The following is a 53,777-nucleotide window of genomic DNA, read 5'->3' as shown; positions in this document are numbered from 1 at the left end:
TTATTTTATTTATCATCCCATCAATTTTTACAATTATCTATGTCATTTTTAAATCTTCCTTAGTTTTTATTAGTAAATAAGATGCGTTTGCCCTGCCCGAATCCCAACTTGGGATTCGGGGTTAGGGGATGAGGGCAAAACGTCTTCTTCAAAAGATTTTTTCTGAAGTTGACACCAATGAGCTTTTTCTGTGCCCCTACCGCGTGGTCTATTTACCTGAAAATAGCTGTAAGATTGCTGTAAATATGTATTGCATACCAACGCCAAGGGTAAAGCATTAAACAATCCGGTTGACAATTGTCCATACTTCCCCATCAGAGCGGACATAGGGAACGGAGATTGTCTTAAAGCCAGTAATAAAGGGCTTGTAATAAATCTGCCAATACATTGGACTCAGTTGATTGGCACAAGCCTTAAGAAAACGGACTTCTGCGGCCAGTTCACTTGCTAGTTGATTAATGCGTTGAGCATGTACCTGAGCCACTTCTTTCGCTTCCTCTAGCTGCTGCTGTTGGATAAGTTGTTTGGATTCACCTTGCCAACGCACTAACTTACCTTGTTTTTGTTTTATCTGGGCTTCCAGGGCGGCGATCGCTGCATCTATGCCTTGGAGTTCAACTGATAATTGGGCATTTTCTCTGGCTTGACGGCGGTAAGCTTCCACCATCGCCTGGGGTGAATCATTCTCGCCAGAGATGACATTATTTTTTATAGTGAGTGCAGCGCGTTCTTCTAAAAGAATCTGAATTTGAGAGTTAAGCGCCGCTATTTCAGCCTGAGTTTGCTGCATAAATCGAGTTTTAAGTGCTGAGTAAAATATTAAAAGCTTTTTGCGCCTTGGGTATCTAGAGAAAGCGATCGCACTTCGGCTGTAATTCCTTCTTCTTGCCAAGCAGCTAACATCGCCGCCTCCACAGCCTTTGAGTGTAACTTATCCGCCAAAGCTAACAGTGTCGGCCCCGCACCACTAATCACCATACCATAAGCACCAGCACTAACAGCTGCAATGTTGAGAGCATCATAACCAGGAATCAAAGCTTTCCGATAGGGCTGATGCAATCTATCTTGCAAAGCTGTCTTTAACCATTGTCCGTTACCAGTTTCCAAGCCGCGCAACAATAAGCCCAAATGGGCTGTATTGAAAATCGCATCCGCACGACTCACTTCAGTTGGAAGAACGCCCCGCGCCTTTGAAGTGGAAAGTTCAAAATTAGGAATAGCCACAACTGGTACAACATCTTTATGCCAAGGAACATCACAAATTTCCCAAGCTGCGCCACTGGTAGCAGCGAGACGACATCCTCCCAACAAAGCTGGAACTACATTATCAGGATGTCCTTCCATTGCGATCGCTAACTCCATCACCTGCGACTGAGACAGAGTTGCACCCTCAAGTTGATTAGCAGCAACCAACCCACCAACAATTGCTGTCGCCGAACTACCCAAACCCCTCGCCAACGGGACACCTAACTTTATCTCTATTTTCACAGTCGGCGGCGTCTGCTCTATATGTTGATAGAACTTGACAAACGCTTGGTAGAGGAGATTACTCTCATCAGTTTGGACTCGTTCAGCTTCGATACCAGTGACATGAATAATTAGCTCACCCTCTTCTAGGCGAGTGAACTTGAACTCGTTATACAGCTTTAATGCTGCACCGATGCAATCAAAACCAGGCCCCAAATTCGCAGTTGTGGCGGGAACGGTAACAGTGATGGTAGAAACAACAGACATTGGCAAAACTCACTAATCATCAACCAGCATCCTATGTATTGGTAGCACTCTGGGGCTAGTTTTTGATGTTCCTTAATCCAGCACTATCGCTCCCACAAAAATTATGTTTTCAACCACGGTTTTTGTCACCTTTTTAAGTAACATTACTTATTGACAAAAGCGGGATAACCTTAACCTGTTACCGATGCTTCGAGACTGTGAATGCGTAAAACTTATTATTAGACTTAAACCCGCCTGCGATGCGGCTGTAGCCAGAACCCCAGTACACTGTACCATCAACCACTGCTGCACCTGCAACTACCGATCCCCCACTGTTAAAATTCCACAGAATCTTACCAGTCTTGGCATCTAATGCATACATGTTATTCTTATCGGCTTCTGATGCCATCGAGCCAGCATATACCACTCCATTCGCTACTGTCATTGGAGCCATATCCCTTTCACCTGCTGGATCTGCTGTCTGCCAAATAATTTTGCCAGTCGCTGCATCAAGCGCACTCCATGACCCACCGTTAATAGTCTTACCTGAAGGCTCTAATGTGTACTTCTCAAATCCGTAGTTTGAAATCGCTACATAGATTTGTTGACCATCCGTAGCCGAACCCCACATTATTCCACCACCAGCACCACCAGGGCCAACAATTCGGCTCCAGACGACTTTTCCAGTATCCCGGTCAAGCGCCCAAAAGACACCACTCTTCTGACCAGCACCAAGGAGATCACGAGATTTTCCCGCATCTTTAACAGTGAAAAGCATGGGTGCCTGAGCGAAATCATAATCTAGCCCTTTGGGGTCAGGGCAATTGGAGATACCGCCAAATAAGCAGGCAACATTCCAGGCATCGTATCCCTGTAGTTTATTTGCCCACTTAATCGTGCCAGTGTCGAGATCAAGTGCCACGATCGCGTCAATATAATTATTGGGATCGTGGCATTGCGACTCATCACGAGCTGTCTGTGAAGATAGTTTTGTAATACAATTTCTTACTGTTTTAGGCACACTGTAGTTATTGCCTGTTCCTATATATACCGAATTTCGCTTTGGATCGATTGCTGGTGTGCTACCCCATACTGCTCCACCTGAATAGCCATCCGGTTGACCATAATTTTCCGGTACAGTGTAAGTTTTCCACAGAAGCTTTCCGGTATTCAAATCTACCGCCGTCATGCTTCCACGGAATGTGCAGCATGGGTACTTCGGATCGTTAGCCGCTCCTGATTCAGAAGAGGAAACTCCAACATACACACGATTGCCATAAATGCTCGGCGATTGGGTAATAATAGCATACGGGTGCTTGTCAAGTTTTGTTTTCCAGATTAGCTTCCCAGTATCTTTGTTAACTGCTATCAGGAAAGCACCTTCCTCGCTACCAATAATCACTTTATTGCCCTTAACTGCTGGACTTGTTCGTGAGACAGCTTTTGGGATACTTGGATCATTAATATAGCTGGCAATGCTATTTGCCCAAATCTGTGTACCCGTCTGTGCATCAATCTTAAAAAAATTACCGCCCCAGTCAGGCATATATACAGTTTTATCTACAACTGCTGGTGTAGCAGAGAGTTCACCACTTGCACTAAAAACCCATTTGGGAGACAAGTGTGTTACGTTCTTTGGATTGAGGTATCTCTCACCTGCTTGATAGCGAGTATTGTTTAGGTTCTGGCCACCCAAACTCCACTGATTATCCGATCTACACGGACTTTCTTTAGCACTACTGCTAATTGTTGGCATGATAAAGACTAATGCCACTGTAACAATTCCAAGCGCTTGTTTCCAGGATGAATAAGTTTTAATCACAGTCACTTAAAATTCCTCCGCTACTACTAAAAAGAATTTGCTATTACTTGACCGCACTTTTAGTTAAAAATCTCAGCTTAGTGAATAAGGACAAATATTGATCAGCCCTTAATCTGTACTTCATAGAGCATGACAGATGGGTGCTTGAGATTAAGTATTGCTACAAGCTTGAAATGTATAAAATAAGTTCATAATGTTTGAGTTATTACAAAAGTTAATATATGTAACAGGATCTCACTATAGCTAGAGGTATTTTTTCTTAATTGTGTATATCCTTGAACCTTGGAGAGAGTGATGACCACAGAAAAAACTCTAGGATGAAAGATGTTAATAAAAGTTTGAGTTCTTGATTTTAGAAGTTTTTTTCCTATGGTCAAGAGATCGCTCGAAGCATCACTCACTGGGATTCAAGAGGCTAAAAGAGCGTTTGCCCGTAAGGGGTGGACACAAGACAATCTAGCAGCAGAAGTCAACCTCAAGACTAGACAACCAATTTGGCGGTTTTTGAGTGGTCGTCCAGTTGAGCGTCATACCTTTATTGAAATTTGTTTAGTGTTGTCACTGAATTGGCGGGAGATTGCAACTAATCCTCCAGCAGAATTTTTGTCACGAGAAGAATACGCCCAGCCGACTGTACTGGATATTGATAAACTAGTGCAGAAAGTGCGATGTCTACGACGGGCTACGCCTACGCAACGCTTTGACAAAATTCAAGACCAGTGTGGTATTTTGCAGTTATTGGATATTGGCCGTCCAGTTGCGATCGATGACATATATATAGATGTGAATATTTTGGAGTCAATTGCCAGCCTTCAGTGGTTAGAGATCACTGATTTGCAAAACCTTGATCCCAAAGAATTTGACCGTATTGGCTTAGGTGAAGTTGACGAGAAACAAATACCTGGTACACAGGCAGTTGAAACATACTCCAAGCTCAGGGTGCTAGGCAAACCAGGAGTAGGTAAAACCACCTTTTTGCAACATCTTGCCATTCAATGTAACCAAAGCGCATTTGCGGCAAATCAAGTACCAGTCTTGATCACACTGAGAAACTTTGCCCAAGAGTCTAAGATTACCAACGAGTTCAGCCTATTAAACTACATCCGCCAGGAATTTATCACATCTGGAATTTCCGATCCCTCAGTCATCGAAACCTTGCTGAATGAAGGTAGGGTATTACTGTTGCTTGATGGCATGGATGAAGTTCTTAACCAACAAAGCAATCCTGTCTTAAACGAAATTCGCAGATTTTCAGAGAAGTATCACAAAAATCGGTTCGTGGCGACTTGTCGAACAGCAGCTCAAAAACTCAGACTCCGAGGCTTTACTGATGTTGAAATTGCTCCCTTTACCTTAGAACAAATCCGAGCCTTCGCTCAAAAATGGTTTGTGGCCTTTACCAAGACCAACCAAAAAGATGGTCTTGCCCACTCCGTTAAGTTCATTCAGAAGTTGGAATTAGATGAAAATTGGCAATTTCGCCAACTCGTCGTCACACCCATATTTTTGCATCTTGCCTGTTGGGTGTTTCACGGTAAAGAAAAATTTCCGACTAAGCGCACTGACTTTTATAAAGAAGGTTTAGACCTTCTATTAGGCAAATGGGATGAAGCCAGAGGCGTTGAACGGGATGACGTTTACCGAGGGTTTTTATTATCACAAAAGCTCAAGTTATTCAGTCAGATTGCCGCCGCGACATTTGAGCAGGGTCAGTACTTTTTTGAGCAACGCATCGTTGAGCAATACATTGGTGACTATATTGACAATTTAAGCAACGTGCCAATGGATGCAGAAGAACTGCAAATAGAAAGCGAAGCAGCGCTGAAGTCAATCGAGGCTCAACATGGGCTACTGGCAGAACGGGCGCGGGGAATTTTTTCCTTTTCCTATCTAGCATTTCAAGAATACTTCACAGCGAGAAAAATCGTTGCCAGCCATAACTTAGAGGCATTTGGGCAAGCGCTATCCGGTCTAGTCAGTCATATCACCGACCCCCACTGGCGCGAAATCTTCTTGTTAACCGCTACCATGCTCAGGAGTGCAGACTCTCTAGTACTGTTGATGAAGCAACAGATTGATACACTGGTTGCCCAAGACGCTTATTTACAAGAGTTTTTGACCTGGGCTAGCCAAAAATCTCGCAGTATCCCTACCCAATCAAAAGATGCGACAGTGAGAGCATTTTACCTTGCTTTGAGTCGGACTCCTCACATAGCTTCTCACTTTGCCCTAGCCAGCAGCCTCGACCAAGGGATGTTTCTGGATGCGGCATTAGATGACCTGCTGATAGAGTGTGCAATTGATGGGAGCCAAAGCGTTGCTCACATCCACGCCTGCGGAGATGCTATGAGCAACATTCTGGGTATTGTTCTGGATGTTGGACTCCATAAATCCCTGCAACAACTCTCTGACCAATTGCCAAATTCTGGTCAAAGTCAACAACGGTTTGAGCTATGGTCGCAAACGAACTATTCAGCTTGGGCTGAACAGGTAAACAAGACAGTGATTAATTATCGCAATATTAACCACGAGTGGCAGTTTAGCTCTGAGCAAGAGCAAGTGTTGCAACGCTACTATGATGCTAATCAGTTACTACTCGATTGTCTGCATAGCAATTGTGAAGTGACATCTGCTATTAGGCAAGAAATTGAAGCCACCTTATTGTTACCGATAAAGGAACTTGAGGATAGGGAATGGCAATAATTCTTTTGCTTAATTATTAAAAGAGGTTTATATTGCAAAAATCATTTTGAATAAGTTTTGTGTCGTAATTAATCAACTAATTCAGAAAATCAAACAATACTAAGTTTATAGTACATGAACAGAACCTTTTATTTAAACAATTCAAGTGATTTTCTCCTAATTTTTTGTACTTTAGTTAAAAGATGGCAATAATCTGATTATCCGTTTAGATGCAGATTCTTAGCCAAAGTAGTATCAATTGGGGGAGTTAGTTGAGTTTCGGTTTCATGCGGTATTTTGAAGAAAGCGACGACGCTGATAAAGCTTATTAAGCATAGATTTCTCCTACCCTAGTAGACACACTAGCTGTTCTTTGTTATGGGAAATAACTCTACAACACTACCTGCCCTCTATTTGGAGACTGTGAGTGCGTAGAACTGATTATTAGGTGATGCGTTTGGATCGTAGCGCCTGTAGCCGGAGCCCCAATACACCGTACCATTAACCACCGCAGCACCTGCCGCCACTGATCCCCCACTGTTAAATCTCCAGAGAATCTTACCAGTCTTTGCGTCCAATGCATACATATTATTCGCGCCTTGCCCTGATGCCATTGAGCCAGCATACACAACTCCATTGGCTACTGTCATTGGAGCCTCATCCCTAGCACCTGCTGGATCTGCCGTCTGCCAGATAATCTTGCCAGTCGCTGCGTCGAGCGCACTCCATAACCCACCTGTGGTAGTTTCACCCGATGGCTGTAGCTTGTACTCTTGAGATTCGGTGTTCAAGTTCCCGACATAAATTTGTTGACCATCCGTGGCTGAACCCCACTGTGCAAAGAGCGTGGCACCAGGACCAGCGATTTGGCTCCAGACAACATTGCCGGTATCTGGGTCAAGCGCCCAAAAGATACCACTTTTCTGCACAGCGCCAACTAAATCGCGCCGTCTTCCAGCCTTCTTAACAGTAAAGAGCATTGGTGCTTGGCTGAAATCATAATCCTCTCCCGCTGGGTCAGGGCAATTCGTCGGATCGAAGCCTGGGACGCAAGCAAGATTGAACGCATCGTACCCTTGGAACCTACTCGCCCACTTAACCGCGCCGGTATCGAGATCGAATGCCATGATCGAGTCCAGATGATTTTCAGGGTTGAGGCACTGCGACTGATCACTGGGCGTTGAGAAATTCGCGATGCAATCTTTTTCCGTCTGGGGTATATCGTAGTTATTACCTGTTGCGATGTATACCAACTTGCGCTTAGGATCGATTGCTGGTGTGCTACCCCATATTGCTACGCCTGAGTAGCCACCTGGCTGACCACCGTTGTCCGGTATGGTGTAAGTCTTCCACAAAATCTCTCCGGTGGTCAAATCGACCGCCGTCATGCTGCCACGGAAGGTGCAGCATTTGTAATTTGGATCTGCGCTAGGATTTCCCTCCTCCAATGAGGCAACCCCAACGTATATACGGTTGCCATAAATAGCCGGCGACTGAGTGATGATGGCGTCTGGATGATCGTCAAGTTTTGTCTTCCAGATTAGCTCTCCCGTATTTTTGTTAATTGTCATCAGGAAAGCACCTTCTTGACTACCGATAATCACTTTGTTCCCCTTGACCGCTGGACTTGTACGCGAAACTGCTTTTGGGATACTTGGGTCGCTGATGTAGTTGGCAATACGATTTGACCAAATCTGTGTACCCGTCTGTGCATCGATCTTGAACAAGTTACCGCCCCAGTCAGGCAAGTATACAGCTCCATCTACTACCGCTGGTGTCGCCGAGATGTCGCCGCCGGTTGTAAAAACCCATTTGGGGGACAAGTTCGCCACGTTCGCTGGACTGAGGTATTTTTCAGTTGCTTGATAGCGGGTATTGTTTAGATTTTGACCACCCAAGCTCCACTCACTTTTTATATTGGCACCACTGCCAATCGTCGGCACGATCAGGATCGATGCCACTGTAACGATTATGACCGCCAGTTTCCAAAATGAATAACTTCTAGTCAGCATTACCAAGTTCCACTGCTACTACTAAAGACAATCTGTTATGGCTCTCCTGTACTTTTGGTGAAAAAGCCATATTATGAATTCTAAATTGATGCCGATCGGCAATGTTGTCGTCCCGATCGGCTAATGACCGTTTTTTTGCTGTTCACTTTTCAAGTTAGTAGAGCCGTGATTGAATTAGTGTATAAACTGAATAAGTAAGATACAAAACTTATCTCCGACTGACATAGGATTGCTCGTCGATAGTGGCAGACGCTACAACAACCATTGGGTCAGAGGATGAACCAGGTAGCGGATCGAGAACGCCTCCCACGCCGACAATGAATAGTGGGAGCGCGGTCAGACTCAGCCAACCGAGCTGTTGTAGCCCACGGACGTAACCCTGACGACGGTTCCGAGTACTGATGATTGCGGGGCTAACCCAGGACCGACCGAGAATGTATGCGCCGAACATCAGGAGGGCGTAAGCCTGGAATTCGATGAGTGCCGTCAGCGAGTGCGGGATCAGTCCCACCGCTGCGATCGCGGTGGCCGGGGCTAGGGCGTGTTTTCAAACTAGGGACTTCCAGAAAATAAACTATTCCATTATCAATAATGATAATCATTTTAAAGGGGAATGAAGTGGCTGCCGTAGGCAGCCACTTCATTCCCCTTTTGTAGTAATTTAAATAATGACGCTTATTTTTGAGTGTGGTAACTGATGGCCATAGTATTAACTGATTCTCTCAAAAAGTTGTTGATTGAAACTGCATTTCAATTAAAAGGTACAATAAAACGCAAATTTATGGCACAGACAGTTCAGGGCTTAGGTCTAGGAGGGCAAAGGCTTGCACAATCAGAATTAGGATGGAATCGAGATACTATTAGGAATGTTTAAGAGAATTAGAAAGTGGTATTACTTGTGTTGATAACATGAGTGGCAAAGGGCGTTATAAAGCAGAAGAACACTTGCCAAATCTTTTAGAAGATATAAAAAATATAGTAGATTCGCAAAGTCAAACTGATCCTAGTTTTAAAAGTCAAAGACTATATAGCAGACTTAGTGCAGCCGAAGTCAGAAAGCAATTAATTGAAAAATATGGTTATAGTGATGAAAATTTACATACATCAGAAACAATTCGAGTCAAATTAAATAATTTAGGTTACAAGCTCAGAAGGGTAAAGAAAATTCAACCTCAAAAAAATCCCACAAACTGATGCAATCTTTGAGCAATTAGACATAATAAATCAAGATGCAGATGAAGATAAGAATGTTTTACGTCTAAGCATGGACGGAAAAGCCCGCGTTAAGATTGGCTCATTTGACCGAGGAGGTAAAAGCCGCGATGGGGCGAAAGCTGATGACCATGATTATAATCCAAAAACAACTGTAACTCCCTATGGTATATTTCTTCCAGAGCTTGATGAGCTATTTTTATACTTTACAGAATCGAAAGTTACAAGCGATTTTATTGTTGATATTTTAGAGGATTTTTGGCTAGAACAAAAGCATCGTTTTTCTGATATTCAAACCCTACTTCTCAATCAAGATAATGGGCCGCAGAATAGTTCACGTCGTACCCAATTTATGAAACGTATAGTAGAGTTTGCCCACAAACATCAAGTAAACATACGTTTAGCTTACTACCCTCCATATCATAGTAAATATAATCCGATAGAAAGGACATGGGCAATACTAGAGAATCATTGGAATGGCAGCATTTTAGATGAAGTGGAGACGGCTTTAAAGTTTGCTAGTACTATGAAATGGAAAGGTTCTCATCCAGTAGTTAAGCTAGTACACGAAACTTATGAGAATGGGGTAAAGCTTACAAAAAAAGCTATGGCTCAAATTGAAAAACAGATTGACAGGCTAACCGATTCTACTCATGAAGTTTTCCCAAATTTAGGTAATTGGTTTATTGATATTTATTGTAGTAAAACAAAAGTTATTTGATTTTAATAACAGCATTTATTTAGCTACAAAACATACTAATTTTACACTGTTTAACTTCAAAGCAGACTACAAGTGTATAGATTCTTCATGCATACATGAGGGGGAGAAAAGGGGTTGCCCTCGGCAACCCCTTTTCTCCCCCCTAAAATGATTATCATTCTTGAGAAAACCTGTCTCTTGTTTTTCTTGGAATAATTTATTCTTTGGAAGTCCCTAAGTTGTTGTAAAAATTGGAAATGATAAAAACCTCTATCAAGTAAAATCAGAGTTTTAGCAGGCAGTAAATTTAATAATGCTGCTTCAAAATTAGTGTCCGAAGCTGCGGGATTAGTGTGAAACCAAACTTCGATAGGTAAGCGAGTTAACAAATCAATAACTGTACAAATCTTACCAGCTAGTTGACCTGCTTTCAAGTCTTCCAGGCTTTTTAGCTTGCGGAACAAAGCCTAAGACAGTAGAACCATCAGCTATCCAAATTCGTTCAAAATTACAGAGTGCAAATTTAACACTATCTGGCAATGGGAGCTTTTGTCTTTGTTGCCAATTCTGTTGTAATTGAGGTAGTAAATCTTTAAAGACACGTTCAAATAATTCAGATGGGAAAACTAAAAATCTTTCTGACAGCGATTGTTGGGTAACTTTGGTAATTTGACACCATAAGAAACCTTCTCATGCTAACAAACGATTTAACTCTTGAACGCCAGGAACTTGTCGCCACAATAAGGTTAAAACTGCTGCCACCATTAACGATAAATTAAGAATCCTGTCTCGACATCCTAATTGCTTATAAGCTTCACAAGCAAATTTATCTTGTGATAACTTTTTCAACTCCTGAGCAGCTTTTGACTCTGCCTTGATAATTTTCTGTGAGAGTTTACCCAGGTCTGATTCTCTTCTATCTTGGCTTTGTACTACCAACCATCTTTGTTCTATTTCTGCGTAAGTGACTGTTTTTGTAGCAAATCTGTATCCTGGCAAATTACTATCAATAAATTCCGATTCTGGTAATGTTGATATTAATGATTGTGCTGATTTAATAGTTAATGGCACTCGAGATAGCCAGCGTAAAGCTGACATCAATTTCAGATTTGATTCTGTATATAAAGCGCAGTCTACAACTATGAGACTATTAACTTCTATTTGTTTTTGATACTCAACTGCTATTTGACCAAAGCATGATGAGTCGGACTGGTTTCCTGATACCAATTTCAAAAATATTGGTATGTCTCCATCCCCTGAACATATTAGTTCTATGATAAATTGTTTTAAATCTGGTCTGTGGTCACGGGAATAACCGTAGGTGATGGTAATTTCTTTTGGTGATTTTACTTCTAATTCTTTTAAATCTTGGTTATTTCCTACTTTTTGATTCTCAAATATTACTTCTGGTAATCTGGTATTATATTGCCCATGTACGTGCATTGATGACGAATCTAGGTGTGATGTTAACAGGGATATGTTAAATTTTTTAACCGTATTTAAGGCGATTTTTAAAAATATTGTATCTAGCCCTTTTATAAATAGTTTATCCATGACTCTCCCCAGTTTATCATCATTTAGATACTCTGGTTTTACTCCTGGTCCTATTAAATGCTCACAGGCTATTGTTTTAAAATATTGGGGAAACATATATAGTGGCTTCGATACAAATCCTAAGCCGTTCAATATCATAGCTTTTACTACATGACCAGGACTGACTTTTTCTCCTTTTTCCTCTCCTATTAATTCATTTATTGTTTCTACTAATCCTATCGCATCTATGATTCCTGCTATTATCCCTAAATGGTCTATGTTCTGAATTTCAATGTCTTTGGTATTCAAAATCACAACAGTATTCTCCACGTCTTCTGTTGCAATTCTCTCATTTATCTTTTTATGATCAATTAATTTTTTTCACTATAGATTCTGTCTTCATCACAAAACTTTATTTTCTGACCAGTCAAGAGGTTTAATGCCATTTCTTATCATTAAGCCTCTTGACTTTTGAATTCAACTTAGTTCTTGTGTACTACTTTGCCCGCTTTTTGTTGATGTGTGACAGTTAGGGTGCGGAAGGTGGGTTTTAAACCAAACTGTTAGCGAAAATCGTATGTCTCCAGCGACGGAAAAATTATCGGATCGGTAAAGTCACAGTTCGATTTCAGGCATCTTGCCTCCTAAGTTCTAGATTTAGCTAATTGAGTCTGACCCCAGCCTAGAGCCACCAAGCCGATCGCCGCTATCCACCCCACGGTCAATCCTTGCAGAAACCCAACGGTGGCACTGACAACCAGCACCACTTGCACCACCAGATAGTCTCTCAGCGATAACTTAAACCCAGCTATAACGACCCACTCGATCAGCAGCGACAAACCCAAAAACAGCAGCAAACCGCCCAGAACAAGCTTAGGACAGTAGGAGAGCAGCGAAACCCCTAGTGTGGAGACTACTAGGAATACTCCCGCATCAATTAATGTGGCTAACCGATTGCTTCCCATCTTATGTGCCAACATCGATTTGCTGAGGGAATGGAAGCTGAGAATGCCGCCAAATAGCCCAATCGCCAGATTACCTATCCCGGCGATCGTCAGTTCTCGGTTGATGTCAATCTTCTGCTGTGTCACCAGCTTGAGAGAACTCACATTCATCAACAGCGAGATTGCCGCCGTCACACCTACGGTTGCCAGACACATCCACTGAGCCGCGATCGCGCTCCAGTGTACCTGCCATAGATTAAGAAAGTGAGAGTGCGAGCTATGAGCCTTTGGAGTGGCAGCAATGTTTAATATCCACCCCTGATTACTAGCTTGCGCCGCAGATGTGCCACTGAGCGAGAGCAGAATGTAGAACAGGGCGATCGAGCCAACCAAACTTGCAGAGAGAATTAGGGGATGCGACCGAAGATGAGAAATCAGCAGCAGATAAAGTGCCAGTAGCAGTCCGGGTAGCCACTCCATCAAGACGTGAGCTTGCAGCAAGACGGGCAGTTGAGCTAGTTCGAGCGGGTGATCGGTCATCAGCTTGAACGCACCTTTGACCAGCAGCCAACCCGTGCTGGCAATAAAGCCACCGATGACAGCATTGGGCATCGATCGCACCAGTTTTCCTAGCCGCAGCCAACCTAACAGCAGCAAAAATGCACCCGTGAGTAAAGACGTTAACGCGATCGTGGCTAATGCGGTCATCCACACTTCAATGGCGGATGTGGTAGGCGGCAGGCTCTTAACGATCGCTCCGACGCTCCAAGCAAGAATTGCAGTGGGAACAGTGCTTAAGTCAGCCACCATACCCGGCAAGGAACTGGTTAGGGCAACTAGGATGCGGGTTGAGGCGGCACTAAACAGGACTAGCCCAATTCCCGGAGACAGATGTGAAGACAAACTGCCAGAAAAGATCAGCACCGCGTAGGAAAGATCGAAGAGTACGCCGATCGCCCCAGTTGTTAAACCAACCGTTAGGTTAGGCAGTAAGCGAGTGGGATGCAGTTCGTGGTACAGTTGGGGCAGCAGATGTTGTTTTACCCAATCAGTCTTGCTATTTAGCAGGTTCATGGGGAAAGCTCCTGATTTGAGTCGAAGTAGAATGGGATGAAGCAAGACGGGGCGATCACCCCCTGCATTTATGCATGGGGTAGTTCAGGTCTTGGAGACATGGCTCGTAAGGGTATCTTACCCCCGCTCATTCCTGCTATTTATTAACTATTTAGTCCTGGGTAACCCATCGTGCAACCAACCACTCACGAACGTTATCTGATTCTTTGACCCAAATTATTGAAAGTTTGGGTCGAGTTGTTTCTAGATTCTTCATCAAGGAAGTCTTACAGAAAGTCTCAAATGATACGGCTCGCTGCTGAAGAGATTCCAACTCACTAACACTGTAGAGTAGCATATTATATTTTCCTTAAACGAGGTTTAATCTAGCAGTGATAAAATACCTCACACACTCTTGTTACAGTTTTACGGGTTTTTTAGCTAGCCAAAGTTTTTATTGGTTGAACAGAGCGGCTTCGGGGCATACAAAGTACACCTATTACAAATGACATGTATATAATGCAGTGATGAGAAGGTAACACAGGCCGCTGTGTCTTCATTTCTGATTAGAACTTTCGCTACTTGCGGAGTCCTTGAATGCCAAGCGCCTATAATGCTATGGCAATCTTTACTCTTATGTAAACAATGATACTAAAGATTACCCTAATTGCTCCTGTACCTTATGGTACATATTTGGGAATTGTAGAAGGAGCAACATCACACCACCAACTAGCAATTTGCGGAAACCCTTGATTTACCTTTGTTTCATTGACGAAATGTAAGAGATGCAATCAATGAAAACATTCCCAAAAATAGCATTTACAGCACTTCCGGCAGCTATGAGGTACATCCTAAAAGCTGAAAGCGATGATAGGAGAGGGGGAAGGAGAAAACTATATTGCATAATAGCTGGAAGCGCTGTATGGACAGTTTCGTCGCTCCTTCAGATAACTCAGTTAAAATACGTTTTAATTACAGTTTATAATTGCGATAAAAAACTGCAATATAATTGCATCAATTTAGTAGTGAAAGTATTACTACGAGGACTAAGGAGAAATTATTTTCCAAAGCAATGATCTTTTAAAAAAGGTTTAAATAGTGTGTGAATTGTATAACTTCTACTAAAACGTTCCAATGGTAGAGGTTATATTGCGAGAAATTTGTAACTATTAAATGTGCAGTAAAAGAAACTCAAGCTGAGACATTCATTGGCTTAGAGATGCTCCTCAGTAAACTTCATAGATATCAACAAGCGTAAAAATTATTTCTTGACGGCTCCTGATTACGCAAACAATTAATTAACATGAGTAATTTAATGACACATCTCTCTGGTTTTTTGGCTCTCGCCTCAGCATCATTGCAGATCACACAACTACCGCAGGTCAGTACGATCTGATCGAAGGCTACTTCCTTCCTAGTAGACAAATACCCCTCCATCGCCACACACGCTATTCTGAACAAATCTATGTACTGTCCGGGGAGTTTACGGTTTGGGCAGGTGAGAACAAAGCTCTGTTGAGCCCTGGTGAAAGCTTCCTGATTCCTACTGCCACACCCCCCACCGTCGCCGTGCTTAACGATCAGCCAGCTCGCGTGTTGGTCGTTGCTGCGCCAAGTGGCTTTGCTCGGCTGATCGCAGCAGTCGGTACACTTGATGAGAAAGAAACACCGGATATGGAACTGTTTGAACGTATTTGCCTTGAGATCGGCGACGAAATTCAAAATCCGCACAAGTAAAGCGCCCCATGCCAAACCTGTACTCCCTGCCGTGCTGGGAACCGATCTGGCTGGGGTCATTGAAGCAGTTGGACAAAATGTCACCGCGTTTAAAGTCGGTGATCAGGTCTACGGACTGACGGGTGGAGTCGGTGGACTGCAAGGTTCACTCGCTGAATTTGCCGCAGTTGATCCCGATCTACTGGCAAAAAAACCAACCAACCTCAGTATGCGTGAATTCCGATCAAAAGTTCTAGCCGAGCGGGTGTGATCGCTCGTCTGACCACTCACTCAACAAACCATACATGGGTAAGTGACATGATCAAAAATGTAAAATCACGACAAGAAGTACTAGAATTCGACCTCTTTGGATTTCGACTTTCATATCGAAAAACACCGATGCGCCGCGCAGCCCTTCTCGCTCTCCCGCTGTTCTTTGCCACCTATTTCGTTTCCGCCTGCTCGGATTCCGCAGCAACCATACCTGCGATCGCCTATCCTGAAACCAAGCGGGGCGATGTCGTCGATAAGCATTTCGGAAAGACCATCGCCGACCCCTATCGCTGGCTGGAAAACGACGTTCGCAGCGATAAGGGAGTCGCTTCTTGGGTCGAATCACAGAACAAAGTCACCAATGCTTATCTCGACCCGGCAGCATATCGAGATATCTTCAAAGCTCGGCTCAAACAGTTGTACAACTCTGAGCAGTTCAGCATTCCGGTCAAAAAGGCCGGACGATATTTCTACTCCCGTACCTCCGGCGTTGAGAACCAGCCTGTTCTCTATGTCCGCGACAGCGTGGATGGCGCAGGGCGCGTGCTGATCGATCCCAACAGTTGGGCAAAGGACGGGGCGATCGCGCTGGCCGAATGGTCGGTATCCGACGACGGCAAGCGTTTAGCCTATGCGGTGCAGGATGGCGGCACGGACTGGCGCACCATTCGGGTGCTGGACGTAAACACAGGCAAGGTGCAGGGCGATGAGGTCAAATGGGCGAGGTTCACCACCATCGCGTGGGCTAAGGACGGCTCCGGCTTTTTCTACGCTCGTTTCCCTGAACCGAAGCAGGGCGAAGCGTCCCAGGCAAGCGTGGAAAATCATGCCGTCTATTTTCACGCGATCGGTACGCCTCAAGCGAAGGATCGGCTGGTTTATGCAACTCCCGACCAGCCGAGTCTGCTGCAATCCTTGAACATTACCAAAGACGGGCGTTACCTCGCGATCACTTCCTCGCCCATCTCACTGCGTATGGAGCTGACCGTGGTAGATCTCAAGAGCGCCGACTGGAAACCCCGTAAGCTGGTCGCTAATCTCGACAATCAATGGAGCGTCATCGACAATGTGGGGACGAAGTTCTTGCTCATGACCAGCAAGGATGCACCCCGCCTCAAGGTGGTGACGATGGACATCGCCGCTGCCGATCCGGTTATCACGGATGTGGTGCCGGAGCAAGACGCGGTTCTCAACAGCGCGTCGCTGGTCGGCGGACGATTGCTGCTCTCTTATCTGGTTGACGTGAAGACCGAGGTTCGACGCTACACCCTCGATGGCAAGGCCGACGGCATGGTGAAACTGCCTGGTATCGGTACTGCGGGTGGCTTTGAGGGTGGTCAGGACACCAAGGAAACCTTCTTCGGCTTCACCAGCTACAACACTCCGGGTATTATCTATCGCTACGATGTTGCGAGCAACACGTCGCGCGTCTGGAGCGAGGCAAAGGTGGCGAGCGATCTCAGCCGGATCGCGGTCGAACAGCGTTTCTACAAGTCGAAGGATGGCACCCGTATTCCGATGTTTATCGTCCGGCGCAAGGATGTGACCAATCCGGCACCGACCCTTCTCTATGCGTATGGGGGCTGGGCCATCAGCGAACCTCCCGCCTTCTCGCCCGAGCGGCTGGCGTGGGTCGAACAGGGCGGGGTGTTCGCGATCGCCCATATTCGCGGCGGCGGAGAATATGGCAAGGCATGGCACGACGCGGGCCGTCGTCAGAACAAGCAGAACGTCTTCGACGACTTCATCGCGGCGGGCGAGTATCTGAAGGCGCAGGGCATCACGTCACAAGGCGGACTGGCCATTAATGGCAAGTCGAATGGCGGACTCCTGATCGGTACGGTGGTCAATCAGCGACCGGATTTGTTCGCCGCTGCGCTGCCCCAGGTCGGTGTCATGGACATGCTCCGCTTCGACAAGTTCACGGGCGGGAAAACATGGGTAGATGAATATGGGTCTCCGGCACGGGAAACGGATTTCCGTAACCTCTTCAATTATTCGCCTTATCACAACATTCAATCTGGCAAGGCATATCCCGCGATCCTTGCCACTACTGCCGACACGGACGATCGCGTGGTGCCGGGTCACACCTTCAAATATGTCGCCGCGCTCCAGGCGGCGGATATCGGCTCCAAGCCGCACCTCGTCCGCGTTGAGACGCGCGCGGGTCATGGAGCGGGCAAGCCCACGGACAAGATCATTGAGGAAACGGCGGATATGTGGGCTTTTGCCGCTCATTGGACGGGGCTAAAGGTGAAGCCAGCGAAGTGATCGCGTCAAACAAATCAACATACGTCGAACTAATCGAAGAAGCGTAAGCCTCACACCACTCTATTTCCGTCAATGCGTAAGTCCTAACAAACTAATTTACAGTCCGCGCTTTGGTGGGGTCATCGATGACCTCGTTGATACCTGAACCCATCAGCAACTTGAATCAACAACTAGCTCGAAGGAGTTTATCCCCATGTCTCACATTTTTTCTAACCACAAGCGAGATCGTAGCCTACCCATGCACAGCTCAGAGCCAACGGTTCCCGCTAGGAGGAGAACCATGCTTGCTAGCAAGCCCCACGTCCGAAGCTCGCTAATGATTGGGGCGGTGATACTCGTTCTTAGTGCCTGCGGACAGCCCACACTCGGTCACCCGTCAGAGCCAGGAGGAAAAGTCCCTGCAAAGCTGAAACGCTTCTACGACCAGAAGCTGACCTTTGGCTCATGCGAGGGCTACGCCACCACGGATGCCGACGCTAAGACCTTCGCCAACAACACCTTCAAATGCGCCCGGCTTGAGGTGCCGCTCGACTACCAGAACCCCCGCGGGCGAACCGCGCAGATTGCACTGCTGCGCGTATCGGCGAAGGGCAAGCCGAGCAAACGAATCGGCTCCCTGCTGGTCAACCCCGGCGGACCGGGCTTCCCCGGGACGAGCCACGCCGTCCTAGTGGCGACCGCTCTGGGTGAGCACCCGATCACAGAGCGGTTCGACCTGATCGGGTTCGACCCGCGTGGGGTCGGGGCCTCGACACCGACACTCGAATGCTTCACCGATGCCGAACGAGGGGCCGACGTGAAAATCTCCTCTGGAGTCGAGGACTGGACCGAGGATGAGACCCGTCAGTTGTACCAAAAATGCGCCAGGCGTTCCGGCGGCGAGGACGTGCTGGCTCACGTCGGCACGCGCGATGTGGTGCGCGACATGGACGTACTCCGTGCTGTGCTCGGCGATGACAAGCTCTCCTTTCTCGGCACCAGCTACGGTACCCGGCTCGGCGCGGTTTACGCCGAGACCTTTCCGCAGAACGTGCGGGCCATGGTGCTCGACGGCGCGATCGACCCCACCACCCGCACCACCGCGCGTCGCCTCGTCCAGTTTGCGGGCTTCCAGCGGTCCTTCGACAACATGGCGGCCTTCTGCGCCAAGACCCCAACTTGTCCGCTCGGTACCGATCCTAAGCAAGCCACCGTTGTCTTTCAGCAGATCGTGCAACCGCTGATTGATAAACCCATACCCACCGCAGATGGACGCAACCTCACCTACACCGCTGCCATGGACGGTGTGGTTCCCACCCTCTATAGCGAAGCGGGCTGGCCTGCGATCATTAAGGGCATTGCCGAACTTAAGGCCGGAAGCGGTGCCACCCTAATGCTCGTACGTGACTTCAATAACCAGCGCAATGCCGACGGCACCTATAGCAAAGTCCCCGATGCCATTCTGGTCATCAACTGCCTCGACGAGGATCGCCACACGCCCGAGCAGGAGACTGCGATGAAGCGCGACATTTACAAGGTCGCGCCCTTGATGGAGACTGGCCGGACCGTCAACGCCCGCGATGTTTGTGAGCATTTTCCAGTGAAGCCCACCCTCGGCTACCCCTACGCTCAGAACATCAAAGGACTCCCGAAAACCTTGGTCGTGTCGGTCACCCGCGATCCGGTCACCCCGCACGAAGGCGGTATCAGCCTCGCTAAAACGCTCGGTGCGAGCCTGCTGACCGTCGAGGGCGAACAGCACGGTGTGGCTCTCATCGGCGGCAATGCGTGTGTTAACAACATCGCTGCCGACTACCTTATCAACCTGAAGACGCCCGCCGATGGGGTAACTTGCACCCTCTGACATTGCTGACGGCGTGCTGATTAGCAGGCTGATGTTACACCCGGACGCACAATCACGAAGAAAGGAACGAAATGAAATGGCACTGCCCTACACCACTCTATTTCTGTCAATGCGTAAGTGCTAACAAACTAAGATCGGAGTTTGATTTGGAGCTGAAGGTCAGTATTGATTGAAACAGGAGAAACAGGATGATACTGCAAGATAAAGTGGCGTTAGTCACTGGAGGCGCATCAGGAATTGGTCGAGCAACGGCGATCGCCTTTGGGGCCGCGGGCGCAAAAGTCGTTTTCTCAGACATCCCTAGTGTAGAAGGTGAAGAAACTGCTGATTTGGTTCGCGAGACTGGGGCGGAATGCTTGTTTGTGGCATCTGATGTATCGAGTGAAGCCGATGTGCAAGCCTTGGTGCAAAAGGCAATTGCCACCTACGGCAAACTCGATTGTGCCTTTAACAATGCTGGGATCGATCGGGTGGTTACACCACTGCATGAACAATCGATTGAGGATTTTGACAAGATCCTGTCGGTCAACGCGCGAGGGCTATTCCTCTGTATGAAATATGAAATTCAGCAGATGCTGACCCAAGGTTCAGGCGCGATCGTGAACAACTCATCAACAAATGGTTTGGTTGCGCTTCCAGGGATTTCTCCCTACGTTGCCAGCAAACATGCGGTGATGGGGCTGACACGATCGGCTGCCCTCGATTATGCCAAACAGGGCATCCGGATTAATGCCGTCAATCCTGGCCCAATTGCGACTGACCTGATGGCTCGTAGCGCTGAGCAGATGGGCATCACGTTCGACGATCTCGGATCGATGGTTCCGATGGGTCGGATCGGTCAGGCAACGGAAATTGCTCAGGTAGTTGTTTTCCTTTGCTCTGATGCTGCCAGCTACATTACGGGACAACCCTTAGCGATCGATGGCGGATATACAGTGAGTTAATTTTTGATTGTTGATGGTGGCATCACAGTGAATCGATCCATAAACAAATCAAATCACGATGCTTCCTATAAGTGATGGTCAACTCTGCAATTTTAAGGTGGTGGATCAAATGATTAGTTGCAAAGATTTGGGTCTTGAAGCAGGTGAAGTAATTTCGACGGTACAAATGGTGATGTAGGCTCAGATGTCCTATACCGTTCTGCGCGATGGAGTCTTGACTCATCCCACGATGACCGAAGGGTTAAATATGCTGTTTTCACTCATTGAAGACCACTAAATCTCCGATTTAGTGGGGGACTTAAACCCATTTATTCATTCGCCAGTCGCACAGAATTCTATTCTGAATTCTGGCTCCTGACTCTTGAATTCTGTTTTGTTAAGAAATAATACATGGAGACGTTGTACAAACGAAGTAAAATATATGCTGCTTAAATTCAACAAACAACTGACTGCCTTAGCATTTTTAACACTAATTGCAGGCGGAACTGTGCCAGCCGTTGCTACTCAAGCTCAAAGCCCAGCAGAACAACTATGTCGGCTAAGACCACGTATCAATCCTGTTTGCACAGTGTTGGTAACTGCCACAATTGGAGTTGCCATCCGCTCTGGTCCTGGTTCTAATTATCAAAAAATCGGTGCAATTCCTTACCAACATGATGTCAATGTCAGAGTAACCAAGTCTTCTCGCGAATGGGTAAAGCTTGCTGATCGTCCTGGTTGGATTTATTTTCGTTACCTGGAAATGGCTGGGGATTGAAATACACTGCATAACTTTCAAGAAAAACTTTGCCTAAAGTTTATTTAGCAGGCAAATCTAGGAACGGTAGTTCCTCTCATGGGCGGGTTCGAGGGGCGATCTTATCACCTCAAGAGTGGCAGCAATTTCAAGCTGCAAAACAGCAAGCAGAATCTGAGGAGACTTGGGGCAAGCATTTTACCCAATAATATCTGAGCGATCGCACCGGGCTTTCACTTAATACCCTCTATTGGGCTGACTCGAACAAAGTCTGAATTAAATCAGGCTTTTGCAAACTTTCAACAAACTACTGACTGGGTTGGCACTGTGATTTGATAGACGCAACAACTTTCGCAATGCCACCACTTAACTTATGTAAAAAGATAAATTGTTTTTACATAAGCCGTTAAACCAATTCGCTTTTTCGCCCATTCGCAATTACATGTTGTAACGGGGTTTTGACCCCGACACAACATTTGCGGCTTAATAGAAGCTGGGGATTTAAACCCCTACATTTTGTGAAAGCAATATTGGTAGTTCCTAGACAATTATTTTGAAGGAAAAAACTCAATGTTTTCTAGATTTCCTCGTCGGCAATTTATCAGTGTAATCAGCCTCTCGATTGCTGGAGCAGCAGTTGCAAGCAGTTTTCCATTCCTGAAAAATTTCTTCATTAGTAAAGCTCAAGCTCAAGAAATATCTGAGGAAGTATATAAAGGTAGAAAATATAAGATTATAACCAATCCAGGGTTTCAAAGGAGCGCAGTTGTAGATAATATATTTGACACATCTACACAATTATTTATTGATGGCAAGGAAGTGAGAATAAATCAACATAAAAAACAAAAAAATATGTAACACCGATTTTATTTGGCAGCTATGAAAGCCCAAAGAAAGTTGCAGAAACTTTAATATATTTAAAGTTAAAGTTTCCTGATCAAGAAGTAGAAATCGACCCCCATATTGAGTAAAAGTTCAATTCAGATAGTTGGATATACCAAGAAAAGTTTGCAATTTATATCAGGTGTAACATGAAAAATGTACGTAAGAATATTAGAGATTTAACTCAACAACAAAAACAAAACTATATCAAAGCAGTTAAAAAACTCAAAGCCAAGATTAGCCCTATTACTGGTCGTAGTATCTACGATGAATATGTACTTTGGCATAGTAAAACCACTCAACGTACAGATCCCACTGATCCTAGAGGATTTCGCAATCCCGCTCACGTCGGGCCTGCCTTTCTTGCTTGGCATCGTTATTACCTTTTAGCATTTGAAAAACAATTACGAAAAGCAGTGCCAGACTTAACAATTCCTTATTGGGACTGGACTCAAGACACAAATGATCCTTTCAACTCACCACTTTGGGCTAGTAACTTCTTGGGTGGTAATGGTGATCCTCAAGATAATTACTTAGTCAAAACAGGGCCGTTTGCTGTTGATCAATGGATAACTATTAATATTGATGGCAGCCCGAAAGGAGGTTTACAACGCCAGTTTGCTCTATTCAATTCTAACGTACCAAATCAAACAGATGTGAATATTGCACTGGGAGAAACTCCTTATGATGGCTCTCCGTGGAACATTGAAAGTAGTCCTAGTCATCGGAATCGCTTGGAAGGCTTCCTTGCTCCAGATGGCTCCTTCTCACAATTACATAACCAAGAACACGCTTGGATTGGTGGCGATATGCTAAATGTGAATATTTCGCCAAATGATCCTGTCTTCATTTACATCATTGTAATGTGGATCGGCTTTGGGCAATATGGCAAGACAAAAACCCGACTCAACAATATCTACCCACTGGTGAGGGGCCTTCAGGACATAATCTTTATGACCTAATGTATCCTTGGGACGGAATCGCCACCAAGTCAAGGGCTAGACCCATAGATGTTCTCAACTATAGAAAGCTCGGCTATACCTACGTTTAGTCAATACCGTAGCCAATTTGCGAGGGATCAACATCTGTAAAAGTGGGATGAATACGTCCTTGCATAAGTAAGTTGGCAAAAATCTGGGCTAATAAAATAGGCTCAGGGATTTCTGGAAGCATTTTTAACGTCGAGCGAAGCCGAGACGTTAAAGTTAAGCGTAGTCAAAGCTTAAATATTTCATGGAAATATCGAAACCCAAGGGTATTGAGATCGCAAAAAAATTAAGAGTGTGGCTAGCTTTTGGACAGCCACACTCCTTAACTCTAAAGATGTCGCCAGAAGTTCTTGCTGATAGTCTTGAGACTGACAACTGCCGTTTCTGTTGTCCATACTCCTCAATATCTTCCCAACCTTGCGCGCCTGCTATTACTGCCAAAATCGCTATGGTGATGATATCTGTGAGTAAATGATATCTCGTTCTTTCCACTCTGGGGTCTTTCACTTCTGTGAAATATTCCTGAAACTTACTGGTAATGTCAAAGCTATCTACGCTGGCTGCAAAAGATGTTTTAGTTTTACGCTTCTTCTTCTCAAATCCTGTTGACATTACTTTGATATGGCAGTTCGATGAATTAAATCTTACCCTACCTCAGATGGTGTCACTTTGTTTTCCACCTTATCGCTGATCAGGTAAGTTCTCTTGTCAATAGGTTTTGAGACGCGCTAACTCTGCTTATTCTCCCCGTCCAATAACTAATCAAATTTATGAACAACATTGGAATTTTCGGTGGTTTTATCCTTGTGCTAATTATCGGTTGGCTACCTGTCGTTTTATTATTGCTGTTGCTCAGTGCTTTGGCTGCGGTGCTGACACACTCTGTCAACCCACGAAGCGGTTCAAGGCGAGTCTGGCTGTCTAGATATTTTGCCGTTGCTGCGATCGCGTTTACTCCATGTCAGATCGGCTTCTTCCAACTTGCGCTTTATGCAGCAAATCCAAATGAGATGTCTTGGATTATGACGATAATCTATTCAGCACTGGGAGTCGTTGTATTTACCGGATTAAGCCGCATCTGCCGCCGGAATTTAAGTCGCACTGCTAGAGAGTAACTCTAGAGTGTAGCAGCGGCGGCACTGTGTCTAGGCTCGTGCCACCTTGCAAGGTGCTAAGATGGCAGAGTAGTAGCATACAAGGCATAGTCTTGTTTACAGAAATGTGAAAGCGATCGCACTGATATCGCTACGAATTCTAGTAGGCATCTTGATTGCTCTAGCGATCTTACCAGTAGCATTGCTACCCATTAGCACCAGCGTTCCCGTATCGCTCCTGATTCTATTTGCAATGGCAGAAGTAGCGCTGTTTGTTGCGGTGTTTCGGCTTGGCTTTACCGTGCGCGTGATGCTTGCCGAGCTTGCAGGATTTTTTGCGATCGCTCTCCTCGCCATTTTCGCTTCACAACTCTTCGCGTCCACCCCTCCTATTCTCGATACAAACGGCAAACCCATACCCAACAGCATTGCCGTCCTAGAAAAAGTGAACCTCGGCGGCGCTGAAGAATGGATCACGATTCGCGGCAAGGACTCGCACAATCCAGGGTTGCTTTTTCTGGCAGGTGGCCCTGGTGGTAGCCAACTTGTCACCGAGAGAAGCGCACTAGCGGGGCTAGATGATCACTTTGTTGTGGTTAACTGGGAGCAGCCAGGAGCGGGCAAATCGTTCGACGCAGTAGACCGTTCTAAGTTGACACTCGATCGCTACATTCAGTTTGAACTCTCAGTAAAACCATCGAAACAAGACAAGGAAGCCCAAGGTAAATCTGGATTTGTTCCAGTTGCGGCCAGATGGGTAATTGAGCGGTCAAATGCTTGGATGGAAAGATGTAAAATCCTCGTCAAGAACTTTGAAAGAACTTTGGTTAATACGACTGCCAAGCTCAATCTTTGTTTTATTAGACTGATGCTGAAAAGGCTTGCAGCCGCTTCTTAGATGTCAAATGGGTTCTATAAAATATATTTTCCTAAATTTTACTCATCTCAATGATTTTTTCACACTTGTGAGAAATCCGGGTACTGATGCGTAGACGTAGCCCGCCGCAGGCATCGCTTTCTTGGTTAATTTCTCAAAAGAGTTATATTGCGAAATTATTTTGACTACTTTTTGTGTCGTATTTAATCAAATTATACAATTCAACCATCAATCAGACTATTGTATATACTCGATTTCAAACGTCTGGTTGTTATATTGACCATAAGAAGACCAATTAGAAGCATTTGGAAAGCTTTTTGAGAACAGACTGTATAGGAACCAAATAAATCTAGGTTTGAAACCGAACATTTTATCAAACAATATAATCTCGCATACGTTACTTGGTGGTCAATCCTTTACCCCTGAGTATCCTTTCTTCTAACTCCTGAAAAAATAGGCGAATCGGGAGTAATTAAACTAAAGCTTTGAGAATTGTAATGCTTTCTAGCAGTACGAAAGCTTAACAAAACTGTAACCGCCTCCCTTGCTGATATTTGTCAGGAATACGTGAGCCGATTTACCCAACGCTGGGGGGCTTTTGCAATGCGAAAAAATATTACTTCTGCTATTAGATAGTCTTAATAGCAGTAGTAATAAAAATTTGGCTGCTCTACATTGAATACAGCAACTAGAGTACTTAGTGTCCGGGCGGTCTGTAAAATGTTCAGAGTGAGCAACACAAGAGGTATAAAGCCATGAATTTTTTCTCCTCAAAGAAGCAATCATCGGTGGCTATAGTAGGAGCATTGATGATCACTCTGGGAGTAGAGCGAAGTGCTGTGGGTGCTACATTCAACCCTGCTCCTCTTTTTGAGAGTGCAGTCAGTTACTCTACGAACATTCCTAGAACTGACGGTGGTGTAGATAGCACTGATATTTACTATCCAGTTTTATCTAGTACACAGACTCAGCAGAATTCATTGCCGATTGCGTTGTTATTGCAGGGGGCGCTGGTTGACAAATCAGATTACTCAACATTTGCTAACACAGTGGCACGTTATGGCTTTGTCGTCGTAGTGCCTAACCACTTGAGAACAGCAATCAGTCCAACGGGTGCGGTTACAGGATTAATTGCTGAACAACAGCAATTAAATGATGTACTAACTTACATACAGACTGAGAAATCTATACCTTCATCACCTATTGCTAATTCACTCGACCCTAGTACCTTAGTCTTACTAGGACACTCATTTGGTGGAGCAGTAGGAATAGCGGCGATTCAAGGTCAATGTTTTCCTACCTTATGCACTGGAAATTTTACTCGACCCAAAGAATTGAAAGCTGGTGTATTTTATGGCACTAACTTCAGGATTGGCCAAAGTAGTGGAGGGCTTCCGATTATTGACAATGATGGCATACCCATTGCTCTAGTACAGGGTAATCGAGATGGTGTGGCAAATCCCGCTAATGCTCAAGAAACATACGCAGGCATTCAAGACCCTCCCAAGGCTTTTATCACCATCCCTGGTGCTAACCACTATGGCATTACCAATGAAGACAATCTCATACGTGAAACTGTTAGACCAACCATAAACCAAGATGTGGCAATTGAAACTATTGCCCGTTGGAGTGCGCTGTTCTTACGAGGAACTGCACTCAACGACAAAAATGCACTTGATTATGTCTTCAACACAGGTGATGCTTTGGATCAAAAAGTAAGTGTGGAGAGCGTTGTCAAACCTATACCTGAATACACTTCTGTAGTTAGTTTGTTAGGATTAGGCGTGATAGGTGCAAGTTCACTCAATCGCAAAAAGCAAAAACTAGTTAAAAATAAAGTCTTAAAGTTTTAGAGTATCGGCTCAATAAGTTGGGGTAAGTAGTGATTACTTGGTGTTGTTGAATAAATTTATTATTCATACAAATAACTTAAGTAGTTGACTCACTCACCCCAAACTGGATACCAAGAAACTCAAATGTAGTCAGATGCGGGAGAGAAACCAACGTTAAAATTATTTGTTCTCTGAGCGATAATTTTGGTTTACGACCTCCACCACCAGCAATAATTCTAACTTTTTTGAATTCTAATAACTCTTGTTTTTCATGATGTAATCGCTCCGCATTTTGAATTAATTGTTGTAACTGTTCGTACTCCAGACCAATTAACCGCTTTGTTTTTTTAGGATTTTCTTCAATATGATTCAGTATGTCGCTCATGCTTCTGTGTCAAAAAAGCTATTTGATGTTTTTGTACCACAGAATGTTACTATTTTGGAGATGTCTAATGCCGATTAGCTTATCACCATAGTCCTTGTTCAGCACGAAATGGATTTAAAGGAGCAACGGTTCAGCTTCTTCGCAACAGGGTAAAATTGGGACTGAGTTTTCGTTGTGTTTTTATGATATGCTCCTGTTTTAAATTTGCTTTGTGCAGCTCCTTGGTCGTTGCAATTGCAGCTTGTTCTAATGGCCAAACGCCTTCTACGGGCAATGCAGATAAAAGTACTAAAACCGTTGCCGTTACCCAAATTGTTGAGCTTCCGGCCCTCAATGCAGTGCGTGATGGTCTCAAAGAAGAACTGGCATCCCAAGGATTTGAAGCGGATAAAAATCTGAAATGGCAGTGGCTCAACGCCCAAGGCAATCAAAGTACGGCGGTTCAGATTGCCAAAAAATTTGCTGGAGAAGCTCCCGACGTGATCGTCGCGATTTCCACCCCATCTGCCCAAACGGTGGCGAATGCGGTGCTCAAGACAGCACCCAAAACCGCAATCGTCTTTTCAGCAGTGGTTGATCCTGTGAGCGCTAAACTCGTTAAAAATCTGCAACAACCAAATGGCTCTATTACGGGTGTCAGTACTCTGACACCCGTAGCGGAACATCTCAAATTAATTACTCGGATTACACCGAAAGTAAAACGGATTGGCGTAATCTACAACGCGGGGGAAGCCAACTCAACCTATGTAGTTAAACTACTCAAAGAAGCTGCTTCTAAGCAGGGTCTTAGTATCGTGGAAGTCGCTATTGCCAATTCTAGCGAAGTCGTCAGCGCTGCCAAAAGTTTGACCGGTCGCACGGATGCGATTTATATGCCCCAGGACAATACAGTCCTTACCGCTTTGCAAAGTGTCATCAAAGTCGGTGTGCAGAATCAAATACCGATTTACGCGGGCGATAATGACTCGGTAGAAAAAGGCGCGATTGCGACTTTGGGCTTTAATTATCAAGATGTGGGACGGCAGACCGGGCGAATCGTGGTGCGGATATTAAAAGGTGAAAAACCGGGCACGATCGCCGTAGAGGTACCTGGTAAAAGCGACTTAGTGATTAATGTTAAAAGTGCTGCCACTATGGGTGTTAAGATTCCTGCTGACGTTCTCAAAACCGCTAGTAAAGTGATTCAGTAATTTAGTAATTACAGCATTCTGAAATTAAAACAGATTATGAATATAGCAGCGTTGTCAGGAGTATTGGAATTAGGTTTGCTCTATGGCTTGGTCGCCTTTGGGGTTTACTTATCTTTTCGGGTGTTGAATTTTCCTGACTTAACGGCAGATGCTAGTTTTCCCTTGGGGGGTGCAGTTGCTGCGACGCTAATTGTACGTGGAATGAATCCTTGGGAGGCAACGCTGTGGGCTACTATTGCGGGCATGTTAGCAGGATTGTGTACAGCTGCCCTCAACGTGCAATTTAAAATTCTCAATTTGCTGGCGAGCATCTTAACGATGAGTGGTTTGTATTCAGTTAACCTGCGTATTATGGGTCAACCGAATCTCTCTTTGCTGAATCAGGTGACTATCATTTCCACCTTAGACCCCTGGCTTAGTCAGATTCCTGCTCTGCTCAAACCCTTTGGCGTTACGATTGTGTTGACTATAGTTGTAGCAATTGTTTTAGGGTTATTGAACTTGTTTTTTGCTACCCAGTTAGGGTTGGCGCTGCGGGCGACAGGCGCGAATCCAGTCATGGCGCGTGCTCAAGGGATTTACACTGAGCGCTTAATTCTTCTAGGCATGGCGATCAGCAATGGACTTGTGGCGGTTTCGGGGGCGTTGTTTGCACAAATTAACGGTTTTGCGGATGTGCAAATGGGTGTAGGTACAATCCTGTTTGGGTTGGTAGCAGTGATTGTGGGGGAAAGTTTAATAACTAGCCGTCGATTGATTTGGATTACGACAAGCGCGGTCATTGGCTCGATTCTCTATCGCGCACTCGTGGCCTTGGCGCTGAATGCTGATTTTTTAGGGTTGCAGGCCCAGGATTTAAATTTAATCACCTCTGTGTTAGTGGCCTTGGCGTTGATTTTGCCCCAGAGCCGTTGGGTGCTTAAGTTACGCAGATCCACGCAACATGATTAGTCTCCAAGACATTACGGTGACATTCAATCCCGGCACGCCTCTAGCTCTGCGGGTGCTTAACGGTTTGAATTTAGAGATTGCAGCAGGTGAATTTATCACGGTGATTGGCAGCAACGGCACCGGCAAATCCACATTGCTCAATGTACTCAGCGGTGAGCAAACGCCCGATCGGGGCCGCGTCATCATGGCAAATTGTGATGTAACGACTTGGAAGACATCACGTCGCGCTAAACTCGTAGGTCGCGTGTTTCAAAATAGCCTAGCAGCTTATTGTACACAGTTGACCATTGAAGAAAATCTGGCGCTGGCTGCTCATCGGGGTCAAAGACGCGGTTTACACTTTGCCTTGACTAATCGTATGAGGGCGCATCTACGTGAAGCTTTGGTGGACTTAGGGCTGGGGCTGGAAAATCGCCTAACTGACCGGATGGGGTTGCTTTCGGGAGGTCAACGGCAAGCGATTAGCTTACTGATGGCAACATTGTCGTCTCAGCAGGAGATTTTGCTATTAGATGAACATACGGCAGCTTTAGATCCGCAAACTGCCGAGGATATCTTGGGCTTGACTGATCGGCTAGTGCGTACACGTGGGCTCACGACACTGATGGTTACCCATAGTCTGAAGCAAGCGTTGAGCTTGGGCGATCGCACTGTGATGCTCCACCAAGGTCGCGTGATTTTTGATATTGCAGGTGTGGCGCGTACCCGTTTAACGGTGAATGACTTGCTAGACCAATTTGAGCGAGTGAGGGGTGAGTAATTGGCGGATGATGAATTATTCCTCAGTTGAGCTAATAAGCATTTTTTTAGTGAAAATACTTATATAAATTAAAATTTTTACACATTAAACTAATTAAAATGCTGGTAGTTGAAGAGAAGACACTATATTCTGCGCCAGGAAAGTGAGAGAAGCTATTTCTCACAACATAATACTTAGCGCATTGCAACTATATTAACAAAACTTTGCATCGTCTCCCATTTTGCATGTATAGCAACCGCCAAGGCGGTTTGGGGATAAACTTGAAGTAATCCCTTTCCTTTTCGGGAGGAGCGCGATCGCTTTGACCCATGCCCAAACTTTATAGTTACGAGAACCTATCCCACTAATAATATTTTGTTAATCCAGACGTGGATAGTAGCAAGGTCAATGAATGCGTCAAATAAAAAATAAAGGTAATAGCGGCTATGTTGCAATTTAAATGCCGATTAGCTTACGCGCTCGTCTACCTTCAGACGGGCTTGCGTCCCCACACCTGAAACAACAACGGTTGCACTACCAAGGTACCAGGGGTGTTCAGATGTTCCCGCAACGCCTCAACCAGCGCGGTTAGTTCATCGGGTATATGCAGTCCATCTGCAATGATGTGATCACGCAACCCTTCAATGATGTCAAGAAACAGCGTTTGACCGAATTCGCCAACGTGAGATACCTGGGTATGGACTTTGACCTGTACCTCGACGAGTCCCGCCGCCCGCAACAGTCCAGGCAATCGGCGTCCCAAATAACCGTCAAGACCACGCGCCTGATAGACGCGATGATAAGTGGTGAGCAGTTGCAACCAAGCCGCATGTTCTGGCTCACAAATATGGGACACGACATCTAAATCTTGGACTGCCACTACTCCACCGGGTCGGGTAAGTGCTACCATTTCTGCCAGCATCTGCTTGGTGTGTGGGGTCATCATAAGGACGAGCCGTTCATGCACCAGATCAAAAGCGGCACGGGGCAACCCTGTCGCCGTGACATCTCTTTTGAACAGCTCTACGTTTGGTAAGCGTCGATCCGCTACAATGGTTCGCGCCATGTCCAGTAGGCGTGCCTCACGGTCTACACCCACAACTTCTCCGGTAGAACCCACGCGCTCTGCCAAGAGATGGAGGATGCCGAGCGGTCCACATCCTAAATCAATCGCCCGTGCGCCCGCTTGGAGTCCCACTTGATCGAGCAGCCAGCAAGCTTCTGCCTCAAAGAGTGTGCCTTGTTTTAATAAGCGCTTCTGCTCGGTCAAGCTGGTGCCGAGAATATACTCCTGGGCTTGGGACATCTGTGCCTCCCTTTTATACAAACTGACTACACAAATCTTTAGTAACGAGTCTACCACAATCTTGAACTTGAGCTTTTCAGGACTTACGCACATGAATGCCAGTTGCTCCCGTCCTGGCTTTATTATTCATAAAAATTGTAAAATTTAATGAATTTATTCGTAACAACTTAACTTTAGTCTTTTTACTATAGCAATCCTATTTGATTTATAAACGCCGAGAGGCTCAGATCCCCGACTTCTTGAAGAAGTCGGGGATCTTTTTGTTCGTAATTCATTTAGGATTGCTATACAATATCCAAAATTATGTACTATTACTGAGAGTAATAAAATAAAGCTAAACGAAAAAGCTATCATTTGAATACAGGTTCAGACTCATCATCAGCAGCTAGCACTAGCAGAAAATGTTGATAATGTTGTTTGCAGCATAGCCAAATAAGTCAATCTAATACGGTGTAGCTAAGTAATCATGAGTTATTTTATATAGAAATAATTAAGTTCCAAAGCCAGAAATACTTTTCGTTTTGGCGTTGCGGTGCTGCTTTTTTGCCTCCTGATTATTAATCAATCTTTTCTTCTAATGTGAGTGAGAGAAAATGTTAAAATCTTGTCAATACTGGAAGCTGTGGTTAACAGTTCCAACGATTTTATATTGGATGCAGTCTGCTCAAGCTGCAGAAAAACTTCAATCTCATATTTCTACAATTGACAGTGCTGAGGTCAATCAACATAGCGCCTTTGAAAAAGTAAAATCAGATGCAAAAGACGCAACGCTAAACTTTGATCGAGTCAACAACTCCGATCTCAACTCGACCGAAGCCAAGCCTACAACTGAAATGATGCAAGTCACTCCCGTTTGGCAGCTTACGGATGTTAAACCAACTGATTGGGTATTTCAAGCCCTGCAATCTCTCGTCAAGCGCTACGGCTGTATTGCAGGCTATCCTGACCGAGCCTATCGCGGTAATCACGCTTTAACCCGATATGAATTTGCAGTCGGTTTGAATGCGTGTCTTGAGCGCGTAAACGAACTGAATCCTTACGCCACCGCAAATGTTGTTAAAAAAGAAGACTTGACAATCTTAAAAAAGTTGCAAGAACAATTCGCCGCCGAACTTGCTATCTTACGCGGTCGCGTTCATTCTGTCGAAGCCCACACTACACCCCTTGAAAAACAACAGTTCTCGACAACCACTAAACTGTTTGGATATGCTTGGTTAAATATCACAGGGGCAGGCGCAAGCGGCGACGTTCAGTTTGAAGGTCCTAGAGGTAGTGAAGGTAACGCCGAAGGTCGATTCTTTGCCACTCGAACAGGTGGGCAGCCTACACGCGGCATTGCTCGCGATCCACAAATTACAGCTAGCTATCATGCCTGGTTAACCTTCCTCACATCCTTCACCGGCAAGGATCAATTAGTTACCCAGTTGGCATCAGGAAATGGTCGATCGCCTTATAACCAATATGCTTCTGCAGGCTTCTATAATTCGGCTGGTGTTCCCTTCTTCGATCAAACTGCGGGAAGCGAAATCGGTCAAAACGATGTTGTCATCAAAGACTTTTTCTATAGTTTCTCGCTAAATGACGCAATCAAATTGACGGTCGGACCTCGGATCAACTGGAATCGCCACTTTGACATCAACCGCCTTAGCTCTATCTTGAATTCAGGTGCAAGCCTCGATTCCTCAAATAGTACTCAGTCGAACTCTATCATTCGAGGTTCCGGTGCAGTTATTGAGTGGGGTATCAACTCGAAACTTCGTTTAGCAGTCGGATATTTAGGCGAGAACACAGAATTTCTTTCACCCCAATTTGGCTTTAACTCTTCTAGCAATCCATCGCAAGGGCTTTTCGGCGGAACGAACACAACTTCAGCCGAACTCACTTTCTCGCCGAGTTTTAACTTTAATCTACGTTTACAGTACAATTATACGCGAATTCAAGCGATTAACGGGCAAGTTGGCGGTTCGATTGGAGAACCCATACCTTACGGCTACTTAGATGCCGGTGCTGGATTCTCAGAAGGAGGCATTCGAGGCGGACTAGAATCTGCAACTGGAAGTATGTTCGGCATCAACTTTGATTGGCTGATTACCCGTGGAATTGGATTGTTTGGGCGCTATAGCTTTGCATCCATGCAATTGAACCCAATCGATGCAAAAGTCGATACGCAAGCCTTCCAAGTTGGGGTTGCCTTCCCCGATTTAGGCAAAGAAGGCGCACAGGGAACTGTCACTTTCTTGATGCCGATGGACATCATCAGAGGTAGCCGATTCTTTGCTTCAGGTGCAGGGGATGGTGGCATCCAATATGAACTAGAAGCTTCCTACTTCTATCCATTGAGTGAGAATATTGCGATTGTGCCAACGTTTTATGCAGTGTTCAACCCCAATAACTTCGAGAGCAATCCAACAGTGTTTGTGGGCAGTATTCGCACGCAGTTCAGCTTCTAAGTAGGTGGTTACAATAAAATATAAGATAGAGGAAGTCCAAAAAAAGGTGCTACGAGATGTCGGCTCCATTGCGAGTTGCATTAACAGATTTGGAAGATTTGTGCGATTCGTTGTTTAGTGAATCACGGTAATCAGTCCGGCGCGACCTGAAATGGTCGTTTAGTATGCAGAGCCGTCTTTGCTAAGGGATTCACACCCTTTACCCTCACGTAAAAGACTCTCAGGAGTCCGGTCACGACCTAGTAGGTAACGAAACAGTCGGAGTGCAGACCACGAAAGTAACCGAAGCTGCCAGCCTAATGCGGTCAGGGGCTAGAGGGAGTTCCCTAATGATGAACAAATGTGAACTGTCGATCAATACCTTTGCCAAAATAAGAGCCTACAGAAATTTTGGCAAAAACTGGCAAAATCCTCATACATAAGCGTTTAGCTTACGAGATATATTGGACTGTCAGAACCTTTATATTGCGGGCAATACGTTAAAAAAACCTTGTGGGAAACCTTAAAGGAATTTTTAGGACTTATTGTTTTTGCCAAACCTCAGAGAACAGCGAGTTAATAGTGAAAGCGTCATCAACCCACCCTCGTAAATTGGCAACGGTATTGTTAAGCGAACCGGATAATCGGGCTTGATGGTTGTGCAGCTTATTTAGGAAGGACTTAAGACTTGGAGCCAAGCTCAATTATTAGGCAGAAACGCCAACACTGGGGAGCGTGCCTGAGTTGAAGGCGATATGTTTGTACTCCAGGAATTCATCGATCGCTGTTAGTCCATTCAGCCTTCCATTACCGCTTCGCTTGAATCCGCCTTCCTCGAACTCGTCCCAAATGATCGCCCAATCGTTGATCCAGATCGTGCCTGCATCGATCTCGCGGGCAACGCGCATTGGGCGGTCAACATCGCGAGTCCAAATGCTCGCAGCCAAGCCATACTCGCTATCGTTGGCGAGCTGCACAGCTTCTGGCTCAGTATCGAAGATTTGCATCGTCAGGACTGGACCGAAGACCTCTTCCTGAACGATCGTCATTTTTGGATCGGTCACTTCTAGCAGGGTTGGGCGGTAAAACGCACCACTGGCGAGTGGACCTTCGACAATTGGACCGCCGCGTACTAGCACCTTTGCACCCGCTGCGATCGCTTCCTCCACCATCTTGTCAACACGAGCGACGTTCAGCTTGTCGATGAGAGGTCCCATATCGCTGGACGGATCAGACGCAGGTCCTGTTTTAACGTTTTCCAGTCGCTGGGTGATTAGCGTGCGAAAGCGATCGGCAACAGCACGCTGCACCAACAGCCGGGAACCTGTCATGCAGAACTGACCCGCAAAGGTCGTGAGTGCCTTCTCAACTTTTGGCGCAGCCGCCTCAAGATCAGCATCGTCGAAGATGATCATCGGTGTTTTGCCACCAAGTTCGGTCTGAAACAGCTTGAGCGTCGCTGCCCCTGTTGCAGAAATTGCCTTCCCTGTCTGCGTGCTTCCCGTAAAGCTGATCACACGAATATCTTTTGAATCCATGAGAAAGGACGATCCACCTCTGCCTCTGCTTTCGCTGAAGACGTTGATTACACCCTGTGGCAAATCGGCAGCTTCAGCCAGTACCTGACTAAAGAGATAGTTAATTTGTGCTGTATTGCCAGGTAATTTAAGCACTGTGGTGACACCAGCAGCGAGAGCTGGTGCCAGAGAACGCACGGTAAGCACGAGCGGCGAATTAAGGGGTGCCACGATTCCAGCAACACCGATCGCAGACCGAGTGACGATCGAAAAGTGTCCCGGCAAAACTTCTAAAGCTCGTCCGTAATTCGTCAGAACGACAGATGCCCAGTACCGAAACTTGCTTGGAATCATCTCGACTTCAAATGCTGCTTCAGCATGGACTTTGCCGTTTTCGAGCGAGAGAATCTCGATCAGATCGTCTCGCCGTGCTTCAAAGCGATCAGCAATCTGATTCAAAACTCGGGCCCGGAGTGCGCGACTGTCCTTCCAGTCTAATTCTCGAAAAGCCTGCGCCGCAGCGTTGGTCGCTTGAACCGCCTCTTCACGCCCACCATCCGCGTAAGTTCCAATGACCTCACCCGTGGCTGGGTTGATGCTCTCGGTATGCTGCGCTGAATCGACCCACTCACCATTAATCCAGTTTAGCGCTGGCGATCGCAGATCAATATTCATTGTTGAGTCTTTCTTATCCATCGTTACTGACATAGTTACTGCTCCGAATGGCACTAAGTTAAGCTGAAGGGTAGGCGGCGTAAGGATTGCAGAGGAGCAGGGGTGCAGAGGGGCAGAGGAGAATTTCTCTTGCTTCTTTCCGTATGCCTCTTGTTTCTGTCCGTATGCTTCTTCCTTCTTCTTTCTCCCCTGCTCCTCTGCACCCCTGCTGCCTCAACGATTTTCCCTTTTCTTAGTGCCATTCGGGTAAGAGACAGAGAACCGTCAAGCCCTCTGGCATTTGGATGAACCCAGATTGAATCGTCAATTCATCGGGTACCGTGGCGATGAACTCGTTAAAACGTCGTAACACTGCTCTGGCTTGATCGAGAGGATACAGCAGCATACCCGATAACACCGTCGTGAGCGGATGCAGGCGATACTCAAGGGAAACGACGATTCCAAAGTTACCGCCGCCGCCGCGCAGTCCCCAAAGCAGGTCTGGATGTTCCTCGGCGTTGGCAGTCACAAGCTGCCCGTCGGCAGTCACCACTTGTGCGGACAGCAGGTTATCGGCAGCCAGTCCATAAGCACCGATCAGCGGACCATATCCTCCCCCCAGGGTAAGTCCAGGCATTCCAACGGTGGAGCAGTTTCCTGTGGCTGTTGCCAATCCATATTTCTGTGCTGCCTCCATGAGGTCGCTAGCCGTTGCTCCACCTTGAACATGAGCGGTGCGCGCGTCTGGATCGATAGTGACGGATCTCATCTGGGACAAATCGATCGTGACACCGTTCTCAGACAACGCTCGTCCGGCAAAATCGTGTCCTCCACCTCGAACAGAGAGGGGCAGCCCATGTGCACGTGTCCAGCGAACCGTATGAATGACATCTTGCACAGTCAAACAACGCACGATCGCGGCAGGTTGGGTCTTCACCTTCGCATTCCAGAGTGGGCGCACCTGTTCATAGGCAGCGTCATCAGGGAGCAGAAGCTGACCTGTGAGAAATGCCGTGAGATCGTTGAAATAAGCACGGTTGTCAACAAACGTAGTTGTCATAGTTTTTCCTCTTCAGGTTGTAGATTGAATAACTAACGTAGTGTGCAAATTATTAGAGTTGTTGAGAAATAACTTGACCTTGCAGTAAAATTCCGACCAGCTCTGTTTTGTTTGATCACGATCGAGCTGCGACTAAGTAGAAGTTCCATAATTTCGTAGCAGTGAGCATTAAACGGTCATCACAATCTTGAATCCCAGTGCGATTTATCACACTGGTAGTCCTATTTCGTAAAGGATGAAGAATAATTGCTATCGCGTTCCCTCGCAAGTAGGAAGTTGAGTGCGCACGATTGTACAGTTTCGGTTGTCGCCAGAAGACCTTTTGGCAGCAACCGAAACTGGCCTACTGAAAATACTTTAGAGTCGGATTGTCTTTGAAAGATACTGACTGTTAACACAGGACTTAGCATTAGAGCAACCCCAAATTATTTGTTTTTAAACGAAACCTTTATATAACGTCAGTTCGGGTTAAGGGTTCAAATTTGATTACTTGGACGAAGAATAAGGCTTTCCCCCAGCCCAACTAACGACATAATCAAGGTTTCAGCTTATCCCGAACTCAGGTTTATATAGCTTTAGTCGAACCCAGGAAAGTACACTACTTTTTGTCGATTAACTCTCGAATTTCGCAAATTTTCTGATTAGCTGCCTGATGTATCATTAAATCAGAAACCATCAAATTCTTCTTGTATCTTGCTAGGTAAATAAATTCAACTTTATCTACCACTTTTGAATGTTTTATGAGAATTTGTATAACTTATAAGTAGGTAGGCACAAATTAACCTAACTATGTAACAAAATGTAAAACCGCCAAAGTCCTTGTGATTGCTTCGTTACACTCCGTTTCACTCGCAATGACATACTTATAAATTTTCCCACCCACCTACTTACATAAAGTAAAACATTTACTCAAACATAATATTTAACGGCAAAACATTATACTTATTCTTGTCAAAATAAAGGAACATCAATGGATACACAAAAAAGTATTCGGATTGACCCGCCTGGTGGAATTGCTGGAGCAGTGATTGCAGCTTTGTGGATCGCGATTTATCTTCATTGCTTTATTAGGATGTTTGAAAAGTATTGGGCGATTGGAAATCGCGGCTATACAAACTTTCGTCCGCCTATCGCGCTTCTCTGCGAGACGCTTTGCGAACGCGCAGCACGCGGACTAATGAAAATCATGCTAAGGACAATTATTAGTGCGTCTTAGTGATGAAGAAGTGCAATCCGAACTGAGTGCCGCCACAGCACAGGTAAACGCCGCAAAACAACGAGAAGCCTACGCTCGTTTACAAATCTCGGTTCTGGCAGATCAACTAGGGGATGCGAATCTAAATTTACAACAATCTCAGGGCGACACCCAAGGGAAAGTCGCGGGTAGATAGCGATCGCTACGCCCATCTTGCGATCGAAGGAGCCGAAACGCAACAGCGCTCTAACGTGGCGCGAAGCGTTCACAACACTGCCGAAGCTGCTTTGCAAAGCCGTTTAGCTGCTGTCGAAGCGGCACAAACAGCTGTTAACATTGCTCAGGCAAAATTGACGCAAGCACAAACCACAACCCTGAATCCAGGGAGACAACAAACTAATGTCAGTCGATTGCAGACACAAGCACAACAGGCACACAACACACTAGCAGCCGCCCAAGCTGACGTGAAAACTGCCCAAGCTAATCAACAACTGATTCAAGAGTCACTTGAACAATCTGACGGTGAAAAGCCCAATTGATGGCGTTATGACAACACGCAGTGTTGAACCCGGTAGGGTGGTTCTGCCATCGCGTCCCTTGCTGCTGAGAGTTGTAGACTTGAGCCAAGTTTATCTGCGGGGCCTTATTCCAGGTGGGCAAATTGCTCAAGTTCGCGTCGGACAACTTGCCAATGTTTATCTAAATAACGATCCCAAACACCAAAAGTCTTTTAAAGCAACGAGTACAACAGGTGTTTGGTGTAAACTGAACTTGGAGCAACCGAGTAGGCTAGCAAAACCGGGAATGCCTGCGGATGCCGAAATTCCATTGCGATGAAGGAGATTAAGATGTTTCACAAAGTTTTGGTCACTGACAAGAAAAATCAGTGAAAACAAATTAAGTGTTATTTACGATTTGCACGGCTTTTCTGAAGTTTTTCTATAATTTTACTCGCAATATTGACAAAATATCTCTAACTGGCGCTTTATCTGCTTCTAGCTTCTTTATTCTCTCTAATAGTCGTTTTGGAATATACTTGCACTTTTTAACCAGGCGATTACCATCCTTCCAAAACTCATAGTGATACCAAGCTTGGGGATAATCTTTGCCGTGAAGGGTGATGGTTTTCCACTGAATGGAGCCACTACCTAATCCTTTGTGTCGTCTAGTTTTACTAGGGCTATCTTTACTGGGGGTTATCTCTGACTGTTCGACATTGTTACTAGGGTTATTTTTACTGGAGGGTATTTCTGACTGCTCGACATCGTTACTAGGGCTGTTTTTACTGAGGGGTATCTCTGACTGTTCAACATCGTTACTAGGGCTATTTTCGATATCCCCCAGTAATGTGTTTTTACTAGGGCTAGGCACAACACCCAGTAATGTCAAAATTTCTCTAATTGGGCGCTTCTTGAACTCTGCTTCTTGAATATCCCCAAGTAAATGCTTGGGAATGTACTTGGTCTTCTTTCTCCCTTTTTCCTGCCAATGATAGTAAGCCTGGGGATAGTCCTTTCCACCCCTAGTAATGGTGCGCCAATGAATAGTGCCGTTACCCTCACCCCAATTTCTGCGCTTTTTACTAGGGCTATCTTTACCGGGGGATATCTCTATTTGTCCAGGCTTTTTACTAGGGTTATCTTTACTGGGGGGTATTTCTATTTGTTCAAAGTTTTTACTAGGGCTATTATCAATACCCCCCAGTAAAAGTTCCGATACAGGAGGGGGATGATTTTGACAGCAGTTTGAAGACTCAAATATTTCTGGAGCGCAAATTCTGGATAATTCCATAGGACTTGTCAAAAAATACCGTTGCTGTGCCTGTTTCACCGTGTCGTGCCTTAGCCATGATGAGTTCTAATATTCCTTGATCTGTAGTATCTGAGTTGTAGTACTCATCTCGGTAAGCGAGAATAATATTGTCTGCCACCATTTCTAAAATTCCCGATTGGCTAAGGTCGCTCATCATTGGGCGCTTATTCTGTCTGCCCTCAACTCCCCTAGAGATTTGCGACAGTGCTAGCACGGGTACATCCAGTTCCCCTGCCATTTTGTAAAGTCCTCTGGCCACATCTCCTAGTTCATAGCTGCGGTTCCCTCCAGAATCCTCTGCCATCATTTGCAGGTAATCAACTACAACTAACCCCAGTTTTCCCTCTTTGGCCTTTATTTGACGGCATTCTGATGCAATTTGTGAAACGGTGATACCCCTTGAGTCATTCATATAAAGCGGTAGTTCTGAAGCAACACTGACGATTTTGGCAATGCTTGTAAATTCCCAGTCTGCTAGGGGTTTATTACCTGAGCGATGTCTGCGAATGCGATCGCTTTTTAGTGGCGTTAACTCTAAATGCTTGTAAGCGTTGCTAACACTAATTAAACTCCACAGCCTGTACTCCAATTGTTTCTTTGTCATCTCCAAGGAGAAGATGACCACAGGTAGCTCATGGAACAGTATCATTTGGAAAGCCAAAAACAAGGCGATCTGGGACTTTCCCATTGATGGCCTACCAGCAACTATGGTAAGTGTGCCGCTTTCAAATCCCACCATCAAATTATCGAGTTCATGAAGTCCTGTAGGGTAAATGGGGTTTCCTGAATTTAAATCCTCGTAAGCAGCAACGTTAATCGTGCTGTTGTGTTCAGTGTCTGAAGATAGGGTTTGATTAGATAATTGGAAAATTTTCTGTTCTGATTGGTCAAGGATTTGTGGTAACTCAGTTTCTGTCTCATAACCCAGATGTACAATTTCATTTCCAGCCTTGATTAACTGTCTACGCGCGAATTTGTCCATTACCAACTCGGCTAAAGCGTCAATGTTGACAGCTGACACTGTGCGGTCTACCAGAGTTGCTAATTTATTTCTCCCGCCGATACGGATAAGCATTTCGTGGTCAGTAAGCCAAGCTGTAACTGTGAGTAAATCAGTGGGTTTACCAGAGTAATGAAGGCGCTGGACGGCTTGATAGATATCTTTATGGGCGCTAATGTAAAAGGCTTCGGGAATTAAGCGATCGCTCACCCTACCGATTGCTTCTGGGTCAAGCATGATACCGCCTAAAATCGCCTCTTCCGCTTCGATGTTTTGGGGTGGCAATTTATCAATCACGTCGCACCTCCAGTATCAAGAGCGAGATTTTGCCTTTGCGACTCTTCCCAAGCTCTTTGAGCCTGTCGCTGCCGTTCCTCGATTTCTCGGTGGAATTCGTCTCGAGCATTTTTTGTTTCAGTTTTTTTGGCTTGTACCTGTTTTGAAGCCAGATATTTTTCGTAATAAACCTCCCAGCGATTTCTTCCGGCTTTGTTCTTATGAGCTAACCAAGCCTCAATGTCGTTCACTGGCTGGCTAAGATTTTTGGTTTTTTCCTCACAAAATTTCCAAAAATTCGCTCGCTCGTCTTCTGAGAGAGTCTTTATAAAGTCTAAATAATTCTTATTGATCTTAGGGTTTTGTAATCCCCTCTCCACAAGGCTTTCAGCCTCCGCATGGTGCGTGGCGATCGCGCATGGTGCGTCATGATCCAGCGTGGTGCGTGGTGATCCAGCATGGTGCGTGGCGATCGCGCTCGGTGCGTCATCACACCTTGGGTGCGTCATCACACCATCGGTGTCTTCACACACCTTGGGTGCGTCATCACACCTTGGGTGCGTCATCACACCATCGGTGTCTTCAATAAATTCAGGTGTGTTATTGCACCATAATCCCTTTGGCTTCACCTTGGTTCTGACTTGCAATAGCTCTAGATCAATGAATCCCTTTGCGTCTAATTCCTTGAGAGCGCGGCTTACAGTTTGCCTGTGGACTATCCGCTCTGGTGCTGACAGCTTACGAGCTACCTCGGCGGCATTGATGTCAATCCCTTGGTTATAAGGATCAATGGTTCGGATGTAGTAGAGGATATCCCTCTGTGCTGGTGTGAGTTCACGGCAGGCTTTCAGCCATTCTTCATGCTGAAGTGGATAGAAACGTCCCTGAATTTTTGAATTTGGTTGTGTCACAATTTTGCTAATACAAATGAAAAGACAAAATTTCACCTCGATCCGTTGGGATAGAGACTAATTTTTTAGGTGTCCATCATTAACACTTAGTCAACGAACTTTTATATTCAATCGTGACAAGGTATTTATTTGATGGCTATGCTAGTAATCTGAAGATTAAAGATATGTCTGGAAAAAAGCACTCCTAGCAAGAGTTTGGTAAGATTAGGGTATACATCATCGTTGTTGTTTCATCAAACATCAAATAGTATAACCGTTAAACTTAAGTATAATTAGCAAAGCAATGCAAAGTTTTGTATCAGAAAAAACTCAAAGTTATCAGCAGTTATTCGATGAGATGATGAATCGCTTCAATTTGGAAGCGAAGAAAACTGCTGAACAGGCTAAAGTGTCGGAAGTAATGTTATCCCGCTTTCGTCGCGGGAAGGCGGATCTAGGAGCATCAAAACTAATATCGCTACTTTTGGCTATTCCGGTAGAAGCTAGGGTATGGTATTTATCTGAGTTATTTGGTCAGAGGCCAGGAATTAGCCTGCGATCGCTGATTGCTGAAGCACCTCCAGAAGAACAAGCTGAAGTTTTACGACTAATTGCTGATATTTTTGTGAATAACAGCCGTGAGGCTACAGATCCAGTGCAGTTCCTTACTTAAAGCTTTATAACTCACCATTGGTAATAGAATTTGGCTAAGAGTAATTATCCACCAAGTTGCAAATATCCAGCAATTCTCCTTATGAGAATTACTGCTTTTTCCTACAACATCCCAGATATTAGTGCAATTACCTTAACCTCTCACGGATGGATTAGGGTTAGCCAATAGCTAACTATTTGCTAACAATAGATTACGTATACTAACAAATGCTTCTCGTAGTGGTACATAAACCATACCACTACGAGAAGCAGTCAAAAGACTTGGACTGCATCCAAACACTTTAAGGAAGTACGCAGGTAATGGCAAGATCGAAAGCATCAAAAACGAGGCAGGGCAAAGACTGTTTAACGTCGAGTCTTACCTCCGTGGTGCAAGCCAGAAGCTCTCCTTTATTTGTTACTGCCGAGTCAGTTCAACCAAACAACGAGACGACCTTGGTAGACAAATTGCTTACATGCAATCACTCTACCCAGATGCCGAAATCATCAAAGACATTGGCAGTGGAATCAACTTCAAGCGGAAAGGACTGCAAGCCTTATTGGACAGACTTATGCGAGGAGATAAGCTCACGCTTGTTATTGCCTGTCGTGACCGGCTCGCAAGGTTTGGATTCGAGCTTATTCAGTACATGGTCGAGCAAAACGGTGGACAAATCGTGGTTCTCGACAATACTGTACACTGCCCCGAATCAGAACTTACCTCGGATCTTCTCTCCATCCTCTACGTCTTCTCTTGTCGGATGCACGGATTCAGGAAGTACAGTAAAAAAATCAAGGAAGATCCGGATCTTCCTCACGGCGGCACAAAGGCAGATTCTTAAATCTTGGTTTGGTGTGTCTAGATTTGTCTATAACACTACTGTTAAATCGCTGCAAGATTCTAGCATCAAGGCTAACTGGAAAGCGATTAAGACTGACATATTGAATGGACTACCAGAATGGAGTAAATCAGTCCCTTATCAAATTAAATCAATCGCCATCAAAGATGCCTGTAAAGCTGTTAGTAACGCCAAGAAAAAATTTAAAAATGGTGGTGGTATTAGCAAGGTTAGATTTAGGTCAAGGAAAGACACTGTACAATCTTGCTACATTCCCAAGTCTGCGGTAAAAGACTTAGGAATTTACCACACTATATTAGGTGAGGCAATCTTCAAAGAAGCCTTGCCGCAAAGCTTTGGCGACTGTCGTTTAATATTTGCCTACCGTGATTACTATCTGACAGTTCCAGAGAACGTGCCACAAGAAAAATCTGATAACCAAGGACGCGTTGTGGCACTTGACCCCGGCATCAGGACGTTTATCACATTCTTTTCTGAATCTAGTTTTGGTGAAATTGGAACAGCTGCTAATTTGCAAATTCAGAAGCTATGCTTCCGCTTAGATAAGTTGATTTCTAAACTCACCAAAGCTAAATGCAAACAGAAAAGAAGAATGAAACTTGCGGCAAGTTCACTACGAGGTAAAATCAAAAATCTTGTAGACGAACTGCACAAGAAAACTGCTCGATTTTTGGTTGACAACTTTGACATTATTTTGCTACCAACTTTTGAAACATCTCAGATGTCTAAGAAAGCAAAGCGGCGAATTAGGTCAAAGTCAGTACGCCAGATGTTAACACTCTCCCACTACCGATTTAAGCAGTTTCTTAAGCACAAAGCTTTTGAAACTAGCAAGTCAGTTATGGATGTTAACGAGGCATACACATCAAAAACAGTCAGTTGGACTGGTGAAATAATCCCCAATCTTGGTGGCGCTAAATTCGTCAAGTCTCCATCTGATGGGCAAGTGATGAGCCGGGATCTAAATGGTGCGCGAGGGATTTTCCTTCGTGCATTGGTTGATACGCCCTCTCTCCAAGAGTGTATTTGTTAATGAATGTTAGCAAAAAGGTATCGGTTAACTTAATCGTTAACGTTGATTTTCTTAGCCAATGTCTGAAATTTGCGTTGTTCACCAGCTTGTTTACGCTGTTGATAACGTTTTCTAGCTTGGTTTAGTACCTCTTGCAATAATTCCTCATTTTCTGAGCAGACGATAAATGCACCTTCTAGGAAAGTATCTCTAGTAATTTTATTTACATTGCAAAAGGTATCTAGCTTGGTATCAATATCCTGTTCTAACCTGATTGTTCGCCTGATGATCTGGGGTAACTCTAACTGCTGTTCTTGATTAGAAGTGCTTACCTTATCGTTTATTACTTCCTCACTATCTAAATCTGGTTTTGGTTTTTCAGGTAAATGACTAAATTCAGTAATTTCGTCATTTAGTAAGTTATCATGCTGTACTTTTACAAGTGTTGTATCCCGTGCTGGAACACTTGGACGTGTCTTTTTCTTAAGGCGCTCAAAAACATCAGACATTCTTTTGTAACCTCTCGATAATTTGTTGGAAGGGAGTTTCGAGTTGTTCAAAGCCTAGAGAGGACAAACTTACACCTTTATCTATGGCCTTTTTAAATTGTTCAGATTCTAAAATTGAAGGTAAAACGACTATTTCTTCGGCAATTGTTCGCATTGCACTGATACTCGCCTTACTTTGTGCGACTTGGTTATTACCTACCCATTTATCTCTGAATGGCAAGATGCCAAGCACTATCCCTGAAAAAGCATCAATTTCTTGAAGTTCCTCAACTAAACTCAGAGTTCGGATGAGAGAATTTACACCTTTGGATGATGCTTCTACAGGAATGATGATATGGTCAGCTGCCCCCAACGATGTAAGGCAGATTTGCGATCGCTGAGGTGGCGCATCGACAATGCAGTATTGGAATAAATCTGATATCTCTTTTAAGCGTTTGCTCAGAACAATAGCTCCCATACCGCTCCCAGACAAAAATTCTTGAGCATTATCTAATCCATCATCAGCAGGAATTAACCATAGGTTTTCTCCGATTTCGTAAATACCATCTTCAGTATTGATCTGTTTTTTGAGAACTTCTAGAAGCGTGGGTTGATTCTGCTGAACTTCGTGCCCCAGGTAAAAAGTTAGGTTCGCTTGGGGATCGGCATCAATCATCAGTACACGCTGTCCTGTTTGAGCAAGCATTCTACCCAACAAGATTGCAACAGTTGTTTTTCCCTGGCCACCGGACAAGGATGCACAAGTAAGAATTAACATTTTACTGACTACCAGCAGCATGGTGTAAATTAGTCAATATCATAATGCATAATGCTGTTTTTAAGTTATTTAGTCATTATATAATTTAGTCATTTACAAATGACTAAATTGTGCTTAACGCTATTTAGTCATTACTTTAGCTCTCAAAAAGTCCTACTCTTCGAGAAGATAGCTGTAAAGATAGGTTTTTGTCCCGTTTAGTTGTTGCTGATTTTAGTCAAGACAGAATTTAGTCATTAATAAATAACTAAATTGTATAATGACATAATCTAGTAGTAAACCAGTTTTATTTTATGAATAAAATAAAACTTCAAAAATGCTGCTGGGGGCTATATAGCCCCTATATAGCCCCCAAAAAGATTCAGGACTTCGATAAGTATTTGACCCCTATATAGGGTATATATGGGTGTTTTATGGGGTATATTTGACTGTTTGACACTTTGTACCCCACTTAGCCCCCAAGGGGGTATGATAAGCTCTTGAGACTGGAGAAAAAAGAGGTAGTCATTTTATTCTTCTCTCCTCTGCTCCCCCATATCTCCTCAACTGATAACTTTCACAAATTCAACCGTATTATCTTTCCCCCAATGTCGAACATTCACACCTTACAAAAAATTTTTCCTGCTGGCTTTGATAACGGTTATGGAAGCCTAAAACTTTTAGTCGATGGCTTTGAAGTAGTTCGTGTCCCCAGCTATATAACCAATGCCGAGATGGAAGATGTCCCCGGGCGAGTAGTTTTTAACGGTAGTGCTTACACAGTCGGAGAATCAGCTTTCCGCACAGGATATCATTTTGACCGAAACACAGATAACAATGAAAACAAAGTCAATAATGCGCTATTGACATTATTCGGTGCATTGGCACATCTACCACACCGTAAGGCTTGGCATTTAAAATTAGTCGTCAGCTTACATGATGTTGGTCTGACTGATGAATTGCAAAAAGTGCTAAGTGGAGAATATCAGCCAATACTTGCTGGCAAACAATCAGAGGTGAAAGTAGAAGTGCTGAAAGTTGTACTAGAGGGTATGGGTGCATTGTTTGGGCATCAACTACCGAAAAAATTAACCATTTTAGACTTTGGTAATGGTACGACTTTGTATTCTCGTTACAACCAGGGGAAACGAGAAGTTCACACCGCCTACCCCATCGGTGTAGAAGTTCTCATTGATGATATTTCCCAAAAAATGAAACATCTAAATGGCGGAAAAATCGGGGATGCCTCCAAGATCCGGTTTTGTTTGGAAATGGGACATACCAAGTACAGCCGTGACATCGATATCAAAGATATATACAGTGCTTGTTTGAAAGATTGGTATGAAAAATACTTGAAGAAAGTGGTGAATTTGACACTTGATGCCAAGCACCAAGGGGATGAAATCTGGGCTATAGGTGGAGGTTGCCTCTTACCTGGATTTAAGAAGCTCTTAGAAAAGAACGGTTTCAAAATTCTGGATAATCCAGTGGAAGCTAATGTTTTTGGGCTTCTAGAAATGGCAAAAACCATTATGAGCAAAAATCCAACAACCACATCTGGGAAGTTATAACAATGGCAGACAAACAAGACTTGACACCGGAAAAAGTTCGGATCAAAGATAGCTACCGTGAGCGGATATTTGCAGAATCACAGCAATTAGGTAAAAGTTACCTGGAGACGCTTTACTTTATCATTGATTGTTATTTTGCTTTCAGAAAGGGTACATTCCCCACTCAACAAGTAGCTTTCACCCCGATTAATACTGAGTCAAACCAACTTATTCAGCCGACTCAAGAGCTATCTACAGACTCTAAACCAGAGGATTCTGATGACCAAACCTTCAGCCTTGATTTTGATTTGTAAGGGAAATATAGGGCTCCCGTGAGGTTGGTCAGCCGGTGCTGTAGTCTCAGAGTCAGCGCCCAAGGATGTCACCAGTCGAAGTTAGAGAGCTGTTCACTCAGATATTTTGGTTGTGATAAAAATTACCACGTTGTTCTAATGTAAACCCACCCAGCAATAATCCCAACCATACTTCTACCATCGGCATTTTAAAATCCAACACAAGCTGAATTTCAAAAATTCCACTCATATCACCCAAATAACTCCCGATGCTGATAAGCAAATCGAGAAACATCCAGACTAGCCACAGGTTTAGCATAAATAGCCTGATTGCGAATTGCCTGTATCTGTTCTGACTCTCGCTCCATAGCTGGTGTGAATTCTTGTCGCTGTTTCAGCAAATCCTCAAACTCAATTTCCCCAGGTCTACCTTGATAAAAAGCCGACTCAGCACAACGACGGACTGCATTACCAATTTCTGCTGGACTGCAAATGCGATATTCAGCCAAAAGTCTACGCCATTGATCATCGCTCCAAGGTGAGTTATTGTCTCGAAACCCTGGAAAATACTTAGCTAGATGTAGATTGAAAACTTCATATCTTGCCCCTTCATGGGGTAAATCCACAAAAAAGATATCATCAAAACGGCGCACTAATTCCGCAGGTAGCATTGACAAGCGATTGACAGTAGCAATGGTATAAACTGGCTCTTGATGCTCTTGCATCCAAGTCAACAAAGCAGCAGATAGCCGCCGTGCCACACCTCCATCTGCATTGGAGTCCCAGCCAGCAAAGCCTTTATCAAAGTCATCCCAATAAAGTACACAGGGAGCAAGAGAAGTCACCAAAGCAATAAACTCCTTTAATGCTCTGTCGGGATGAGGATCGCCCAGTAGTACACCCCAATTAGCTGCTAACAGTGGCAATCCCATTTTCTTAGCTGCTAACTTGGCAGAAAGACTTTTACCAGTACCCGGTGGCCCCCATAAGAGCATCCCAGTGGGAAACTTCAATCCATATTGCTTTGCTTTAGGTTGAAGTAGACAGGTAATAGTTTCCAACCTTTTCTCCAGTAAATCTAATCCCCCGGCTGAAGGTACATCCGGTTGAGCAATGTACTCTAAACCCCGACCCCGCAGTTTGCTAACTTTATGCTCTAGGACTAATTGGGAGATTTCCTCAAGCTGCTCTGCAAAACCTAGACATTGCTGTAGTAGCATATTTATCTCGCCTATGGGTAAACCTTGACAGGCACGAAAGAGCAATTGCAGTGCTGATGTTTTTTCTGTTGTCTTTAACCAAGAATTGCGATCGGTTACGCTGTGCCGTAGACGATCTGCGCTTCTCTGCGAGACGCTACGCGAACGCAGCAGCGCTTCCGCAGAGCGGACGCTTACGCGAACGCGATCGCACTCTGCAAACTGCTGAAGCCGGGGATGACTACGCCCAACCCAGGCATCACAAAACTGCTCCACAACTATCTGCACCTGCTGTTGGTCTGGAAGTGGATTTGACAGTACAGGAATAAAAGGCTGTAATTCTAGAGGTAGTTGAACGTAAGTTTCCAATAACACCCAGTAATGATGTTGCTGACTCCAGAGAGCTTGATGACAGGCATTGAGTAATTGATAGCTACATTTTTGACTGATTTTGCTCCCATCACCCTCATTTAGCACTCCCTCCAGTAAATAAATGCCTGGTTGATATTCCTCCAAAAGATACTGAATAATGTCCCCGTCTTTACCCCTGTCAGTTAACTGTAAGATGTACTGACCTTGATGCTGAATTAATTGCTGTAGTCCACAGTAACCAGGATTCCAGACAAAGATTGACAAAGAACGCTCTTCACCCCAATGGTAAAACTGCTGTAATATCTGCATTCTGTCAGGCGTATGATACTCCAAAGCTACAATTGCAGTATTTTGGTCAGCCAGAGCAGGCCAGTCTGTCAACTTCATAAACCTTACTTTAACAACTTACTTTCCCCTTGTAGAGCAAATTTATTACTGATGCTTTAGCCACACGGATAATTATCACTAATAGGTTGGCTATATTTATGACGTGAAAAAGAGCGATGGCTACGCCCGCCGCAGGCATCGCCTCCATCACAGTGTTAATTTCAGAAACTGCTCCTACTGCGTTTCTTTATCTCTTAAAAGCATAAATTTGTCGCCGCAGCAAAGACAGGTTTGAAATCGCAAAAAAATTAAATTGAAATGAAATGGATGTGAAAGCCGCGATTGCGGCAAGGAGGTGAAAAATTCACTTCATTAAAGGAAGCTGTCAAATGGCCTACGCAAAGCGCTCCGAAGGAATCACTAGAACCAATAACAACAATCGCAACGGAGCTAATACTAAAACATCTGCCAAAACCAATGGCACATCTGCAACAACTAAATCAAAGGTAGCGAATGCTTCACCACAAGAAGAGGCATTAGCATTGTTGAAGGAATTGCGGAACCTAATCTTCAAGGAATACGGCGTTAAATTACAACTACGGGATTCGCGTGTTTCCACAAAAATCGGTCATGCAGCGCGTGAAAAACTCGGACTTGATATTGCAGCCCAAGTCAAAAAGAAAGGTGGTAACAAAAAGTTTGATTGGCAGAAATGGAATACCAAATTATTTACTAAATTATTTGGACAACCAGATGCACTCAAATATGCACCAGAAGTAGTGGCAATTTTCATGAGTATGCTGTATGACACTATCAGCACTGACCCAGAGCAAGCAATAGCAGATTTAGTTGAATTCAACCGCGCATCTCTGGAACGTCGTAATTCTTTCCAAGAACAAGAAGAGGAAGAACTTGACGATTTAGATGACGAACTAGACGAAGACGTGGATGAAGATGAGGAGGATGAGGATATCGAAGATGAACTCGACGAAGATTTAGATGAAGATGACGAATTAGATGAGTCAGATGAAGACGAGTAAATAATTCTGACTTATTCTCAGTAATTGACAGAATAATAACCCAAAATAACCATGTATTGCCTCAAACAATACAGGTTATTTTTTTGCCGAATAAAGAATTTAAATTGGAGCGAATTGCATCTTTCGATGCTGTTTCTATGAGAAAAATACTAAATATCAAGGAGTAATTCTCATGGTTAACGCTAACGCTCGCAAAACTGCTAAAGCATCACGTAAAATTGAAAGGCATATTCCTGCTTTAGAACGAGTAATGACTTATCAGGAAAAAGTACACCTGATGGTAATTGAAGTATTGCGAGAAGAATCAGGAAGAGAATTAGCAGCAGCAGCGAGATTTAACGGACAAGAGTTTGATTGGGACAAACACAATTCCCAATTCCGTAAGGACTATGTAAATACACCATTAAAAGAACTGGTGAATTATGCCCGCAAGCTTTACGGCTTGAATAATCTTGATGAAATTCGAGATAGACGTGCTTCTCATAAAGCTGCTCGGTCTAAACGAATGGACGGACTCAATGGTTTAAGTAGCAACTCTGATGACTTGATAAATGACGATTTTGAACAAGATGAAGATGACGAAGATGTAGAAATTGACGATTAATTATAATGCCCTGAATTATCTAATTCAGGGCATTCTATTTCCCACCCACCCGCATCCAAAAAACAGAATTGAATGCAGCGATTGCTGCTGAATTCAAGAGATTCAAAAGTGAACTCTAACTCAGAAGGCATCTGTCGATGCTATCTAGGTGAGATGTAGTAATTCGTTAATCAAAGGATAATCAAATGACTCGTAATCAGCAACAAACAAAAGCGTTGGATCAAGTAATAGGATATCAGGATAAAGTGCGATTAATGGTACTAGAAGTTTTACGTGAGGAATCAGGCAGAGAACTTGCTGCTCAAGCACGTTTTAATCAGCAAGAATTTGATTGGAACGAACATAACATTCAGTTTCGGCAGGATTATAGCGAAACTCCCATCAATGAACTACTAGCATACGCCAAACGTCTGTATGGACTGAAAGATTTGGATGCAGTACGGGAGCGGCGCAAAGCTCATAAACAACAACGTACAGCTAGATGGGCTGAAGCTTCATAATTACCTGCTGGTTCTTACAGTAGCCCCACTAAAATGTGGGGTAACTTTTTTCCCCGCCCACCCTCAACCGTAAAAACTTTATTTTACCGAAGATGCAGCTTCGCATCCCACCCCACCAAATGTTGTAATTGTCCGACTGGAAAGTTTACTAGTCATTAACTCATTAATCTGCTGGTTTGAAAGTTGAGTTGGCTTGACTTCGACTGTGGGTGCAGTATCTCCCCTGTTGACTTGAATAATGGAATTAGCCCAGTAAAACTGCTGCTGGTCAGGTTGGGAATAAACAGGATAACAGCCTTTTGAGGCGATCGCTAATTTATGCTCTACGCTAGAAACTGATGGTAGAGAAATACCAGCACGAACTAATTTTGCCTCTCCTACTGGCCCCCACAAACGCAATTGTTGATTGACACAACGTTTTCCATCTTTTAGCGGGGCAATGATGTTGCCACAAACTTTAACATCCACATCATACATCGGTGGATAATTAGGCACAGTTTGAGCTTGAGCTTGAGTCGTATTCCTCTCATCCTTGCCACTGACATTTACAGTAGTAGGGGTACAAGCTGTAACTATACCTCCTATTACCAGCAGCCAAAGCCAGTTAACTTTGCAGGTAAACATCTGCTGAATCCTCTTCTACGATTGAGAAATTGACAACTAATTTTTTAACTTAAACTCCGTCTATTTTGAAACCTGGAGTTTTTAAGGAGAGTGTATTATTCGGTCGTGGCTTGAGTTCTGAGCTTTACTCTAATTCCAAAAAACTATGGTTTTCAAGGTTGACGTGGTTTAGATACAAACTGGCGTTGATTGCTAGGTGATGTCCATAACGTGCAGAACCCGGACGAGGCTTTTCTGCTACTTGCTCCAATTTCCAGTGTTACCCCCAAACGCTTGACATCTTTAGCACAAGTAAGTTGACCGTTTTGGTCACGACTCAGCAAATCTTGATTCCATTGCATTAGGTTGTGAGCAAACTTACCTTCATTACTGGTTGCCCATTCCAAAGCATTGGCTTGGGCTTGTGTGAGTTGGCGTGGCCCAGCAGGATCTAGATGACTAGATTGATACCAGGACATTCCGCCTACACTTACCAGTCCACCCACTCCAGCTGCAATTAATAGCAGTATTCCCGCAGCAATTAAAGAGGGAACTGAATGAATAGCACGCTCAAATTCAGTACGCCTAATTAATCCCGTCACAGCCTGAGCAATCGCTTTTTGCTGACCTTTTACTGCTGCCTTTTCATATGTCTGGAGATGGTCATAAAGCTGCGTTTGCCATAGGTCAAACATTGCTTCCATTTCTTTGGGATTGTCTTCCAACAGCACTTGTAGCCTGCCAGTAGCAATCATCATCAGAAATGCTGGGTCATCAGGGTCAAGTCCGGTTTGGACTACTATTTCCCAAACCCTAGCTTTAAATGAATCGTCTTTACCTCGAATGGCTAAATCTAGTAAAGTTGGGTAAGGAATTTGGCTCAGTCCTTTGCCTCTAGAGAGCCAGTCCAGTAGAAGTTATTGACAAATAAAAATAATTATGCAGATATTTCAATTGGATTCATAAGTGGCATTTGAGCCAAAACATGA

The 53,777-nt window shown here is 44.6% G+C and carries 50 protein-coding genes and 4 pseudogenes; 30 read left to right on the top strand and 24 right to left on the bottom strand.

Annotated elements, in window-relative coordinates:
- Nucleotides 1-69: 69 nt before the first annotated feature.
- The 4 genes from V7K27_RS22255 to V7K27_RS22240 all read right to left on the bottom strand — a co-directional run bounded on the left by V7K27_RS22255 (nucleotide 70) and on the right by V7K27_RS22240 (nucleotide 3,541).
- The gene (locus V7K27_RS22255; protein WP_334950245.1) at nucleotides 70-297 is read right to left on the bottom strand and encodes a hypothetical protein; all 228 of its coding nucleotides are present in this window, start codon (nucleotides 295-297) and stop codon (nucleotides 70-72) included.
- Nucleotides 278-790: a hypothetical protein gene (locus V7K27_RS22250; protein ID WP_334950244.1), complete on the bottom strand. Its 513-nt coding sequence runs from the start codon at nucleotides 788-790 to the stop codon at nucleotides 278-280. The genes V7K27_RS22255 and V7K27_RS22250 overlap by 20 nt, the downstream gene beginning before the upstream one ends.
- 29 nt (nucleotides 791-819) lie before the next feature.
- The gene (gene thrB, locus V7K27_RS22245; protein WP_334950243.1) at nucleotides 820-1,734 is read right to left on the bottom strand and encodes a homoserine kinase; all 915 of its coding nucleotides are present in this window, start codon (nucleotides 1,732-1,734) and stop codon (nucleotides 820-822) included.
- A gap of 178 nt (nucleotides 1,735-1,912) precedes the next feature.
- Nucleotides 1,913-3,541 carry an outer membrane protein assembly factor BamB family protein gene (locus V7K27_RS22240; RefSeq protein ID WP_334950242.1) on the bottom strand — a complete coding sequence of 543 codons (1,629 nt, stop codon included), beginning with the start codon at nucleotides 3,539-3,541 and terminating at the stop codon, nucleotides 1,913-1,915.
- 363 nt (nucleotides 3,542-3,904) lie between these two features.
- On the opposite strand from V7K27_RS22240, the gene V7K27_RS22235 reads away from it, so the two are divergent.
- A complete protein-coding gene (locus tag V7K27_RS22235) occupies nucleotides 3,905-6,238 on the top strand; it encodes an NACHT domain-containing protein (protein ID WP_334950241.1) in 2,334 nt (777 codons plus the stop codon).
- Between the two features lie 389 nt (nucleotides 6,239-6,627).
- On the opposite strand, the gene V7K27_RS22230 is transcribed toward V7K27_RS22235, so the two are convergent.
- Entirely contained in the window at nucleotides 6,628-8,229 is a 1,602-nt protein-coding gene (locus V7K27_RS22230) for an outer membrane protein assembly factor BamB family protein (protein WP_334950240.1), read from the bottom strand.
- A gap of 208 nt (nucleotides 8,230-8,437) precedes the next feature.
- Nucleotides 8,438-8,680 carry a hypothetical protein gene (locus tag V7K27_RS22225; protein ID WP_334950239.1) on the bottom strand — a complete coding sequence of 81 codons (243 nt, stop codon included), beginning with the start codon at nucleotides 8,678-8,680 and terminating at the stop codon, nucleotides 8,438-8,440.
- Between the two features lie 252 nt (nucleotides 8,681-8,932).
- Between V7K27_RS22225 and V7K27_RS22220 the strand changes: the two are divergent.
- Nucleotides 8,933-10,162: pseudogene (locus tag V7K27_RS22220) on the top strand (ISAzo13 family transposase).
- Nucleotides 10,163-10,335: 173 nt separating this feature from the next.
- Here the strand turns inward: V7K27_RS22220 and V7K27_RS22215 are convergent.
- From V7K27_RS22215 to V7K27_RS22205, 3 genes and pseudogenes are all read right to left on the bottom strand, one after another.
- A pseudogene (locus V7K27_RS22215) lies at nucleotides 10,336-10,951 on the bottom strand (IS4 family transposase); the annotation flags it as partial.
- A pseudogene (locus tag V7K27_RS22210) lies at nucleotides 10,952-11,986 on the bottom strand (IS1634 family transposase); the annotation flags it as partial.
- Between the two features lie 332 nt (nucleotides 11,987-12,318).
- Entirely contained in the window at nucleotides 12,319-13,692 is a 1,374-nt protein-coding gene (locus tag V7K27_RS22205) for a SulP family inorganic anion transporter (protein ID WP_334950238.1), read from the bottom strand.
- Nucleotides 13,693-15,024: 1,332 nt separating this feature from the next.
- On the opposite strand from V7K27_RS22205, the gene V7K27_RS22200 reads away from it, so the two are divergent.
- From V7K27_RS22200 to V7K27_RS22160, 9 genes are all read left to right on the top strand, one after another.
- Nucleotides 15,025-15,408: a cupin domain-containing protein gene (locus V7K27_RS22200; RefSeq protein WP_334950248.1), complete on the top strand. Its 384-nt coding sequence runs from the start codon at nucleotides 15,025-15,027 to the stop codon at nucleotides 15,406-15,408.
- Nucleotides 15,356-15,658, top strand: a complete 303-nt coding sequence (locus tag V7K27_RS22195) for an alcohol dehydrogenase catalytic domain-containing protein (RefSeq protein ID WP_334950237.1) — start codon at nucleotides 15,356-15,358, stop codon at nucleotides 15,656-15,658. Before V7K27_RS22200 ends, V7K27_RS22195 begins: the two co-directional genes overlap by 53 nt.
- A gap of 47 nt (nucleotides 15,659-15,705) precedes the next feature.
- A complete protein-coding gene (locus V7K27_RS22190; protein ID WP_334950236.1) occupies nucleotides 15,706-17,931 on the top strand; it encodes a prolyl oligopeptidase family serine peptidase in 2,226 nt (741 codons plus the stop codon).
- A 316-nt stretch (nucleotides 17,932-18,247) separates the two neighbouring features.
- A complete protein-coding gene (locus V7K27_RS22185) occupies nucleotides 18,248-19,774 on the top strand; it encodes an alpha/beta hydrolase (RefSeq protein ID WP_334950235.1) in 1,527 nt (508 codons plus the stop codon).
- Between the two features lie 188 nt (nucleotides 19,775-19,962).
- Nucleotides 19,963-20,718 carry an SDR family oxidoreductase gene (locus tag V7K27_RS22180; protein WP_334950234.1) on the top strand — a complete coding sequence of 252 codons (756 nt, stop codon included), beginning with the start codon at nucleotides 19,963-19,965 and terminating at the stop codon, nucleotides 20,716-20,718.
- A gap of 421 nt (nucleotides 20,719-21,139) precedes the next feature.
- Nucleotides 21,140-21,475 (top strand): SH3 domain-containing protein, encoded by a 336-nt coding sequence (locus V7K27_RS22175; protein ID WP_334950233.1) that lies wholly within the window; start codon nucleotides 21,140-21,142, stop codon nucleotides 21,473-21,475.
- Nucleotides 21,476-21,504: 29 nt separating this feature from the next.
- The gene (locus V7K27_RS22170; RefSeq protein ID WP_334950232.1) at nucleotides 21,505-21,663 is read left to right on the top strand and encodes a hypothetical protein; all 159 of its coding nucleotides are present in this window, start codon (nucleotides 21,505-21,507) and stop codon (nucleotides 21,661-21,663) included.
- 361 nt (nucleotides 21,664-22,024) lie between these two features.
- Nucleotides 22,025-22,312: a hypothetical protein gene (locus tag V7K27_RS22165; protein ID WP_334950231.1), complete on the top strand. Its 288-nt coding sequence runs from the start codon at nucleotides 22,025-22,027 to the stop codon at nucleotides 22,310-22,312.
- A gap of 173 nt (nucleotides 22,313-22,485) precedes the next feature.
- Nucleotides 22,486-23,298 (top strand): tyrosinase family protein, encoded by an 813-nt coding sequence (locus tag V7K27_RS22160; RefSeq protein WP_334950230.1) that lies wholly within the window; start codon nucleotides 22,486-22,488, stop codon nucleotides 23,296-23,298.
- 85 nt (nucleotides 23,299-23,383) lie between these two features.
- On the opposite strand, the gene V7K27_RS22155 is transcribed toward V7K27_RS22160, so the two are convergent.
- Together V7K27_RS22155 and V7K27_RS22150 are read right to left on the bottom strand one after the other, a co-directional pair.
- Complete coding sequence (locus V7K27_RS22155; RefSeq protein ID WP_334950229.1) at nucleotides 23,384-23,509, bottom strand: hypothetical protein; 126 nt, start codon at nucleotides 23,507-23,509, stop codon at nucleotides 23,384-23,386.
- A 32-nt stretch (nucleotides 23,510-23,541) separates the two neighbouring features.
- The gene (locus V7K27_RS22150) at nucleotides 23,542-23,937 is read right to left on the bottom strand and encodes a transposase family protein (protein ID WP_334950228.1); all 396 of its coding nucleotides are present in this window, start codon (nucleotides 23,935-23,937) and stop codon (nucleotides 23,542-23,544) included.
- 158 nt (nucleotides 23,938-24,095) lie between these two features.
- Between V7K27_RS22150 and V7K27_RS22145 the strand changes: the two genes are divergently transcribed.
- The 3 genes from V7K27_RS22145 to V7K27_RS22135 all read left to right on the top strand — a co-directional run bounded on the left by V7K27_RS22145 (nucleotide 24,096) and on the right by V7K27_RS22135 (nucleotide 27,149).
- Nucleotides 24,096-24,440, top strand: coding sequence for a hypothetical protein (locus V7K27_RS22145; protein ID WP_334950227.1), 345 nt, complete (start codon nucleotides 24,096-24,098; stop codon nucleotides 24,438-24,440).
- 106 nt (nucleotides 24,441-24,546) lie between these two features.
- The gene (locus V7K27_RS22140; protein ID WP_334950226.1) at nucleotides 24,547-25,317 is read left to right on the top strand and encodes a hypothetical protein; all 771 of its coding nucleotides are present in this window, start codon (nucleotides 24,547-24,549) and stop codon (nucleotides 25,315-25,317) included.
- Between the two features lie 734 nt (nucleotides 25,318-26,051).
- The gene (locus V7K27_RS22135; RefSeq protein WP_334950225.1) at nucleotides 26,052-27,149 is read left to right on the top strand and encodes an alpha/beta hydrolase family protein; all 1,098 of its coding nucleotides are present in this window, start codon (nucleotides 26,052-26,054) and stop codon (nucleotides 27,147-27,149) included.
- A 76-nt stretch (nucleotides 27,150-27,225) separates the two neighbouring features.
- Here the strand turns inward: V7K27_RS22135 and V7K27_RS22130 are convergent, their stop codons facing one another.
- Entirely contained in the window at nucleotides 27,226-27,513 is a 288-nt protein-coding gene (locus V7K27_RS22130; protein WP_334950224.1) for a helix-turn-helix domain-containing protein, read from the bottom strand.
- A 221-nt stretch (nucleotides 27,514-27,734) separates the two neighbouring features.
- Between V7K27_RS22130 and V7K27_RS22125 the strand changes: the two genes are divergently transcribed.
- The 3 genes and pseudogenes from V7K27_RS22125 to V7K27_RS22115 all read left to right on the top strand — a co-directional run.
- Nucleotides 27,735-28,703 (top strand): ABC transporter substrate-binding protein, encoded by a 969-nt coding sequence (locus V7K27_RS22125; RefSeq protein WP_334950223.1) that lies wholly within the window; start codon nucleotides 27,735-27,737, stop codon nucleotides 28,701-28,703.
- Between the two features lie 36 nt (nucleotides 28,704-28,739).
- The gene (locus V7K27_RS22120; protein ID WP_334950222.1) at nucleotides 28,740-29,654 is read left to right on the top strand and encodes an ABC transporter permease; all 915 of its coding nucleotides are present in this window, start codon (nucleotides 28,740-28,742) and stop codon (nucleotides 29,652-29,654) included.
- 67 nt (nucleotides 29,655-29,721) lie between these two features.
- Nucleotides 29,722-30,414, top strand: a pseudogene (locus V7K27_RS22115) (ABC transporter ATP-binding protein); the annotation flags it as partial.
- Nucleotides 30,415-30,883: 469 nt separating this feature from the next.
- On the opposite strand, the gene V7K27_RS22110 reads toward V7K27_RS22115, so the two are convergent.
- Nucleotides 30,884-31,699: a methyltransferase domain-containing protein gene (locus tag V7K27_RS22110; protein ID WP_334950220.1), complete on the bottom strand. Its 816-nt coding sequence runs from the start codon at nucleotides 31,697-31,699 to the stop codon at nucleotides 30,884-30,886.
- Between the two features lie 593 nt (nucleotides 31,700-32,292).
- Here V7K27_RS22110 and V7K27_RS22105 point away from each other — a divergent pair.
- Nucleotides 32,293-34,149 (top strand): iron uptake porin, encoded by a 1,857-nt coding sequence (locus V7K27_RS22105; protein ID WP_334950219.1) that lies wholly within the window; start codon nucleotides 32,293-32,295, stop codon nucleotides 34,147-34,149.
- A 686-nt stretch (nucleotides 34,150-34,835) separates the two neighbouring features.
- Here the strand turns inward: V7K27_RS22105 and V7K27_RS22100 are convergent.
- Together V7K27_RS22100 and V7K27_RS22095 are read right to left on the bottom strand one after the other, a co-directional pair.
- A complete protein-coding gene (locus tag V7K27_RS22100; protein ID WP_334950218.1) occupies nucleotides 34,836-36,353 on the bottom strand; it encodes an aldehyde dehydrogenase family protein in 1,518 nt (505 codons plus the stop codon).
- A 199-nt stretch (nucleotides 36,354-36,552) separates the two neighbouring features.
- On the bottom strand, nucleotides 36,553-37,359 hold the full coding sequence (locus V7K27_RS22095) for an FAD-binding oxidoreductase (RefSeq protein WP_334950217.1): 807 nt from the start codon (nucleotides 37,357-37,359) through the stop codon (nucleotides 36,553-36,555).
- A 970-nt stretch (nucleotides 37,360-38,329) separates the two neighbouring features.
- Here V7K27_RS22095 and V7K27_RS22090 point away from each other — a divergent pair.
- The 4 genes from V7K27_RS22090 to V7K27_RS22075 are packed head-to-tail and all read left to right on the top strand — an operon-like array spanning nucleotide 38,330 to nucleotide 39,391.
- On the top strand, nucleotides 38,330-38,575 hold the full coding sequence (locus V7K27_RS22090; protein ID WP_334950216.1) for a hypothetical protein: 246 nt from the start codon (nucleotides 38,330-38,332) through the stop codon (nucleotides 38,573-38,575).
- Nucleotides 38,565-38,750, top strand: a complete 186-nt coding sequence (locus tag V7K27_RS22085; RefSeq protein WP_334950215.1) for a hypothetical protein — start codon at nucleotides 38,565-38,567, stop codon at nucleotides 38,748-38,750. The genes V7K27_RS22090 and V7K27_RS22085 overlap by 11 nt, the downstream gene beginning before the upstream one ends.
- Nucleotides 38,751-38,805: 55 nt before the next feature.
- Nucleotides 38,806-39,093, top strand: coding sequence for a hypothetical protein (locus V7K27_RS22080; protein WP_334950214.1), 288 nt, complete (start codon nucleotides 38,806-38,808; stop codon nucleotides 39,091-39,093).
- Nucleotides 39,094-39,100: 7 nt separating this feature from the next.
- Nucleotides 39,101-39,391, top strand: a complete 291-nt coding sequence (locus tag V7K27_RS22075) for an HlyD family efflux transporter periplasmic adaptor subunit (RefSeq protein WP_334950213.1) — start codon at nucleotides 39,101-39,103, stop codon at nucleotides 39,389-39,391.
- A 102-nt stretch (nucleotides 39,392-39,493) separates the two neighbouring features.
- On the opposite strand, the gene V7K27_RS22070 is transcribed toward V7K27_RS22075, so the two are convergent.
- Genes V7K27_RS22070 through V7K27_RS22060 form a run of 3 tightly spaced genes read right to left on the bottom strand, consistent with a single transcriptional unit; the run spans nucleotide 39,494 to nucleotide 42,553 of the window.
- Nucleotides 39,494-40,345, bottom strand: a complete 852-nt coding sequence (locus tag V7K27_RS22070) for a hypothetical protein (RefSeq protein WP_334950212.1) — start codon at nucleotides 40,343-40,345, stop codon at nucleotides 39,494-39,496.
- Nucleotides 40,308-41,663 carry a replicative DNA helicase gene (dnaB, locus tag V7K27_RS22065; protein WP_334950211.1) on the bottom strand — a complete coding sequence of 452 codons (1,356 nt, stop codon included), beginning with the start codon at nucleotides 41,661-41,663 and terminating at the stop codon, nucleotides 40,308-40,310. The genes V7K27_RS22070 and dnaB overlap by 38 nt, the downstream gene beginning before the upstream one ends.
- Complete coding sequence (locus V7K27_RS22060; RefSeq protein WP_334950210.1) at nucleotides 41,660-42,553, bottom strand: MarR family transcriptional regulator; 894 nt, start codon at nucleotides 42,551-42,553, stop codon at nucleotides 41,660-41,662. Before V7K27_RS22060 ends, dnaB begins: the two co-directional genes overlap by 4 nt.
- 283 nt (nucleotides 42,554-42,836) lie before the next feature.
- Between V7K27_RS22060 and V7K27_RS22055 the strand changes: the two genes are divergently transcribed.
- The 3 genes from V7K27_RS22055 to V7K27_RS22045 all read left to right on the top strand — a co-directional run bounded on the left by V7K27_RS22055 (nucleotide 42,837) and on the right by V7K27_RS22045 (nucleotide 45,076).
- Nucleotides 42,837-43,205, top strand: coding sequence for a transcriptional regulator (locus V7K27_RS22055; protein WP_104906684.1), 369 nt, complete (start codon nucleotides 42,837-42,839; stop codon nucleotides 43,203-43,205).
- A gap of 232 nt (nucleotides 43,206-43,437) precedes the next feature.
- The gene (locus tag V7K27_RS22050; protein WP_334950247.1) at nucleotides 43,438-44,025 is read left to right on the top strand and encodes an IS607 family transposase; all 588 of its coding nucleotides are present in this window, start codon (nucleotides 43,438-43,440) and stop codon (nucleotides 44,023-44,025) included.
- Complete coding sequence (locus V7K27_RS22045; protein WP_409883149.1) at nucleotides 43,910-45,076, top strand: RNA-guided endonuclease InsQ/TnpB family protein; 1,167 nt, start codon at nucleotides 43,910-43,912, stop codon at nucleotides 45,074-45,076. The genes V7K27_RS22050 and V7K27_RS22045 overlap by 116 nt, the downstream gene beginning before the upstream one ends.
- A 29-nt stretch (nucleotides 45,077-45,105) precedes the next feature.
- On the opposite strand, the gene V7K27_RS22040 is transcribed toward V7K27_RS22045, so the two are convergent.
- Together V7K27_RS22040 and V7K27_RS22035 are read right to left on the bottom strand one after the other, a co-directional pair.
- Nucleotides 45,106-45,564 carry a hypothetical protein gene (locus tag V7K27_RS22040; protein WP_334950208.1) on the bottom strand — a complete coding sequence of 153 codons (459 nt, stop codon included), beginning with the start codon at nucleotides 45,562-45,564 and terminating at the stop codon, nucleotides 45,106-45,108.
- Nucleotides 45,557-46,342, bottom strand: a complete 786-nt coding sequence (locus tag V7K27_RS22035; protein ID WP_334950207.1) for a ParA family protein — start codon at nucleotides 46,340-46,342, stop codon at nucleotides 45,557-45,559. The genes V7K27_RS22040 and V7K27_RS22035 overlap by 8 nt, the downstream gene beginning before the upstream one ends.
- A gap of 566 nt (nucleotides 46,343-46,908) precedes the next feature.
- Between V7K27_RS22035 and V7K27_RS22030 the strand changes: the two genes are divergently transcribed.
- The gene (locus tag V7K27_RS22030; protein WP_334950206.1) at nucleotides 46,909-47,871 is read left to right on the top strand and encodes a ParM/StbA family protein; all 963 of its coding nucleotides are present in this window, start codon (nucleotides 46,909-46,911) and stop codon (nucleotides 47,869-47,871) included.
- Between the two features lie 2 nt (nucleotides 47,872-47,873).
- Nucleotides 47,874-48,164 (top strand): hypothetical protein, encoded by a 291-nt coding sequence (locus V7K27_RS22025; protein WP_334950205.1) that lies wholly within the window; start codon nucleotides 47,874-47,876, stop codon nucleotides 48,162-48,164.
- Between the two features lie 97 nt (nucleotides 48,165-48,261).
- On the opposite strand, the gene V7K27_RS22020 is transcribed toward V7K27_RS22025, so the two are convergent.
- The gene (locus tag V7K27_RS22020; RefSeq protein ID WP_334950204.1) at nucleotides 48,262-48,393 is read right to left on the bottom strand and encodes a hypothetical protein; all 132 of its coding nucleotides are present in this window, start codon (nucleotides 48,391-48,393) and stop codon (nucleotides 48,262-48,264) included.
- A gap of 1 nt (nucleotide 48,394) precedes the next feature.
- On the bottom strand, nucleotides 48,395-50,101 hold the full coding sequence (locus V7K27_RS22015) for an ATP-binding protein (protein ID WP_334950203.1): 1,707 nt from the start codon (nucleotides 50,099-50,101) through the stop codon (nucleotides 48,395-48,397).
- 329 nt (nucleotides 50,102-50,430) lie between these two features.
- Here V7K27_RS22015 and V7K27_RS22010 point away from each other — a divergent pair, with 329 nt between their 5' ends.
- The 3 genes from V7K27_RS22010 to V7K27_RS22000 all read left to right on the top strand — a co-directional run bounded on the left by V7K27_RS22010 (nucleotide 50,431) and on the right by V7K27_RS22000 (nucleotide 52,185).
- The gene (locus V7K27_RS22010; RefSeq protein ID WP_334950202.1) at nucleotides 50,431-51,081 is read left to right on the top strand and encodes a primosomal protein; all 651 of its coding nucleotides are present in this window, start codon (nucleotides 50,431-50,433) and stop codon (nucleotides 51,079-51,081) included.
- A 172-nt stretch (nucleotides 51,082-51,253) separates the two neighbouring features.
- Nucleotides 51,254-51,685, top strand: coding sequence for a hypothetical protein (locus V7K27_RS22005; RefSeq protein WP_334950201.1), 432 nt, complete (start codon nucleotides 51,254-51,256; stop codon nucleotides 51,683-51,685).
- Nucleotides 51,686-51,870: 185 nt separating this feature from the next.
- Complete coding sequence (locus V7K27_RS22000) at nucleotides 51,871-52,185, top strand: hypothetical protein (RefSeq protein ID WP_292792833.1); 315 nt, start codon at nucleotides 51,871-51,873, stop codon at nucleotides 52,183-52,185.
- A gap of 78 nt (nucleotides 52,186-52,263) precedes the next feature.
- On the opposite strand, the gene V7K27_RS21995 is transcribed toward V7K27_RS22000, so the two are convergent.
- Both V7K27_RS21995 and V7K27_RS21990 read right to left on the bottom strand, forming a co-directional pair.
- Nucleotides 52,264-52,809, bottom strand: coding sequence for a hypothetical protein (locus V7K27_RS21995; protein WP_334950200.1), 546 nt, complete (start codon nucleotides 52,807-52,809; stop codon nucleotides 52,264-52,266).
- A gap of 152 nt (nucleotides 52,810-52,961) precedes the next feature.
- Nucleotides 52,962-53,663 (bottom strand): DUF6753 family protein, encoded by a 702-nt coding sequence (locus V7K27_RS21990; RefSeq protein WP_334950246.1) that lies wholly within the window; start codon nucleotides 53,661-53,663, stop codon nucleotides 52,962-52,964.
- Nucleotides 53,664-53,777 lie beyond the last annotated feature (114 nt).

The organism is Nostoc sp., assembly GCF_036919575.1.
In the GTDB taxonomy this organism is placed as follows: Bacteria; Cyanobacteriota; Cyanobacteriia; order Cyanobacteriales; family Nostocaceae; genus Nostoc.
This window is presented reverse-complemented; position numbering and strand designations above follow the sequence as displayed.

What these genes read in the sequence shown, in the direction of transcription:
- V7K27_RS22185 (WP_334950235.1), top strand. Translation starts at nt 18,248, where the DNA reads ATGATTGGGGCGGTGATACTCGTTCTTAGTGCCTGCGGACAGCCCACA.
- V7K27_RS22100 (WP_334950218.1), bottom strand. Translation starts at nt 36,353, where the DNA reads ATGTCAGTAACGATGGATAAGAAAGACTCAACAATGAATATTGATCTG.
- V7K27_RS22145 (WP_334950227.1), top strand. Translation starts at nt 24,096, where the DNA reads ATGAACAACATTGGAATTTTCGGTGGTTTTATCCTTGTGCTAATTATC.
- V7K27_RS22130 (WP_334950224.1), bottom strand. Translation starts at nt 27,513, where the DNA reads ATGAGCGACATACTGAATCATATTGAAGAAAATCCTAAAAAAACAAAG.
- V7K27_RS22225 (WP_334950239.1), bottom strand. Translation starts at nt 8,680, where the DNA reads ATGTTCGGCGCATACATTCTCGGTCGGTCCTGGGTTAGCCCCGCAATC.
- V7K27_RS22175 (WP_334950233.1), top strand. Translation starts at nt 21,140, where the DNA reads ATGCTGCTTAAATTCAACAAACAACTGACTGCCTTAGCATTTTTAACA.
- V7K27_RS22010 (WP_334950202.1), top strand. Translation starts at nt 50,431, where the DNA reads ATGGCCTACGCAAAGCGCTCCGAAGGAATCACTAGAACCAATAACAAC.
- V7K27_RS22095 (WP_334950217.1), bottom strand. Translation starts at nt 37,359, where the DNA reads ATGACAACTACGTTTGTTGACAACCGTGCTTATTTCAACGATCTCACG.
- V7K27_RS22190 (WP_334950236.1), top strand. Translation starts at nt 15,706, where the DNA reads ATGATCAAAAATGTAAAATCACGACAAGAAGTACTAGAATTCGACCTC.
- V7K27_RS22075 (WP_334950213.1), top strand. Translation starts at nt 39,101, where the DNA reads ATGACAACACGCAGTGTTGAACCCGGTAGGGTGGTTCTGCCATCGCGT.
- V7K27_RS22040 (WP_334950208.1), bottom strand. Translation starts at nt 45,564, where the DNA reads ATGTCTGATGTTTTTGAGCGCCTTAAGAAAAAGACACGTCCAAGTGTT.
- thrB (WP_334950243.1), bottom strand. Translation starts at nt 1,734, where the DNA reads ATGTCTGTTGTTTCTACCATCACTGTTACCGTTCCCGCCACAACTGCG.
- V7K27_RS22120 (WP_334950222.1), top strand. Translation starts at nt 28,740, where the DNA reads ATGAATATAGCAGCGTTGTCAGGAGTATTGGAATTAGGTTTGCTCTAT.
- V7K27_RS22020 (WP_334950204.1), bottom strand. Translation starts at nt 48,393, where the DNA reads ATGAGTGGAATTTTTGAAATTCAGCTTGTGTTGGATTTTAAAATGCCG.
- V7K27_RS22230 (WP_334950240.1), bottom strand. Translation starts at nt 8,229, where the DNA reads ATGCTGACTAGAAGTTATTCATTTTGGAAACTGGCGGTCATAATCGTT.
- V7K27_RS22165 (WP_334950231.1), top strand. Translation starts at nt 22,025, where the DNA reads ATGTTTTCTAGATTTCCTCGTCGGCAATTTATCAGTGTAATCAGCCTC.
- V7K27_RS22110 (WP_334950220.1), bottom strand. Translation starts at nt 31,699, where the DNA reads ATGTCCCAAGCCCAGGAGTATATTCTCGGCACCAGCTTGACCGAGCAG.
- V7K27_RS22235 (WP_334950241.1), top strand. Translation starts at nt 3,905, where the DNA reads ATGGTCAAGAGATCGCTCGAAGCATCACTCACTGGGATTCAAGAGGCT.
- V7K27_RS22070 (WP_334950212.1), bottom strand. Translation starts at nt 40,345, where the DNA reads ATGGAATTATCCAGAATTTGCGCTCCAGAAATATTTGAGTCTTCAAAC.
- V7K27_RS22000 (WP_292792833.1), top strand. Translation starts at nt 51,871, where the DNA reads ATGACTCGTAATCAGCAACAAACAAAAGCGTTGGATCAAGTAATAGGA.
- V7K27_RS22135 (WP_334950225.1), top strand. Translation starts at nt 26,052, where the DNA reads ATGAATTTTTTCTCCTCAAAGAAGCAATCATCGGTGGCTATAGTAGGA.
- V7K27_RS22250 (WP_334950244.1), bottom strand. Translation starts at nt 790, where the DNA reads ATGCAGCAAACTCAGGCTGAAATAGCGGCGCTTAACTCTCAAATTCAG.
- V7K27_RS22105 (WP_334950219.1), top strand. Translation starts at nt 32,293, where the DNA reads ATGTTAAAATCTTGTCAATACTGGAAGCTGTGGTTAACAGTTCCAACG.
- V7K27_RS22150 (WP_334950228.1), bottom strand. Translation starts at nt 23,937, where the DNA reads ATGTCAACAGGATTTGAGAAGAAGAAGCGTAAAACTAAAACATCTTTT.
- V7K27_RS22090 (WP_334950216.1), top strand. Translation starts at nt 38,330, where the DNA reads ATGGATACACAAAAAAGTATTCGGATTGACCCGCCTGGTGGAATTGCT.
- V7K27_RS22025 (WP_334950205.1), top strand. Translation starts at nt 47,874, where the DNA reads ATGGCAGACAAACAAGACTTGACACCGGAAAAAGTTCGGATCAAAGAT.
- V7K27_RS22030 (WP_334950206.1), top strand. Translation starts at nt 46,909, where the DNA reads ATGTCGAACATTCACACCTTACAAAAAATTTTTCCTGCTGGCTTTGAT.
- V7K27_RS22180 (WP_334950234.1), top strand. Translation starts at nt 19,963, where the DNA reads ATGATACTGCAAGATAAAGTGGCGTTAGTCACTGGAGGCGCATCAGGA.
- V7K27_RS22015 (WP_334950203.1), bottom strand. Translation starts at nt 50,101, where the DNA reads ATGAAGTTGACAGACTGGCCTGCTCTGGCTGACCAAAATACTGCAATT.
- V7K27_RS22035 (WP_334950207.1), bottom strand. Translation starts at nt 46,342, where the DNA reads ATGCTGCTGGTAGTCAGTAAAATGTTAATTCTTACTTGTGCATCCTTG.
- V7K27_RS22005 (WP_334950201.1), top strand. Translation starts at nt 51,254, where the DNA reads ATGGTTAACGCTAACGCTCGCAAAACTGCTAAAGCATCACGTAAAATT.
- V7K27_RS22055 (WP_104906684.1), top strand. Translation starts at nt 42,837, where the DNA reads ATGCAAAGTTTTGTATCAGAAAAAACTCAAAGTTATCAGCAGTTATTC.
- V7K27_RS21995 (WP_334950200.1), bottom strand. Translation starts at nt 52,809, where the DNA reads ATGTTTACCTGCAAAGTTAACTGGCTTTGGCTGCTGGTAATAGGAGGT.
- V7K27_RS22205 (WP_334950238.1), bottom strand. Translation starts at nt 13,692, where the DNA reads ATGAACCTGCTAAATAGCAAGACTGATTGGGTAAAACAACATCTGCTG.
- V7K27_RS22160 (WP_334950230.1), top strand. Translation starts at nt 22,486, where the DNA reads ATGAAAAATGTACGTAAGAATATTAGAGATTTAACTCAACAACAAAAA.
- V7K27_RS22155 (WP_334950229.1), bottom strand. Translation starts at nt 23,509, where the DNA reads ATGCTTCCAGAAATCCCTGAGCCTATTTTATTAGCCCAGATTTTTGCC.